The following is a 50,914-nucleotide window of genomic DNA, read 5'->3' on the forward strand; positions in this document are numbered from 1 at the left end:
TTCCTTTTCGACCTCCGCGACCCGCGCGGCGGCACGATTCTCCGGGGGGACCTCGACAGGCTCGGGCTCTCCGAAGCCACTCGTCTGCGCTTGCGTCTGCACTTGCAGCGGGATGAGCGAGCACCCCATGCCGAGCACGACGGGGAGCGCGAGGGCGAGGGTCCGGGCCTTGGGAGTACGCCACATATCGCGTCGATCGTACGCGGATCCGCGGCGACGCTCAACCACGCGTGCTGCGCCTTCGCCATCTATTTGGCCCTATCCTCGTGACGCCTGGTACCCTCGTCCCGCCGGAGGGGGAAACTCGCCCGGAAGGCCCGATGCTGGTCACCATTCGGATTCGAACCACGCGCGACGAGGGACGGACCGCGCTCTGCGAGCTCACGCTGGACCGCCGGCAGAGCTTCTCGGCGCTCGCCGAATCCCTCTTCACGCAATGGGAGATCGAGACCGCCGGGCCGCGGCTCGATCCGGAAGATCGCGCGGGCCTTTTGCGCAAGCTCGAAAGCTGGCTCGTCACGCACCGGCACGACCTGCGCTTCGGGCAGGCGCCGATCTTCGAGTACACGTGCCTGCGCCCGCCCGCGCCCCCGAAGCGGCCGCGCCCCCTGCCCCGCCCCGCCGAAGCGCCCCCTTCCCCGCCCGTCGACGACAGCGGCGAGGACGGGGCCCTGAAGCGCATCGAGGCCCAGATCGATTGGCAAGGGGGTTAGGCATGAGCGGGGTGAAATCGCTGCGCATTCGGCCGAGCAAGCGGGACGAGGAGGCCCTGCGGCGAGCTGCGGCCGAACGAGCGAAGCTGGCGCGTGAGGAGGCCTCGAAGGCGGAGGCCTCGAAGCCTTTGCCATCGGCCATAGTGCCGAGGACGGCGCCCGTGGAGGCGTGCCTCCGGCGCGTCGAGCGGATCCTCGGTCTCTTGTCGGCATGCGCGACGCTCGGCATCACGCTCGATCGCGAGGCCGAGCAGGCCCGCGCCGCGCTCGTCGAATTCACGCGCCAGCCGGACGCGGCGAGGCTCGGGGCCGTGGACGCTCTCCTTGCGCGGGTCTCGCCACGCACGCTGGAAGAGGCCATCGCGGCCAGGCAAGAGGCGCTCACGCGTGCGCTCGCCGTGCTGGAGGCGCCCGCGTGGCAGCGGCAGCTCGAAGCTTTTCGCGCGGGGCTCACGGCCGATCTCCGAGGTTTGGCCGGACGAAGGGTGCAAGACGGCCCGGCGAACGTCGGGGCCCTGCTCGGCGAGCTCGATGCGCTGCTCGCGGCGCGGGCGCGGGCGCGGGTCGTGTCGCTCTGCGAGGGTGGCGTCGCGGCGGGGCTCCGGGCCTCGGAGGTTCGATTCGAGCCGCGCGAAGGCGCGTTCGTCGCCGAGCTCTCCGACGATCACGGCGTCTTCGCGCGGATCGCGGAGCACCTCGTGTCGTGGGCCGCGCTCCCGGAGATCGACGCGATCGAAATGCGCGGGCCCGCAGAGTGGGACGGTCCAGCGTGCGTGCACGGCGGTTATGCGGACGTGCTCGGGGCGCTGCGGGCGCAAGGCGTCGAGGCGGAACTCTACGGCGAGGACGGGCGCGCGCTCTGGCCCGCGGGCGGCGATGACGCGGGCGGCGCGGAGGTTGTCCTGCAAAACGTAACGGCGACGGGGAGGCAAGGTTCGTCGTGACGGACCTCCTGCTCAACCTCGCGGATGCCGTCGCGCCGTCACGCGCGAACGGCCCCGGCGCGCGCGCGGTCCTCTGGGCGCAGGGCTGCTCGCTCCGATGCCGGGGCTGTCACAACCCGCAAACTTGGGCCACGGCGCCGCGGCGCGTTTGCACGGTGAATGCAGCCGCGTCCTGGGTGCGCTCCTTCCGAGGCTTGCGCGGGGTGACGTTGAGCGGCGGAGAACCCTTCGAGCAAGCGCTCGGCTTCGCGGCGCTCTGCCGCGCGCTTCGGGCCGAGGGCGCGGACGTCGTGGCATTTTCGGGTTTTGCCCGGGACGAGATCGAAGGAGACGTGCGACCTCATTCCCGGGCGCTGCTCGCCGAGGTCGATCTGCTGATCGACGGCCGATACGAGGCCGACCTCGCAGCGCGGCTACCCTTGCGGGGCTCGTCGAACCAGCGTCTGCATTTCCTGACGAACCGGATTCGCCCCGAGGAAATCGAAGGTTTGCCCGCGGTGGAGTGGCTCGGCAAGGGGGAGCGGGCGCGCGTGACGGGGTTCGTCCTCCGCGCCCTCGGGCCACGAACCGCCGAGGGGCGCGCATGAGCGGGAGCCCCGCGCCGGATCGGGAGCGCGAACCTGCGATCCTGCTGCTCGGCTGGCGTCGGTCCGGAAAAACCCGGACGCGGATGCGGTGGAGCCAATACGCCCGCATGGCGCCCGTGACGCCCGAGGGAATCGGTCCTCCGCGGGTGGAGACGGGGGCAAACCCGGCGCCGACGGCGGCGGTGACGGAGCATCGGATCGAAATCGGCGAGCGCGCAGTGCGGGTGATCGACGTGCCGGGGGCGATCGTGGACGCGGCGCGGGACGAGGCCGGGGCGCTGCGCGATGCGCTGGAGCCGCGGATCGGTCGAATCGGAGGCATCGTCCTTTGCGTGGCCCCGCCCGTGCCGCCGCGGCGAAAAGGGTTGGTCCCGGGACACGTGCATCCCTCGCTCGTACCTGCTTATGGCGACCTTTTCCCGGCCGGCGAAGCGACGGCCGAGCCCGCGGCCGCGCAGGTCGAGGAGGTGCGCGCGCGGATCGACGCCGTGATGGCGTTCGTGGAGCAATTCGCGGGGCGCATGGGCAAGGACGCGCGCGACGTGCCCATTGCCGTGCAGGTCAATTTCGCGGATCTCGTCGCGCTCGGGAGCACGGACGACGAGGACGCGGCGGCGCGGGATCGGCTCTTCGCGCGGTATGGTCGTATGCTGCCGGCCGATCGGGCGGCGTTCACGAACCCCGCGCAGATCGAGGCGCGGCGCGCCGAGGCGGCGGCGGTGGACGCCGACGTATCCGCCCTCGCGACGGACATCGCGGACTTCATGCGAACGCGATGGCCCGGACACGATTTCTGGTTTTCGGTGGCCGCGAACGTGGAGGATCCGCTCGGGCACCGGAGCGCGGCGGCGGGACTCGTGTATCTCGTCGACCGGACGCTCGGGGAAGAGGCACTCGCGGCGGCGCGCGCAGAGCGCGAGGAAGCGCGGCGCGTCGAAATGGCGCGGCGCGTGGAAGCGCGGCGGGCCCTCTTGCGGCGTTTCCGACCCGCGCTCGTCGGGGTGCCCGCGTTGCTTCTCCTCTTGCTGGCCGCGAGCACGGTGACCTGGGAGAGCCGCACGGAACATGCCGCACCTTTGCTGGTTCGCCGCGTGCGGTGGTACGCTCAAACCTATCTAGCCCCGGAGGGTCCTGGGCATGGCCCCGGCCCCCGCGCAGCTCGGACGCGATCGCCATGAGCCCGAAACAACGCGTCATCCAGGCGTGTTATCCCGCCAATCGTATCCCGGCGTCGATGCTGGCGCAGGCGTTTTTCCGGCCGTACGCGACGAGACCGCCGCACGCGGCCAAAACCATCCAGCGCAGCACGACCTCCCTGCCCCCGCACCCGGCCACGGTGGCGCAACGAAAAAGCGCGGCGCCGCGGCCCACCGAACGTCCGCCGCACGCCGCGATGCGCGGCGCCCCGCTGCAAAGGCGCGCCGCGGACGAACCGACTGCATTCGGCGCGGCGCAGCCCTCGGGCGTGCACGCCTTTCAGCCGCCCCAGGGTTTCCTCGAAGGCAAGCCGGCGCGCGAGGGGCAGCCGCTCCCGCCGTCGGTGCTACGCAAAATGGAGAGTTTCTTCGAGGCGGATTTCTCCGACGTGCGGGTCCACGTGGGCGGCGAGGCGGCGTCGATCGGGGCGATCGCGTTCACGCTGGGCACCGACATTCATTTCGCGCCCGGGTTTTACGAGCCACACACCTCGCGAGGGCAGGAGCTGCTCGGGCACGAGCTCACGCACGTGGTGCAGCAGCGCGAGGGGCGGGTGGCGAACCCGCTGGGCGACGGGATCGCCGTGGTGCAGGATTTCGAGCTGGAAGCGGAGGCGGATCGTATGGGGCGGGCGGTGGCCACGGGGCAACCGAAGATGGCCGCGAATACGCGCCCCTTCCCCGCCTTCGGGCCGCCGGCGCAAAACGTCGGGCCGCTGCAAATGCGGGCGGCGCAGGCGAAAGGCGCGGGATACCGGCTCATCTTCGGGACGTACATGCACGAGAACGAGAGCCTCCCGGAGCCGCTCGCCGGCCATAGCTTCGTCGCGCTCGAGGAGCCGACCGGGGAGCGGCACGCCTGGGGTTTTTCACCCCAGAATTACAGCTCTTACGATCCGCACCGGGACCTCGGCAAGCTCATGTCGGGCGTCCCCGGCATGGTGCACGACGACAAAACGGCCTTCGAGAAGCCCGGGGTGCGGCTCAAGGAATATCCCATCGACGCGGCGCAGGCGCAGGCGGCGATGGCGAAGGTGGCCGAGTATCAGTCGGGGCGACACCGGTTCAACCTGCAGTCGAAGCAATGCTCGGCGTTCGCGCTCGACGTGCTCCGCGCGGCCGACGTGAAGACGCCGGTGAGCGGATCGGTGCGCGGGCCGCGCGACGTGTACGAGAAGCTGCGGTAAGGTTTTCCCAGGGAACGACGCGGAGGAGGCGGCGATGGCGAACGGCGAGGGCGAGGGGAAAAAGCAGCGGGCGCCGCATCCGGCGACGGTGCAGCGGAAAACGACGACGGCGCAGCCCGGAAAACGGCCGAGCAGGCCGCCGCACCCGGCCACGGTGCAAAAGAAATCGGCCGCGACGACGGGCGCGCGGAAAGAACGGCCGCCGCATCCGGCCACGGTGCAACGAAAAGCCTCCGCGCCCGGCGGCGCGCGCAAGGAGCGGCCGCCGCATCCGGCCACGGTGGCCCGGACAAACGGATCCGGCGCCGCGCAACGGCTCGCGGCGCCCGGGAAAACCGGCGCCGTCACGCTGGCGTCCGGCTCGGCGCTTTATCATGCGACGAGTTATGCCGGGCTCAACGTCCTTCTGCGGTCGGGGATCGGGGCCGGCGTGAACGGGCGGACGGGCTCGGTGTTCCCCACGTCGACCGCGCTCGACGCCGGGCGTGCGGGCTCGGGCGGGCCGGCGGCGGTGCTGGAGCTGCGGACGACGCGCGCCTTGCAAGGCGATCGTGACGCGCCGGCGCAGCGAAAGACCGCGGCCCCGGTCGAGCCCGCGGAGGGAGACACGCCGCCCGATTTCGCCGTCGATCGCCGCGGCTCTCGCGGGGTGCAGTGCAAACTGCACCCTCGCGCGCTCGATGCGCTCGAACCCGTGGCCGTGCACCTGCGCGACGCGCGTGGCGCCTGGGCGCGCTTCACGGTCGCGCAGTACCGCGAGATGTCGGGCGCGGGCTGAACCGCTGCCGCGCCCTTGCCTCGGCGCTCCGGCTTCTTCACCATGCGCTCCCGCACATGGCGTCGCTCGAAGACATCACCAGGCGCTACTACGAGACGACGGCCTCGCGTGGCCACCGCCCGACTGCCGAGCACTACAAAACGAGCTCCGCGGGCCTCTTGCGCCGCCTCGGCCCTTGGCTCCCCGAAGATCGCACGACGGCGTGCCTCGACCTCGCCTGCGGCTGCGGCGAGCTCATCTACGCGCTCGAACAGCGCGGGTTCGTCCGTACACACGGCGTCGACCTCTGCGTCGAGGAGCTCGACGAGGCGCGGAAGTTCGTGCGCGGCGAGCTCGTGGTGGGCGACGTGATCGACCACCTCGCCGCGGCGCGCGAGGGCGCCTACGGCTTCGTGACGGCCTTCAACATCGTCGAGCACCTGCCCAAGGATCGGCTCATCGACTTCTTCCGCGAGGCGCATCGCGTGCTGCGTCCGGGCGGCGCGCTCGTGGGCATGGTGCCGAACGCCGTGTCGCCGTTCGGCGCGGCGGCGCGATACTGGGACATCACGCACCAGATCGCGTTCACGCCGAACAGCATCACGCAGCTCGCGGCGATGACTGGCTTTGGCGAGCGCGTGGAGTTCCGCGAGTGCGGCCCGGTGCCGTACGGCGTGAAGAGCGCGATCCGGTACGTCGCCTGGCGAGCGTTGCGCGGCGCGATCGAGGCGTGGTTTCTCGTGGAAAACGGGGCGACGCGCGGCGGGATCTATTCGTCGGACATGCTCTTCCGGCTGCGGAAGGAGGGCTAGGCGCCGCCATGCGTATCCTCGTCCTCGGCCCCCGATTCGCGGACGGCTTTGCCGACAACGTCGCCGAAACGCTCGTCGAGATGGGCCACGAGGTCCTCGGGGCGGAGGAGGTCGATCACGCCGCATACTGGTCGGTCCCTCGGCGCGCGCTGCGTTTGGTGGAGGAGCGGGTCTTCGGGGACGCGCCTTTGCCGCAGGATCGCAAGCTCCTGCGCCTCGTGAAGGATCGGCGCCCGGATGTCTTGCTCGCGCTCACGTGGGACGTGCACCCGGAGATCCTCGACGCGCTCGGCCGCTTCGTGCCGGGGCGGCGTATTCTCTGGTGGGGCGACGCGCCCGCGAACAGCCGCAGGTTCGGGCTCGTGAATCCCTTCTGGGACAAGGTGTACGTCAAGGATCCGGACGCCGTGAAAAAGCTCCGGCTCGCGGGTCAGGCGTGCGCGCTCCTGCACGAGGCGATGAATCCGCGCTGGCATCGGCCGCTCGCGAAACAAACGAGTGATGCCGTGGTCGTCGCCGGAAATTATTATGCGTTCCGACAAGCCGTCCTCCTGCGGCTGCTTCGCGACGGCGCGCGGCTCGAGCTCTACGGCACCGAGCCGCCGCCCTGGTCGGCGAAGGAGATCCGCGAGAGTTTTTCCGGGAAATACGTGGTCCGCGAGGAGAAGAGCCGCGTGTTCGGGGCGGGGATGGCTTGCCTCAACACGTTCGCGCTTGCGGAGGGCAATTCGCTGAATTGTCGCGCGTTCGAGATCGCGGGCGCGGGCGGGCTTCAGCTCGTGGAGTTTCGGCCGACGCTGCTCCAGTGCTTCGAGCCGGGCAAGGAGGTGCTCACCTTCGAGACGTACGAGGAGCTCCGCGACCACCTCGAACACGCGCGCCGCTTCCCCGCCGACATGCTCACCATTCGCGAGGCCGGCGCGCGCCGCGCCCTCGCCGAACACACGTATCGGCATCGGCTCGAAACCATCCTCGCAGATTTCGCCTGACGTTTTTCATGCCCCTCCGCGTCCTCCACGTCATTCCGAGCTTCTGGCCCGCGACGCGGTACGGCGGACCGATCGAAGGCGTACTCCGCCTTTGCCAGCGCCTCCTCGGCCTCGGCGTGAACGTCGAGGTCGTCACGACGGACGCCGACGGCGCGGGGGATCTGGCCGTGCCCCACGCGGAAAAGACGCTCGCCGAGGGCGTGCCCGTTCGTTATTTTCCGCGCAGGCCTCGCACGCGGTTCGCCGTGTCCGCGCCTCTCGCGCTTCATCTCGCCCGGGAAATCCCGCGGTGGGACCTGGTCCACGTCACGGCCTTGTTCTCGTTTTCCTCGGCCGCGGCCATGGCCCTCGCGCGACGCACGGGTGTGCCCGCCGTCCTCTCGCCCCAGGGCACGCTCATGCCGTGGGCCATCGGCTCGAAGCGCTGGAAGAAGGCGCCGTATTTCGAGCTCGTCGAGCGGAGGAACGTCCTCTCCGCCGCGGGCGTGCATGCGACGAGCGACGAGGAAGCACGCGAGATTCGCCGCCACGTCCCCGGCGCGCGCACGTTCGTCGTGCCAAACGGTGTCGATTTGCCCGACGTGCTCCCCGACGTGCCTCGCGAGAAGGCGCGGATCGTCTTTCTGGGCCGCATCCATCCGGTCAAGGGGTTCGATGTGCTCGTGCCTGCGCTCGCTCGCGTCGCGGCCGTGATGCCCGAGGTGGAGACGCTCGTCGCCGGCCCAGACGAGGATGGCGAGCAGGCGCGCGTCGAGGCGCTCCTCGCTCGCGCCACGCCCCGCCCCCGCGTGCGGTTCCTCGGGCCTGTGTACGGGAAAGACAAACTTGAGCTCCTCGCGTCGGCCACGGCCCTCGTGTTGCCCTCGCACGGCGAGAATTTCGGGATCGTGGTGGCCGAGGCCCTCGCCGTGGGCACGCCCGTCGTCGTGAGCAAGGCTTGCCCCTGGAAAGTCCTCGAAGAACGTGGTGCGGGCGCCTGGGTCGAGAATACGCCCGAGCGGGTTGCCGAGGCGCTGCTCGCGATCCTCGAAGACCCCGCCCGCGCACGGCGCATGGGGGAAGCGGGGCGCGCCGTGGCCGCTGGGTTTGGCTGGGATGCCATTGCAAAGCAGATGCTCGGGCATTACGAGGCGATCGTCGGCGGCGGGAGGCGGGCGTGAAGATCCTCGTCGTCTCCTCGGTCGGCGGTCACCTGACCGAGATCATGCAGCTCGCGCCGGTCCTCGCCGGCCACGAGGTCGTCCTCGTCCTGAACGACGATGCCGCATTGCCCGATTTTCCGTTCGCCCGGGTCTATCGCATCGCGCACGCCGAGCGAGACGTTCGTGTGCTCTTGAACCTGCTCGAAGCCGCGCGGATCCTACGCCACGAGGATCCCGACATCGTGCTCTCGGCCGGCGCGGGACCGGCGGTCCCGGTCGCGGTCGTGGCGCGGATGGGCACGCGGGCGCGGGTCGTGTTCGTCGAGACGGCCGCGGCGATCGTCCGGCCCACGCTCACGGGGCGGCTGATGGCGCCGCTCGCGCATCGTTTCTTTTATCAATGGGACACGCTCGCGCGGTTCTTCCCGCGGGCCGAGAAGGCGAGCATTCACTTCGGATGAGGATCTTCGTCACCGTCGGCAATGCGCTCGTCCCCTTCGACCGGCTCCTCCGCTGGGTCGACGAGGCCACGTCCGCGCTCCCCGTGCCCGTGGAAGGCCTCTGCCAGCACGGCCCGAGTGAGGTTCGTCCGCGCGCGCTCACGCCACGCGAGCACCTCTCCCGCGCTGAATTCGAGCGCGAAATGGATCACGCCGACGTGGTCGTCTGCCATGCGGGTGTCGGCACGCTCTCCGACGCGCTTCGCCGTGGCCATCGCCCGACCGTCGCCGCGCGGCGCGCTGGGTTCGGCGAGATCGTCAACGATCACCAGCTCGAAATCGTCGCGGCGCTCGGGGGAGAAGGGCGGATCGAGGTCGTCGAGGACGCGGAATCGCTCCGCGCAGCGCTCTTGCGGTATGCGCGAGGAGAGGCGCGGCGTGGTCCTCCGCGGGACGAGGATCCTGCGCGGCTCTTGCCCGTGGCGCGCGCGCTCGCCGAAGGCCCGGCCCGCGCGCGTGCGCCGCGGCTCGGAAAACTCGCCTTGGACGCGCTCGCCGCGCTGGGCCCGCGGCTCGATCGGCTGCGCGTCCGATGAAACCGCGCGCTTGCCCCCGCGCCGCGCTCCCGCTACGTTCGGCGGCGCGATGAGCATGACCCGCGAACACACGCGTTCCGCGTGCCGAATCTGCGGGGCGCGTGGAGCGCCGGAAGAGATATTCGAAGAGATCGCTTGTTTCCGCTGCGCCACCTGCGGCACCGTGCAATCGAACGTTCTGCCCACGGTGGAGGAGCTGGCCAAGCATTACGCAGGTTTTTCCGAGAGCTACACGGCCGGTATGGGCGCCGAGCGGTTCGCCCGCGAGATGCCGAAGCGCCACGCCGCGAAGCTCGCGCTCGTGCGTCGCCATCAGCCTGGAGGCCGCCTGCTCGACGTCGGCTGCGGGGAAGGCGGATTCCTCTCGCAGGCCCTCGAAGCCGGGTTCGACGCCGTCGGGTGTGATTATTCGGTGCGAAGGGAATATTCGCCCGGCGTCAAGGTTTTTCCGGGCAACCTCGACGCCGAGGGAGGCTTGCCGTTCGAGGACGGAAGCTTCGACGCCGTGACGTCCTGGGCCGTGATCGAGCACGTCCGCGACCCGCACGCCGCGATGCGCGAGGTGCGACGCGTCCTCAAACCGGGCGGTTTTTTCTTTTGCGATACGCCCCTCTGCGGCGACGCCTCGGAGCGCGACGTCGCGGCGCGCTCGCACTGGTTCTGCCCGCCCGAGCACATTCACGTCTTCTCGTACGGCTCGCTCTCGCGCCTCGTCTGGGCCGCGGGCCTCGACGTCGTGTATTCGACGCCCTCGTTCGAGCGCTCGGCGCCGAGGTACGTGGCGCGGCGCCTGCGAAACGTGCTCGTCGGCGTCGTCCTCGGGCGCACGCTCCGCCATTTCGACCCGGGCGCGTGGGAGCGCCGGAGGCAGAGCGTGGTCACGCAGATCGGGGACATCCAGCTCCTCGTCGCGCAGAAGCCCCGGGCCTGACCGTGCCGCCCGCTTGCCCTGCGGCCGCGAGGCCGCTAGTTTGATTGGAGGTGCCGGCATGAGCCCCGATCCTCGAGCGAAATTCCGCGCGCTGACCCGGGTCTTCGACCCAATTTACCGGCCGTACCTCGACGCCGACGACGGCCCCGGCTCGTCGTACGTCCCGGAAGCGCACGAGCACTATCGCGCCGAGCTCGAAGCCGCGCTCGACCTGAACGACAACGCCAAGCTCCTGCTCGCAGGCCAGCCCGGCTGCGGCAAGACCACGCTGCTGCTCAGCATCGCCCACCGGCTGCGGCGCGAGGGGCGGCTCGTCGCGTTCGTGGACCTCGAAGCGCAAACGGCCGTGCAGGATCTCGGCTCGCTGGAGATGTACCTCGCCGCCAAGGCCGAGCTCGTGGCCGAGGTGAAACAAGCGGGCATCAGCCTCTCCGAGAAGACGGCCGAGATGCTGCGCAGCGCCCTCGAACGCCTGCTCGGCTCGCCCGTCGCGCCCGACCTCGACGCCCTCGGCGCCGCGCTCCGCCGGCTGCTCTCCACGGTGCGCGAGAGCAAGCTCCTGCGCGACGAGCTGCGCCGGCAAATCAAGGAATCGGGCTTCGAGCCGATCGACATGCTCGCAAGCTTGCTCGACGACCTCGAAGAGCACAGGCCCGTCGTGCTGCTCGATGGCCTCGACAAACTCCCGCCCGTGCAGGCGCGTGACGCGTTCCTCGGCGACGAAAAGAAGCCGATGGTCGAGGCGCCGGGCGCGGCGATCCTGACGATCCCGATTTCGTTGATCTACGAGCCCACGTTCAACGTGCTCTCGGAGAGGTACAACAACGCGGGAAGCGCGGTCCTGCCGGCGGTTCGTCTCTGGGATCTCAACCCGCACACGAACACGCGCAGGCGCTCCGAGCAGGGCGTGAGCATCATGCGCCGCATCGTGGAGGCGCGCGTCGAGCCGATCGACGCGCGGATCGTGATGCCCGAGGCCGTCGAGCGCGCGATCGTGGGCTCGGGCGGCAACATCCGCGAGCTCGCGCGGCTCCTCCAATCGAGCGTGGTCAAGGCGCACGTCCGCCGCGGCACGTTCATCGAGGAGCAGGACGTCGCCGCCGCGATCGCCGATCAGCGAGAATCCTTCCGCCGCGCGTACGATCCTCGCTTTTTGCCGGTGCTCGAAAAGGTGCGGCGCGAGTTCCGCCTCGAAGGTCAGGGGGACGTGACGAAGCAGCTCCTCTACGGGCTCTGGGTGATCGAATATCGCAATGGCATCGCCTGGTATTCGCTCCCCGATCCCGTCGAGCAGCTCCTCCGGCAAATGGAGAACTGGGCCGGATGACGCCGGAAGCGCGCATCGAGGAGCTCTCCGCGAGGATCTCGCTGGCGCAGGGCTCGCCGTCCCTGCTCGTCGTGGTGGCCGAGTCCGACGCGACGCTCGACGAGGCGCGCAGGCTGCTCGTGGGCATTCTGCAAAGGGCGCCGATGCGCGTGGAGGACCTCGGCGCGTGTGACGTCGACATGGGCCCCGCGCGCTGGGTGGAGCTCACGCACGAGCGCGCGGCCGACGCCTACGTGCTCTCCGCGGCGCCGTGGGGCCCGTTCAGCGGCGGCGCGTTCGCGGGCCTCTTGAATGCCGAGCGCGAGTTTTTGCGCCGGCTCGCCGGGCCCGTGCTGCTCGTCGTCTCCCGGGAGACGGAGCGAATCCTTCGGCAAAAAGCGCCCGATTTCTTCACGTGGGCCGCGCGTACGTACGAGCTGCCCGCGCCCGCGGAGCTCGTCGCGATCGCGCGGAAGCTCGGCGCCTTGCCGGAGCGCGCGCCAGGCGTGCCCTCGGAGGAGCCGCCCATTCGATTCCTCCACCTCTCGGACCTCCATTTGAGGCCCCAGCGGGTGAAGCGATACGATCAGGACCGCGTGCTCCGCGGCCTCGTCGATTTCCTGGAGCAGGACCGCGACCGGTTTCCGCTCGATCTGATTTTCGTGACGGGCGACCTCGCCCACAGCGGCAAACCCGAAGAGTTCGAGCTCGTGGTCGACCTCTTCCGGCGTATCCTCGAGGTGACGGGCGTCGAGCCGACCCATTTCTTCGTCGTCCCCGGCAACCACGACGTCGACCGTGACGTGGGCCGATGGCTCCGGCGCACGCTCGACAAGGACGAAGAGGCGATCGCGTTCTTCGAGGACGAGCACGCGCGGCGATTCCATGCGCAGAAGCTCGAAGCGTATCGCGCGGTGCTCGCGCCGCTGCTCGGAGAGGACCGCGCGCTCGGCCTCGGCGTGGGCGCGAATGCGGTGGAGGTCGTGACGGTGCGCGGCGTCCGGATCGCGGTGGCGTCGTTCAATTCCGCGTTTTTCGCGCAGGGCGACGACGACCACGGAAAACTCTGGCTCGGCGAGCCGAACGTGGATCGCGCCGGCGATCGCATCTCGGACGAGGGCGCGCAGGCCGCCATTGCGCTCATGCACCACCCGTTCGAGGAGCTGCACGAGCTCGAGCGCGACATCATCGAGCAACGCTTCGAGCGCCTCTTCGACCTCGTGCTGCGCGGCCACATGCACCAGCCGAAGAGCCGCGGCATCGCCTCGCAGCGCGGCGGTTTCGTCGAGCTCGCGGCGCCGTCGGCCTACCAGGGGAGCCCGTGGCCCAATGGCTGCCTGCTCGGCGAGCTGCGTCCGCGCTCGGGCAAGGTGCGCATCACCCCGTACACGTACACCTCGGGCGCGGATCCGTGGGTGCTCGATACCAAGGTTTTTCCGGACGACGCGAGGGACGGATACACGCACACGTTCAGTGTGCCCGAGAAGAAGCGGACGCCGAGCGTATTGCGGAGGCATCTGGCCCAGGCGACGGAGGAGGCCGTGGAAGCCGCGCCGGAGGCCGTGCAAAGGCAGGTCGCGAAGGTGCTCGGCATCGAGGCGCCGAGCAGCCGGATGTCAAAAGAGGTCGCGAAAAAGGTGGCGCGCGCGGCGGCGGCGAAGGTGGACGATCCGGCATTGCTCGCGAACGTGGTGGACGAGCGGCGCATGAGCACGGCGCTGAGCAAGACGGCCGCGGACGAGCTCGAAGCGGGAGGACCGACGCGTATTCCGAGGTCGGATCCGCAATTCTTGGAGAAAGCGCTCGGGCGGGTGGCGGAGTTCATCCACCGGAAGGTCCGCGGCAAGGTGGCGAAGGACGCATTCCGCGAGGGTATGCTCTCGCCGCTCATCGCCGCGGCGCTGAGTCATGTCGTCGATGGCATCGTTTTCGTTCCATCCTTACACGACCCCGCTCTGCGGCCCTACATCCTCATCGGCAATGCTAACGAGGAACCGGCGGTCCGTTCGGTGATCGATGTGCAATTGCTGAGGCGCGCTGGAGACGTCGCGCCACGAAAACTGGATGAAGTTGAACGCCATTTGCAGACCGGCGAGGTCGCGCACGGCGCGCTCGTGGTCGTTCACACGGGCGAGGGCAACGAGGAGCCTCGCATCGAGCACGAGAAGACCCCGGCCGGGCGGGACATCCTCGTATTGCATCTGTTCTGGTAGGGGCGCCGTTCTCAGAACGAAAGGGCAAACCCGTCCGGCGTGGGCATGAACCGGACTTTGCTCTCGTCCTTCCGCGTCTCGGCCGAAAGTTTGTCCGGGTTCGACGGGCGCGTCGCCACGAAGACGATGCCGACGATCGTGAGCGGCAAACCCACGAGCATGGCCGTTCCGCCCGTCGAGATGAGCACGATGCCGAGCGGGTCGTTTCCTTTGTCCCGCACCCGATCGATGCCCCAGGCGAGGCTCGCCGTGCCCATTCCGAGCGTGACGGCGCCGCCGATCAGGAGCCCCACGCCGGACGAGCGCGTCTTCTTCTTTTTCTTGGGCCGCCGCAGCCGCTCCACGTCGACCTCCACGGGGGCCGCGGAGACCACGGGCAACTGCGGGACGTCGATCGTCACCGAAGCGCACGCGCAAAGCGAGAAGATGCCCCGCGAATCGCAGGTCTGCGTGCCCGGCCGCCCATCCTGGCAGGCGCAACGAGCCTGCGCGCCGGGCCTGCACATTCGCGGCCCCGCCGCGAGGAGCGTGGGATCGTAGGTGAACGGCGCAGCCGGCGCCGAGGGCAACGTCTCCTCCGCCCGGACGAGCGACGCCGTCGTGAGCAGCGCGGCGACCATCAAGCAAATACCAAGCAATCTCGCCATGATGCCATTCCTCGGCGTTGATGCGATATCGCAAGGTACCATGAAGCGAGCGGGCGGCGCAATCTCGCGCCGCGTCACGCGGGGAGGAGCGCAGCAAACCCCCGGGCCGGATCTTGCGGGTCGAAGACGAGCGTGATCGTCCCTTTTCCTGCAAACGCGCGCCACTGCTGCCGCAGGCGAGGGAGCACGCGCCGCACTTCGCGCACCCGATCGAGCGTGAGCGCGGCGCCGGCTTCGACACCGATGCGGGCGCAATTCGTCGCGATGACCTCCCGAATCGCGGCGTCGGAGACCTCCTCGTTCGACCAGGGAGCGCCCGCGAGCCCTTCGGCGAGCAGAAGCTCCTCGAGGTCGTCGCCAAAACCCACGTACTTGTTTCCTCCGCCCTTGCGATTGGCTTCCTCGTTGATGCGCGCCGGATCGACGCCCGCATCGACTCGCCCCCAGAATCCCTTTTTCAATCCAAACGCCGATTCGACGACGAGGTGCACGAGGTCGTGCGGCAGTTCGTCGCCGTACGTCGGAAAAACCCAGGAGACCTCGGTGCCGTCGCTCCGGTGGACGTAGATGCGATCGCGCTGGCCAGGGACGCGGACGAAGGCGGCGCGGAGGACGGAGGGCATGAGCTTCGAGTCAGGAGGCGATTTCGGGTTCTTCGAAGGCTCCCAGGTATACCTCGTCCACCGAGAGCACGCAGCCGATCGACATGAGGTCGATCGAACCGCACTCCGCCTCGTGCAGCATCCAGCCGCCGCCATCGGCTCGCCGGTAGACCTCGATACGCTTGGTCTGGTGCGAGATCAGTACGTATTCGCGGAGCGAGGGGATTCGCCGGTAATGGGCGAACTTCTTGCCACGATCGTACGCCTCGGTGCGCTGCGAAAGAACTTCCACGAGCACGATGGGGTTTACTATCGCGTCCTTGTCTTCGGCATCGAGCTGAAGCTTGCCGCAAACAACGGTTACGTCGGGATACATCGACGCGCCCGTCGCTTGGACGCGGATACGGACATCTGGGCTGAAAACGCGACAATGCCGATCGCGCAGTTGGCTGCCCAGCTCAGCCGACACATTCGCCGTTACGAGCCCATGGTCCGGCGTGTCTCCGAACCTATCCAGGATCTGCCCGTCCACGTATTCGTGCTTCGTCTCGTTCGCCAGCTCGAAGACCAAATAATCGGCGAACGTAACGCCGTGCTTCCCTGCCGGCTCCGCCATGACCGCCCCCGCACCTCAACCCATAACGTAGCACGCCCGCCGCGACGCCGTCAGCCCTCCCCGCCCGGTTTTTCCAGCCAGAACGACCCGATCCCCAGCGCATCCATCTTCGTGCGCCGATAACAATCGATCGACTCGTCGGGCGTGTGCACGATCGGCTCGTTTTCGTTGAACGACGTGTTGAGCAGCACCGGGATCCCCGTCTTCTCCTCGAAGACCCCGAGCAGGTCGTAATACAATTCATTCTCGGCCCGACGCACCGTCTGCACGCGCCCCGTGCCGTCCTCGTGCGTGATCGCCGAGAGTTTGTCCTTCCATTCCGGGCGGACCTTGTAGACGATGATCATGAACGGCACCTCGTGATCGCCGCGGAAGCAGGTGCTCAACTTTTCGAGCCGCACGACGGGCGCGAAGGGACGGAATGGTTCGCGGTTCTTGATGCGCGCATTCAGCGTCGCCTTCATCCCCGGCCAGCCGGGGTGGCAGAGGATGCTGCGGTTGCCGAGCGCCCGCGGGCCCCATTCCTCGCGGCCCTGGAACCAGCCGACGATCTTGCCCTCGGAGAGCGCCTGCGCCGCCGCCCCGAGCAATTCGTCCCGGCCGAGCTTGCGGAACGGGAGGCCCGATTGCACGAGCGCCGCCTCGATTTCGTCGTCGCGGAAGCTCGTCCCCCAGTACGCATGCCGCACCTCGGGCGTCCGCGCCTCGCCGTGCACGCCATGCTTCACCCAGAGCGCCGCGCCCACGGCCGTGCCGTCGTCCGAGGCCGCAGGCTGGAAATAAGCCCGATCGACCCAGCCCTCCGTGATCATTCGACCATTGCCGACCGAATTCAGCACCGAGCCGCCCGCCATCGCCACGCTGCGCACGCCCGTGCGCTCGACCGCGTCCGCCACCAGCGCGAGATACACCTCCTCGAACCGCGTCTGCAGCGACGCCGCGACGTCCCGCTCCCGATCCGTGATCGGATCCCCGCGCCGCCGCGCCGGGCCGAAGAGCGATGCCATCGCGTCCGACCAGAGCCGCGGGACCTGGATCTCCTCGCCCTCCACGGTCTCCATTCCCTCGCTCGTCTTGTGGTGCCGAAACCACGTCAAATCGAGCCGGATGCCCTGCTCCGGATCCCAGCGCACGACGCGGCGCATCTCCCGGGCGAATCGATTCACGCCGTACGCCGACAGACCCATCACCTTGTATTCCTCGCCGAACCTGTCGAAGCCGAGGAACTGGCAGATGGCCGTGTAAAACACGCCGAGCGAGTGCGGCCAGAGGTTCTTGCGCAGGATCTCGATACGATTGCCCTGGCAGAGGCCGACGAGGCTCGTCGCGAAATCGCCGGCGCCGTCGCACGTGATCGCCGTCGCCCGCTCGAACGGCGACCAGTAAAACGCGCTCGCCGCGTGCGCGAGGTGATGCTCGACCCGGTGGAATTTCGCCCGGATCGAGGCCTCGGAGACGCCGAGCGCCTCGGCCACGAGCCCGCCGCTCGTCGCGACCTCGCGATGCACCGCGAGCCGCTTCACCGCGCTCGGGACGCCCGTGAACGGCCTCGACGCGATGAACGCGACCTTCGCCGCGACGTTTGCCCGCGGATCACGCGCCACCGCGATGTCCGTGACGTCCCCCGGGCTCGCCCCGGCGAGGCGCAGGACCTCGGCCACGGCGAGGCGCGGAAAACCTGCGCAGTGTTTTTTCCGGTTGATCCGCTCCTCGGCGATCGCCGCGAGGATGCCCCCCTCACCGATGAGCGCCGCCGACGCATCCCCGTGGGCCGAATTGATGCCCAAGACCAGACGAGACATTCATTTCTCCGTTGCGCTCGCGTCGCGCGGAGGCGAAAGGTAGCGATCGAAAGCGGGCAGCGTCAAGCCGGCTCGGCCCGGGCCCGCGGGATCCCCTTCGCATGCGCGTCGTCGCCGTCAACCAATTTTATGCCCCCGACCACGCCGCCACCTCGCAGCTCCTCACGGAGCTCTGCGAGGACCTCGCCGCCGCGGGCGACGACGTGACGGTCATTGCGAGCCGCGGCGGATACCTCGGCGGCGACGCGCTTCCCGCCCGCGAACGGCTCGGCGGCGTCGACGTCGTCCGCCCCTTCGCCACGCGCTTCGGCAAGGCCACGATGGCCGGCCGCCTCGCCGATTATCTGTCGTTCTGGGCGACGAGCGTGCTCGCCGCCGCCCGCGAAGCAAAACCCGACGTGCTCGTCGTGCTCACGACCCCGCCGATGATCGCAGCGGGCGGCGCGCTCGTCTCCCTCGCCCGCCGCCTGCCGCTCGTGACGTGGGTGCAAGACGTCTACCCGGAGGCGGCGATCCAGCTCGGTTACCTCGCGCCGCGCGGCCCCGCGTCGCTCGCGCTGCTCGGCCTCGGCAAGGCCACGCACCACGCCGCCGCGCGCATCGTCGCGCTCTCCGAGGGCATGGCCGATCGCCTCGTCGCGCAGGGCGCGCCCCGCGAGCGCATCCGCGTCCTTCCGAACTGGTCCGACGGCCGCCTCGTGTCGCCACGCGGACGCGAGAACCATCCTTTCCGAAAAACCCACGGTTTGGACGGACGATTCGTGGCGATGTACAGCGGCAACCTCGGCATCGGGCACGATGTCGGAACGTTCGTCGAAGCCGCGCGACGCCTGAAAGACAAGCTGCCCGAGCTCGTCGTGCTGTTCATCGGCGACGGCGTGCGGCGCGCCGAGGCCGAGGGGCTCGCGAAAGGCCTCGAAAACGTGCGTTTCCTGCCGTATCAGCCGCACGACGCGATCGGCGAGAGCCTCTCGGCCGCGGACGTCCACCTCGTATCGCTGCGCGAGGATCTCGAAGGTTTGCTCGTCCCGAGCAAGCTCTACGGCGCGCTCGCCGCGGGAAGGCCGGTGATCTACCTCGGACCGCCGCGCTGCGAGGTCGCCCGCGTGGTGCGCGAGGACGATCTCGGCTGGACGGGCCGCCCCGGCGACGTCGAGGGCCTGTGCCGCGCGCTCGAAGACGCGGTCACGCGGAAAGCCGCCTGGGACGAGAAGGGCGCGCGGGCCCGCAGGATCTTCGACGAGCGGTACGATCGTCCCGTATCCTCCGCCCGCTTCCGCGCCCTCTTGGAGGAGGCGTCGAAAGAACGCGCGACGCTCGCGCATCGCGCGTGAATGTGGAAGGACCACCGAACAACCAAGATCCAGCGATGATGGGAGGCATCGGCTCATGAGGACCTACCTGGCGGCGTTCGCGCTCTCGGCGCTCGTCAGTGGGATTTTCACGCCGCTCGTGCGCCTCCTCGCCTTTCGGCTCGGCGCGGTCTCACGTCCCGGCGGCAGACACGTGCACCGTCACGAGACGCCGAGGCTCGGCGGTCTCGCGATTGTCGCGGGGTTCTTCGCGCCGCTCGTGGGCCTGTTTTTCGTGCAATCGGTGGTGGCGCAGGCCTTCACGCAGGACGTGCGCAAGGTCATCGGCCTCTTCGCGGGCGGCGCGATCCTCTGCGCCGTGGGCGCGATCGACGACACGCGTGGCCTCCGGGCGCTGCACAAGCTGTATGCGCAGGTCGCGGTCGCCGTGCTCGCGTTCGCCTGCGGATTCCGGATCGAGGCGATTTCCTTGCCCTTCGTGGGCGAGCTCTCGATGGGCATCTTCGCCCTGCCCATCACGGTGCTCTGGATCGTGGGCATCGTGAATGCGGTGAACCTCATCGACGGGCTCGACGGCCTCGCCGCGGGCGTGGTGTTTTTCGCGGCCCTGACGAATTTCGTCGTCGCCTATCTCTCGTTCGGCACGTTGCCCGCGCTCTTCATGGCGACGATGATGGGCGCGATCATCGGGTTTCTTTTTTACAATTTCAACCCGGCGCGCATCTTCATGGGCGACTCGGGGAGTTATTTCCTCGGCTACGTCATCGCCGCGACGTCGCTCATCGGCGCGACGCAGAAGGCGTCGACCACGGTGTCGCTGCTCGTGCCGGTGGTGGCGCTCGGCGTGCCGATCTTCGATACGCTGTTCGCGATGGTGCGGCGCTGGCTCGAACGCCGGCCGCTGTTCTCGCCGGATCGCGGGCACATCCATCACCGCCTGCTCGACATGGGCATCACGCATCGCCGCGCGGTGCTCATCATTTACGGCGTGAGCGTGCTTCTCACGGTGGCGGCGATCGGGATCTCGCTCGGCCGGAGCTGGCAGGTGGGGCTCGCGCTCGTGGCGAGCAGCGTGGTGTTCATCGGGCTCGTGCGCGCCGTGGGTTATTTCGAGCAGGTGCACGGTCGGCGGCGGCAAAAAGAACGGCTGCGCTCGCGCGACAGCGAGATCCTGCGCCGCCTCCTGCCACGGCTCCCCGCGCGCTTCGAGGCGGCGCGCTCCGAGGCCGACGTGCTCTCGGCGATCGGGATCTTCGCGCAGGAAGGACAACTTGCGTACGTCGAGATCCTCCCCGTGACCGAGGGCGAACCGACGGCGTTTCGCTGGACGAACCCGACGGACGAGGATCCCTACGGCCGCGACGTGGTGTCGGCGCGGTATCCGATCGGCCGGGACGACGCGGCGCGCGCGGAGCTGAAATTCGGCCTGCGCAGCGATTTCGGCGACGTCTCGCCGCAGACCGAGGTGCTGCTCCAGGTCGTGACGGACATGGTGGAGGCGAGCCTCGCGCGCGTGAAGAGCCGCCTCGCGCCACGCGTGCTCCCGGAGGCGGCGGCGGCCGAAGCGCCGGCGCTCGAGGCCGCGTCGGGGACCTGAGCGTTTCGAGGAGGCTTGACGGCCGCTTTCGGATGGCCAAGGCTCTCGCGCGGTGATTCTGCTTTATCATCACGTCCTGCCCGAGGGCGACGCCGCGGGCCTGTCCGCCGAGGATGGGCTCTTTTTCCGGCACAGCCCCGCGGCGTTCCGATTTCACCTGGAGGAACTGCAGCGGCGGGGATATCGGTTCGGCTCGGTCGAGGACCTCGTGCGAAAGATCGGCGACGGAATCGCGGAGGACGATCGCTCGGCATTCGTGACGTTCGACGACGGCTGGCGGAACCAGCACGAGCACGCCTTGCCGATCCTGCGGGCGCTCGGGATCCCGGCGACGTTTTTCGTCACGACGGACCACCTGCGCAAGGGTGTCACGTGCGCAAAACGAATGGGCCCCGCGGAGCTCCAGGCGCTCGTGGATGCGGGGATGACGATCGGCTCGCATACGCGGACGCACCCGGATCTCGTGCAGCTCGACGATACACGCCTCGAAGACGAGCTGCGCGGGAGCCGGCAGGATCTCGAGGATCTGCTCGGCAGGCCCGTGACCCTTTTCGCCTATCCGGGCGGCTCGCTCTCCGCGCGCGTGGTGCGCGCCGTTCGCCGCGCCGGGTACGAGGCCGCATGTTCGAGCTTCGGCCCGGCGCGGAACGATGCCACCTCGATCTTCTGGCTTTACCGCGACGTGCTCAGCGAGTCGATGCAGAGCCCCCGGGATCGTTATCGTCTCTCGCCCGTCGCGCGGCGGCTCCTCACGTTCCGCGTGGAGCGCCGCTTGCGCGCGAGCCTGCATCGCCGCGCCTGAGGAGGGCCATGACGGAGCTTTCGGTTCGTGCATTCGCGCGCAGCGAGGTTCAGGAGCACATCACGTCCTTCGCGCTGCTCCACGGCGTGCGGCCGGAGGAATTCGACGCCGATTTCATGGACTGGTGGTTCTTCCAGAACCCCACGCACGAGGGATTGCTCGCGGGCGTGTTCGACGGCGACAAGCTGGTCGGCTACGTGGGTTTCGCCGCGCAACACGTGCGGCTGAACGGGCGACGCGTCTCGGTCGCAATCCTGAGCAGCGCGTTCACGCATCCCGACTACCGCGGCAAGGGGCTTTTCCAGCGGCTCATCCGGTACCTCGTCGAGGTCGCGGGCGCACGCGGCTACGAGGCCGTGTTCGGCTGGCCCAATGAAACCGCGCTGCGGATCTATCTGGGCCGCCTCAATTTCTCGGCGATGTTCCACGTGGATCGATGCGCGCGTCCGGTGTCCTTTGGCCCGCTCGGTGCGCGGTTCGGCGGGCCCGGCGTCTTCGCGGCGGAATGCACAGGCGCCGTGTTCGATCGCATGCTGCCGCTACGCCTCGGGCGCCATCGGTACGAGATCGGGGCTGTGGGCGAGCACGAATGGCAAGGCTTCATGGCGAAGGTGCTCGCCGAATCCGATTGCATGCTCGAACGCCCGCATGCGTACGTCCGCTGGCGCCTGTCCCGTCCGGGGCGCGAATACATCGAGGTGTTACTCCGCGACGAGCGTGGCGTGCTCCGCGGCTGGGCCGCGGCCCGCCTCCCGATCCCTGGCGAGCCGCCGCGCCTGCACGTCGGCGATTACCTCGTCGCCCCGCGGAGCCGCGGCGCGCTCCGGGCGCTGTTTGCGGCCTGCGCCCTGGAGGCCCGTGGCCGTTCCCTCGAACAGGTCTATACGATCGCGCGTTCGCCGCGAATCGGGCGCACGCTCGCCACACTGGGTTTTCTTTCGAGGCGCTCCTCGACGCCCATCGTGGCGATCGCGACGTCGAACGCGGACCTCGCGCCTTACCAGGCGTGGGAGTACCGCGACGCCGACATGGACATGTTCTGAGCCGCGCCCGGGCGTTTCAGGAGGGTGGCGCGCTCGCGGCGCCGTCCCCATCGGAAGCGCCCGCCCGCGATCGACGAGGCGCCGGGTCGGCCTCGTACCCTTCGCGGCGATAGTAATAATATCGATACTTGTATTCGTGGCGGCTGAAGTTCACGGCGTTGAGCACCGCGCCCGCCTTCGTCGCGCCGATGTCCTGCAATGCGCGCACCGCGTGCCGCGCGAGGTCCTTCGTCGTCTTGAATGCGCGCACGACGAGGACCGTGCCGTCGACCAGCGTGGAGAGCACGGCCGCGTCCGTGACCGGCACGATCGGCGGGCTGTCGATGATCACCCGGTCGAAGCGCTTCTTCACGTCGTCGAGGAACTTCTTGAATTTTTCGCTATGGAGCAGCTCCGCCGGATTCGGCGGAATCGGGCCGGCGGGAATCACCCACAGGTTCGGCACGTCGGTTTCGAGCACGGCCTCGTCGAGCGAATCGTCGAGCATCGCCGTCGTCACGCCGACGTCGGAGCTCTTGCGGAAGACGCGGTGCACGCGCGGCCGGCGCAGATCACAATCGATGAGCGCGACCTTCTGCCCCGCCTGGGCCATGACGATCGCGATGCACGTGGCCACCGTGGTCTTGCCCTCCGAAGGCCCCGCGCTCGTGACGAGCAGGGTGCGGTAGGGTTTGTCCGGGGCCATGAAGAGCAGGTTCGTCCGGATGGTGCGCGCCGCCTCGGCGATGCCGCTCGTCGGCTGCTCGTGCACGATGAGCTCGGAGTTCGTCAGGCGCACCGGCTTGCCCCGCTGCCGCCTGGGCGCATACGAGCCGGGCTTCCCCCCGTCGTCGATCTCGGGCAAAAGGCCGAGGAACGGGAGGCCGAGGTCCTTTTCGACCTCGTCGGGCGTCTTCAAGCTGCGATCGAGCAAGCCGCGGGCGAGCGCCGTCGCAATGCCGAGGAGGACCCCCAGAAACACCCCGATCGCAATGCTGCGCGTGACCTGCGGCCGCACGGGCGCGCGCGGGACGAGCGGCCGATCGAGGACGCGGATGTTGTTCACGCGGAGGACGCGCGCGAGATCACTCTCCTTCGTGCGTTCGAGGACGAGCGAATAAAGCTTTTCGTTGTTCTCCTTCGAGCGGCGGAGGCGGTTGTACTCGATTTCGAGCAGGTTCAAATCGAGCGCCTGCTTCTTCGCGCGCTCGAAGAGCCCCGAGAGTCCCGCCTCCTGGCGCTTCAGGACGGCCAGATCCTTGTCGAGGGCGCGCTGGATGTTCTTCACCTCGGCGAGCAACGCCTTCTTCGCCGCCTCGGCCCGCGCGTCGGCCTCCTTCACGTCGGGGTAATTGCGCCCCTTGCCCTCGCCGAGCAGGCCGTCGCGCATGCGGATCGCCTCCTCGTACGAGGTCCGGAGGCCCATCAAGACGTGGCTCTCCAGAAGCTCGCTCGCCGGCAAATCCGTGGGGTTTTCCCCCTTCACCTTCGCCAGCTCGTCCCGCCGCGCCTGGACCTCTTCTTTTCGCGTCCGGACCGTCGTCAGCGTGTCGTTGAGCTGCTTCATCTCCTCGCGCAGCATGTTCGACTGATCGTCGATCGCGACGGAGAGGATGTTCTTCGTCTCCTTGTATTCGTGCAGCGCCATTTCGCTCGACTCGAGGTCGACCTTGAGCTTGTCGAGCTGGCTGCGCAGCCAATCCGCCGCCGTCGCGGTCGAGGTGACCGCGTCGTCGAGGTTTTGCTGGACGTACGTATCGACGAGGACGCTCAAAATGCGCTGGGCGCGCTGTGGATCGGCGTCTTCGAGCTTGACCACCGCGAGCCGGCTCTCCTTGACCGGCTCGACCTTGATGCGGCCCCGCAGCACCTCCGCCGCGATTTCCTCGGACACATTCGCGTCCGGCGCGGGCGTGCCCGGCGGGAGATTGCCGAGAAAGCCGCCGTCGTGCTGGAGCCCGAGCTCGCTCACCACGGCCGTCGCGACCTTCATCGATTGGATGATCTTGTATTGCGTCTCGTAATACTCGCGGTTGTCCCAGAAGCTGCCCGCGCCGAGGTCCACGATGTTCTCGACCTTCTGGCCGAGGGGACGCGGCGGGTTCGGGTCGAAGAGGATCGTCGACTGCGCCTGGTAGATTTTGACCTGGCCGAGCGTGTTGAACGTCGCCGCGAGCGAGACCACGAGCGCCGCCCCGAGCGCCGTGGACCAGTACTTGCGGACCATCTGCCAGACGATGGCAGGGCTCAGGGCCCCCTCGGGCGCGCGCTCCACGGCCGCGGCGGGCTTGGGCGTCAGGGTCGAGGTCTGAGGTGCGTCCGTCACGGTGGCAAGTCGAGGGGCGGCCGAGCTGGCCGGCCCTGCCTAAGGTGCGCCCACGCCCCCCGATGTTCAAGCGGGCCGCGATCGCAGGAAGAGCTTACTCCCTGGCGAGGATCGCGGCCGAAAATTGGGGGGATCGGGGCTCGGCGGGCTACGGTCGGCCCCACGTGCTCGGAGATCTCGTCAAGCGCCTGGTGAACGGCGTGGTGCTCCTGCTCGGGAGCCTCGCGTTTTTCCTCGTCCCCGTCGGGGGCAAGACGTCGGCGCAACACGTCGTGGCGATCTTCTCCACGAAGCCGGCGCGCGAGGCGGCGCAAGCCTTCGCGCACGCAGCGCGCGACCTCGCCCACGAGGTGGCCGCGAACGTCGAACGAGCCAAGCGCGCCCCGGCCCTGCCCGACGCGAAGCCGAAGCCCGCGGACAAGAACGAGCGCTAAGCCTTCTTCTTGCGCGGGTCCGTGTACTGCGGGTGCTCGTTGTAGAAGGCGTCGAGGCTCTCGCGCGTGATCTCGGCCTCGATGTCGCCCTCGCGCACGATCTTCGCCTGGCAGCCGAGCCGCGAGTTCAGCCGCACGTCGAAGGCCTTGTCGAGGATGTCCTCCTCTTCCTCCTCCGCCTCGGTGAGCAGCTCCTTGCCGCGCAAAACGTAGACGTGACACGTCGAGCACGCGCACACGCCGCCACACGCCGAGCCCTCGGGCGCCTCGACCTTGCGCGCCGCTTCGAGGAGCGAACTCCCGATCGGTACCTCGACGTCGTACGTCGACCCGTGCGCCAAAAACCGTACCTTTGCCATCAGCTCCCCGTCCCGGAGGCGTCGCCTTCCGGTGCGCTCTGCCCCGCGTGCTCGGCGAGGTGGGCCTCGACGCCCCTCGCCTGCGCCACGGTGCTCTCGATCGCCGCCACGTCCTTGCCCGCGATCGCCTTGGCGATCGCGCGATCCATGCGCCTGCCGGCCCAGCCGTGCGTGACGTCGTCGAGGACCTCGGTGCGGCCGCGGATGATCGCCGCACGGCTGCCCCGGATCGCCTCTTCGAGCCCGGCGAGGGCTTCGTCGATGCGCGTGCGCTCCTCGTCGCCTTCGAGCAGATCGGCGTCGGCGACGAGGGCCTTTTTCGTGGCGAGCACGACCCGCTCGGCCTCGACACGCGCCTCGATGAGCTGACGTTTTTCGAGGTCCTCTTCGCCGTGATCGAGCGCGGCCATGAGCATCGCCTCGACCTCTTCGTCCGTGAGGCCGTAACTCGGTTTGACCTCCACCTTTTGCTCGACGCCCGTCGTGAGCTCCTTCGCGGTCACGTTGAGCAGGCCGTCCGCGTCCACACGGAACGTGACTTCGAGCCGCGCGAGGCCCGCGGGCATGGGCGGGATTCCTTTGAGGACAAAGCGAGCGAGGGAGCGGCAGTCGACCGCGAGCTCGCGCTCACCCTGGACGATGTGCAGGTCGAAGCCGGTCTGGTTGTCCGCGTACGTGGTGAAGGTTTGTCGCGCGCCGGCCGGGATCGTGGTGTTGCGCGGGAGGATCTTCTCGACGACGCCGCCCATGGTCTCGAGGCCGAGCGAGAGCGGCAGGACGTCGAGCAGGAGGACCTCGTCGGCGCGTTCTTTGGAGCCGGCGAGGATGTCGGCCTGGATCGCAGCGCCGAGCGCGACGACCTCTTCGGGATCGAGGTCGCAGAGCGGCGGCTTGCCGAAGAGTTTTTCCACGTACTGCCGCACGTACGGCACGCGGGTCGAACCGCCGACGAGGATGACGCCGTCGAGCTCGTCGGCAGCGATGCCCGCGTCGCGGAGCGCGCGCCGGCAAGCGACGCCCGTGCGCTCGACGATCGGCTTGATCAGGGCCTCGAACTCGTCACGCGTGACGGCGAGCTTTCGCGTGCCGCCCGGGACCTCGATCTCGGCCTCGACACGATCGTTCTCGGTGAGCCCATGCTTGATCTTGCGAGCCGTATCGAGCGCGAGCCGCACGAGCTCACGCGGGCGGTTTTCCGCAGGGACGCCGAGCTCCTGGAGCAGACGCTCGGCGAGCGCGCGATCCATGTCGTCGCCGCCGAGCGCGCTGTCGCCGCCGGTCGAGCGCACCTGGAAGACGCCGTCGTCGAGCAGGAGGATCGTCACGTCGAACGTGCCGCCGCCAAGGTCGTACACCGCGAAGAGGCCGTTCTTCTGCTTTTCGAGCCCGTACGCGAGCGCCGCAGCCGTCGGCTCGTTGAGGAGCCGGAGCACGTCGAGGCCCGCGAGCTTGCCCGCGTCCTTCGTCGCCTGCCGTTGCGCGTCGTCGAAGTACGCAGGCACGGTGATCACGGCGCCGCCGACGGAGCGCAGCTCGTCCTCGGCGAGCGAACGCAGCACCCGGAGGATCTCGGCCGAGACCTCGACGGGCGTGACCGCGCGATCGCGGACCTTGAAGCGCACGCTCTTCGCTTCCTCGGGCGTCTTCGGCTCGACGAACTCGTACGGGCCGAGCCTGCGCGTCTCCGGATCGTCCGCCCCGCGCCCCATGAAGCGCTTCACGCTGACGATGGTCTCGCGCGGAAAGTCGACCGCGAGGCGCTGCGCGTCGACCCCGACGATCACGCGGCCGCGCGGATCGTAGTGCACGACCGAAGGGACGAGCGCCACCGCGTTGCAGTCGTTGATGACGACGGGCTTGCCGTCACGGACACGCGCGACGAGCGAGTTCGTGGTGCCGAGGTCGATGCCGATCGGCCTCGGAGCCGCCTTGGGGTCGAAGATTTCGAGCAGAGCCATGAGGATCTTTCAGGATCAGGAAGAGAGCTCTTCCTCGATCGCGCTCGCCTCGTCGAGGAAGCGCCGAAGATAACGGAGCTCGCCGAGCTCGGGCAGGACGGCCGCGAGCTTCGTCGTGTCCGGATCGGAAGCTGCAAACTGGCGGCCCATCGATGCGAGCACCTCGCGCTCACGCAGGCGGATCGCATCCGCGAGCGCATGGACGGCCGCGAGGTCCTTGCGCCGCCGCGCATCGCCGAGCTCCTCGCGCCGCTCCATCATCTCCATCAGGAGATCGGGCGACGGCTTGGGCTCGGCGGTTTCTCCAACGGGCACGCCGGCACGTCGAAGGAGCGCCTCGGCGCGGCGGATCGGATCCTTCAGCACGCGGAAGGCGTCGTTCACCTCGATCGCGCGCGACAGGGACAAACGCCGCTCCGCCGCGGGCGCGCCCGCGTAACGATCGGGGTGGAGCGCGCGCGAGAGGTCACGATGCCGGCGCGCGAGGTCGTCCGGATCGAGGTCGAAGCGGGCCTCGACGCCCAGCGTCTGGAAGGGATCGATCATCGTGAGAGGAGCGGTTGGAAGCAGCGTCCGCGCCGCGACACGCGGAGCTTGCTCAGCCGACGGTGAAGGAGTGTCCGCAGCCGCAGCGGCTCGCTTCCTTGGGGTTCTTGAACTTGAAGCCCTGGAACATCAGGGTCTTCTCCCAGTCGAGCACCGAGCCGCCGAGGTAAAGAATGCTCTTCTTGTCGCAGTAGACGCGGACCGTGCTCTTGCCGTCCTCGGGGAACTCGAGGACGAGGTCGCCCTTGCGCGGAGCGTCGTCGTCGAACTCGATGACGTACGAAAAACCCGAGCAGCCGCCGCCCCGGATCCCGACGCGGATCGCGGCGTCGGGCGTGCCCCGCTTGGCGAGGTTCGTCCGCATCGCCTCGACCGCCGCCGTGGTCACGCCGATCGTCTTCTTCGCGTCGGTCGGCGCAGGCGCCCGCTGCTCCGTCTGGTTGCCCTGCGAAACTTCCTGGCTCGCGTTCATCGTACGTTCTCCGTCCGCCGCCCCGAATGCGCCGTCACTGCCCCGAGAGGGCCTTCTTCGCCGCCTGCTTCGACCGGAAGTCGGCGATCGCGCTCTTGATCGCGTCCTCGGCGAGCACCGAGCAGTGGATCTTCACCGGCGGCAGGTGGAGCTCCTCCGCGATCATGCTGTTCTTGATCTGCTCGGCCTCGTCGATCGTCTTGCCCTTGAGCCACTCGGTCGCGAGCGACGAGGAGGCGATCGCCGAGCCGCAGCCGAACGTCTTGAACTTCGCGTCCTCGATGACGCCGGAGTCGCTCACCTTGATCTGCAGGCGCATCACGTCGCCGCAAGCAGGCGCGCCGACGAGCCCCGTGCCGACGTGTTCGTCATTCTTGTCGAGCGTGCCCACGTTGCGCGGGTTCTCGTAGTGCTCGATCACTTTCTCGCTGTATGCCATGGCTCGAACCTCTCCTACCTCAAATCAATGCGCGGCCCACTGCACGGAAGCGAGATCGATGCCTTCCTTGTGCATCTCGTAGAGCGGGGACATCTCGCGGAGCTTGTTTACCTTGCGGATCACGAGGTCGGCCACGTAGTCGACCTCCTCCTCGGTGGTGAACCGACCGAGGCCAAAACGAATCGACGAGTGGGCGAGGTCGTCGCCGATGCCCATCGCGTGCAGCACGTACGAGGGCTCGAGGCTCGCGCTCGTGCAAGCCGAGCCGCTCGAGACCGCCACGTCCTTGATCGCCATGATGAGGGCCTCGCCCTCGACGAACGCGAACGAGACGTTGAGGTTGCCCGGGAGCCTGTGCTCGAGCGAGCCGTTCACGATGACCTCGTCGAGCTCGGTCGTGATGCGCCGGCGGAGCTTTTCCCGAAGCGCGAGGATGCGCTCGTTCTCCGCGCGCCCCTCCTCCATGAGGATCTCCGCAGCTCTGGCGAAGCCCACGATGCCCGGCACGTTGAGCGTGCCCGAGCGGAGGCCGAACTCGTGCCCGCCGCCGTCCACCTGCGCGACGAGGCGCACGCGCGGCTTCGACCGGCGCACGTAGAGCGCGCCGACTCCTTTGGGCCCGTACATCTTGTGCGCGGTGATCGAGGCGAGATCGACATTCATCGCCTCGACGTCGAACGGCACCTTGCCCACGCCCTGCACCGCGTCCGAGTGCAGAAGGACACCACGTGACCGCGTGATCTTGCCGATCTCCGCGATCGGCTGCACCGTGCCGACCTCGTTGTTCGCGAGCATCACGGAGACGAGGATCGTCTTGTCCGTGATCGCCTTGGCGACGTCGTCCGGGCTCACGAGCCCGTCCTTGCCGACGGGCAGGTACGTCACCTCGTAGCCCTGCTTCTCCAGGCGCTTGCACGTGTCGAGCACGGCCTTGTGCTCGATCACCGTGGTGATGATGTGGTTGCCCTTCTCCTTGTAGAGCTCGGCGACGCCCTTGATCGCGAGGTTGTCGCTCTCGGTCGCGCCCGACGTGAAGACGATCTCCTTCGGGTTCGACGCGCCAATGAGCTTCGCCAGGATCTCCCGCGAGCGCGAAACCGCTTCCTCCGCCGTCCACCCGAAGACGTGGCTCCGGCTGGCCGCGTTGCCGAACCGGGCGTTGAAATACGGGAGCATCGCCTCCACGACGCGCGGATCGACCGGCGTCGTGGCGTGGTAGTCCATGTAAATCGGGATCTGGATCGACATCGGTTTCGTCTCTCTTCGAAGCACCCTCTAGCGGTCCGCGCCACCTCGGGAGTGCCCGTTTCCACCGTGAATTCCGGCCACCAGCTCGGGCTCGGCTTGCGTCCGATCGTGCACGTTGCAGTCCGTGCAAGCCGCCACGATCTCGTCGGGCGCACACGTGTCGCACGTGTCGAGGTAATCGATGCTCGCCACGAGCTCACGCTCGAGCGAGGAGAGCCGCGTGATCTGCGCGCGCGTCTCTTCCAGCTTCTGCAGGTAGATCGCTCGCACCCGCGCCATCGCCTCGGGCGCCGAGGGCGCGTTCTCCCAGAACGCGACGATCTCCTGGATCTGCGAGAGGCTGAGCCCGAGATCGTGCAACTTGCCGATCCAGCGGACCCGCGTGACCGCCGCCCGATCGTAGAGCCGATACCGGCCCTTCGAACGCGCGTGCGGCCGGAGCAAACCGACTTCCTCGTAATGGTGAATCGCCCGGACCGTCTTGCCGACGGCACGCGCGATGTCCCCGACCTGAAGGAGACGTTCGCCCCCGTGCCCGTCCCGATCGTCGTCGAGATCCGGCGGCACGAGCCCCGCCTCGGCCCGCTGCACACCATGCGCACGAACGCCATTCGGGAGAGGAAGGACACCTCTCTCGAAGCCCTGCGCTAAAGGTAGATGGCGGACCGGTCGCATTGGAAACTCCAACCCTCACGCACGCGTTAGGGTTACCTAACGGAAGGTTTAGGCGGGCCTCGGGAGGCTGTCAACCGGAGCAGGACGAAAATGCACGCGATCGAGCTGAAGAAGCGCGCGATCCCCGAAGCGCTCGCGCTCGGCCCCGCGCTTCTCGAGCGGGCCGCAGAGGCGCAGGCGGCGCACGTGGCGCTGAGCCTGGTCGATGGATCGGCCGTGGTGCTCGGCGCGGCGCAGCGCGCAGGCCGCGTCGTGGACCTCGCGGCGTGCGCGCAGAGAGGCATCCCGATCTTGCGACGCGCGACGACGGGGACGGCTGCCTGGCTCGGCGGACGGGGCCTCGTAGTGACGCTCGTGCTGCCACACGTCGCGGCGCTCGTGGCGGACGCGACGCCGCGGACGCTGCTGAACCGGAACGTGCGACCGCTGCTCGGAGGTTTTACCCGGGCAGGGATGCTCGCGCATTACTTCGGGCGCGAATGGATCACGCTGCGTCGTCGACCGGCGGTGCTGCTCGGGTTCGACGTCGCGGAATCGGGCGCGGTGCTCGTGGAAGCGTTCGTCGGGTACGACGCGGCGATCGCTCTGCCGGAGGAGATCACGACCGAGAGCGAACGCGCGATCGATCGGTTCCTCGGCAAGAAGCCCGCCTCGCTCGCCGAGCTCTCGACGGATGCGCCGATCGACCTCGACCGTTTTGCGCACGCGCTCCTCGAAGGCTTGCGTGCGCGCATCGAGATGACGCGCACGGCGATGATCGTGCCTTCGAACGAACTCGACACACGCCCCTTCGCTCCGATCGATCACGCGCTCGATCCTGTCCCCGACGGCCTGATCCTTCGCCCGGCCGTGCGTGTGCCGATCGGCTGGATCGAGGCCGCGTTCGACGGGGCGCAGCGCGCCTGGCTCGGTGGAGACGTGCTCGCGCCGCGCTGGGCGCTCGCTCGCATCGCTACGCAAGGAGACGCGGGCTTGCCGGAGATCCCGCTCGAAGGCGCGACGATCGCCGATCTGCTCGCCTGCGGAGATCGATCGTAGGACCTCAAAAGAAAAACGCCCCGCGTGGGCAGGGCGTTTCTCCGCGCGGCGAGCCGCTCAGCTCACTTCGGGTCTTCGATCGGATCCGTCCCGACGACGACCGTGCCGCCGTTGGCGACCCACTCGAACCCGTCGACGAGCACCGTCGAGTCCCACGCGGTGTCGCCCGTGTCCCAGATGGCCCAGCGGATCGTCACCTCGTCGCCGCCCTTGATCGGGGCCTGCGTCTGCAGCCACGACGTGCCGCCCGCCTCGTCCCACGTGCCGAAGCCCGTGCCCTCCATCTCGCTGGGCCCCGACGGGCAGGTGAACTGCGGATAGAGCGAGTCGTACGCGCAGACGTCGAAGTACGCGATGTTGACGCTGACGGGGTTCGTGTTCTTGTCGAAGGAGATGTTGCCGTTGATCGAGCCCATCGGCGCCGGCGATACGAGCGCGATGAACTGATCGTTGAACGCCGTGCAGACGTACTCGGGGAACTCCATCGAGTAGAACTTGAACTTGAACTTGTAGCCCGTCGCGTTCTTCGGCGACCGGATCTTCAGCTCGAGACCGACGTCGTCGTTGATCTCCGTGTCGCCCTCGCAGCCGGGCACGTCCTGCGGGAAGCCCGTGGGCGCGGTGCCTATCCCGATCTGGCTGCAGCTCAGGCCGCCGCAAGCGCCGGTCTGGCTCGGCAGGCGCGCGTAGCCCGAGGAGAGCGTGAGCATGCGCGTGCCCTTTTGCACGTTCACGTTCGGACCGAAGTTGCTCTGGATGCCGATGTGCCGCGTGTACGTCGCGGGGCTGCCGTTCGCGCGCACGTACTGGGCGCTGAGCACGCCCCACTTCTTCTCGTCCGGCGTGATGAACTGGCAGAGGTCGAGCGCGCGCGCGCCGTTCTGCGCATTCGAATCGTCGAGCGCGATGTTGTCGTCGCACGACGCAGCCGCGACGTTGTCGACGACCATGTCGCAGTCCTCGTCCGCGGCCTTCGCCATCGGATCGTTCGGATCCGTGGCGACCTCGATCGAGCCCGGCGAGACGTTGGCGTCGCAGTCGTTGCAGTCGCCCTGCGCCTCCGAGAACCCGTCGCCGTCGTTGTCGACGTTCGTATCGTTGCTGCATTGCGCCCCGCCGCCGCCGGAGCCCCCGGAGCCGACGAACGTGCCGCCCACGCCGTCCGCCGACGTGCCGCCGTTGCCACCTTGCCCGGGGCCCGAGGGGCCGTCGCCGCCGCTCGAGTCCTCGCCTCCGGACCCGCCGTCGTTGAACACGTTGCGACCGCCGGTCGCCTGGCAACCGGCGGAGCCTGCCGCGGCGACGCCCAGAACCGCGGCGAGACCGAACAGAACCAGATGGCTACGCTTCATGATCTTCTCCATCCCCGCTCGTACGGAGGACAAGCCAAGCCGGACACGAACGCAGAGCCGCACACCCTGCACGCGCGAGCCCGCATTCGAAAGTGTACCCAATGCACTCTCGGGCTTGAACAGAGAACGCGTCCGGAGCGACACAGGCGAAGGCCGCTCCGGACATGCCGAGGCGCGTCACTTCGGGATGATGACCTCGGTCACGGTCGTGCCGGGCTTTCCCGACCAGCGCCAGTTGTCGATCAACGTCGACGAGTCGACCTTCCCGTCCGTCGAGTCGTAGGTGACGAGGCGCAGGCGGATCGGGCTGCCGGGCGCCACGGCCGTCGTCGTCCGCAGCCACCCCGTCGATCCATGCGTCCAGCCCGCGTTCGCTTCGTCCTTCTCGAACGTGGTGCCGAGAAGCTGCTTCGTCTCGAGGGAGCACTTGAACGAGAACCCGCTCGCCGTGCACTCACCCGTGGGCCCCACGGGGTTACCCGGACAACCGCACGCCTCGAAGAACTTGTTGTTCACGCTGATCGGCGCGCCGAACATGTCGAACGCGATGTTCCCGTCGCTCTGCCCCATCGGGAACGGGATCATGTAGGCGATGAAGAAGTCGTTGTACTCGCGGCACAAGAAGTCCGGCCACTCGTAGCTGAAGAACTGGAAGTCGAACGAGACGCTGAGCGCGTTCGTGGGGACCTCGACCTCGATCTCGAGGCCCGTCGCGTCGTGCGGGAGGCCCGTGATCACGTTGGGGCACGAAGGGCTCGGCTTCGGGAAGCCGAAGGGCGCGTTGCTCGTGTAGCCCTTGTCGAACGTGCGGTACGTGGCTTCCGCGTTGCCCTTGTCCCGAGCCTTGCCCGACGACAGGAAGAGCATCGAGCTGCCCTCCTGCGGGTTGTTGTTCGTCCCGAGCTTCGAGACGATGCCGTGCCCGAGGTGGAAGTTCGCCTTCTGCGTCTCGTCCACCGGCGGCGGGCTGCCGTCCGAGAGCACCCACTTCGCGCTCTTCAAGAACTTGCAGACGCCCATCGCCTTGGCCGCGTCGACCGGATCGAGGCTCGCGAGCGCGAGGCCGCTGTCGCAGGCCGGCGGCAGGACGTCGATCGTGCCGTCGCAGTCCTCGTCCGCAGGCTCGGGGAGGTTGCCGTTCTCGTCCTCCTCGGCGATGACCTCGACCGCGCTCGGATTGACGAACTTGTCGCAGTCGTTGCAGTCGCCTTCGAGCTCGGTGTAGCCGTCGCCGTCGTTGTCCGCGTCGGGCAGGCCCTCATCGCAGACGCCGCCGCCCGCGCCGCCGCTGCCGCTCGACGAGTTGCTCGTCGTGATGAGGATGTTGCCGTCGCCGCCCTGGCCGTTGTTGCCAACGCCGCCCGTGCCGCCGGCGCCGCCAGAGCCCGCTTCCCCCCCATTGCCCCCCGAGTTGCCGCTGCCGCCGCCCGCGGCGCATGCGCCCGCCGTCGCTGCGACGACGACGCACAACCCGACGAGCCCAAACCATGTGGAGTTTCTCGACCGCTTCATGACGACGCCCTCGTGATGAAAAAGGATTCCTTGCGGACTCACGGTCGCCGTCGTCGACCCATGGCCCGCCGGATCGGCCACGTCGAGCGAGCGGTACCTCGGGGAAAGGAAGACGCGCGTATCGATGGACACGGCGAGCGCAAGCATGCCTAGCGTAGCCGAACGGCCGGCAGGCTGTCACGCGCTCGGGGCGCTACCGTGGTGCTGGAGAGAAGAGCGCAGGCTGGACGAGCCGCGCTTCAAAGAGGCGGGATGGGACGCGGTTCGCGCGTGAGCTCAGGCTTCGGGCGAGGCCGCAGAAGCCTTCTTGCGCTTCTTCTGGTCCTTCTTGCCGCCGCCGTTCGTGTGCGTGGAGCCATTCGTGGCCGACACGGTCGGGCGGAGCAGGTCGTCGGCCATCTTCGCGGCGCGATCCGTCTTCTCCCAGCTGAACTCGTCCCGGCCGAAATGGCCGTACGCCGCGGTCTTGCGGTAGATCGGCTTGAGCAGGTCGAGCTGCTCGATGATCGCCTTCGGCCGCATGTCGAAGTTCTCGAGGATGTACTTCTCGAGCACCTCGTCGGCGACGCGGCCCGTGCCGAAGGTGTTCACGTGCACGCCGACCGGCTGCGCGACGCCGATCGCGTAGGCGATCTGCACCTCGCAACGCGCCGCGAGCTTCGCCGCGACGACGTTCTTCGCGACGAACCGAGCGTAGTAGCAAGCCGAGCGATCGACCTTCGTGGGATCCTTGCCGCTGAAGGCGCCGCCGCCGTGCCGGCCCATGCCGCCGTACGTGTCGACGATGATCTTGCGGCCCGTGAGGCCCGCGTCGCCGTAGGGGCCGCCGATGACGAACCGGCCCGTCGGGTTGATGAAGAACTTCGTGTTCTTGTCGATGAGCTTCTGCGGCAGGACCTTGTCGATGACGAGCGTGCGCATCGCCTCGACGATCTCCTTGTGCTTGACGTCCGGCCCGTGCTGCGTCGAGAGCACGACCGCGGCGATGCGCGCGGGGACGTCGTTCTCGTACTCGACCGTCACCTGCGTCTTGCCGTCCGGCCGGAGCCAGTTGACCTTCTTCGACTTGCGGACCTCGGCGAGCTTGCGCGCCATGCGGTGCGAGAACGAGATCGGCGCGGGCATGAGCTCGGGCGTCTCGTCCGTCGCGTACCCGAACATCAGGCCTTGGTCCCCGGCCCCCTGCTCCTTGAACAGGCCCTCGCCCTCCGTCACGCCGCGCGAGATGTCCGGGCTCTGCTTCTCGATCGCCGTGAGCACGGCGCACGTCTCGTAGTCGAAGCCCATCGACGAGTCCGTGTACCCGATGTCCTTGATCGTGCTGCGAACGACCACGGGCATGTCGACCCACGCAGAGGTCGTGATCTCGCCGGCCACGATCGCCATGCCGGTCTTGACCATCGTCTCGCAGGCGACACGCGCCGTCGGATCCTGCGCGAGGATGCCGTCGAGGATGGCGTCGGAGATCTGATCGCAAATCTTGTCGGGATGGCCTTCCGTGACGGACTCGGACGTGAACTGGTAGCGGCGCATGGATGCTCCTTGGGACGGACGGGGCGTACGCATACGCCGTGGACGATGCACCGTCAACGCGCGGAACACGACAAAAGCGAAGCGCCGGGCCACTGCGAGGCGACCCGGCGCACGCGACGATGTCTCTGGAAATCCGTCAGCCGCCGAGGCCTTCGAGCTTCGTGACGACCTCGGCCGGGAAGGTGCCTTGCGCAAGGCGCCCGCGCACCTGCTTGAAGAGGCCTTGCCACTTGGCCTTCTGATCGGCCGTCAGCTCGATGACCGTCATCTTGCCCTTCAGGCGACCGAACGCGGCGTCGTCCTCGCTGCGGATGCGCTTCGTGAGCGCCGCGGAGGCGACCTTGCCCGTGTCCTGGAGGATGGCCTTGAGGTCGGCCGGCAGCGAGTCGATCTTCTTGCTCGTCAGGACGAGCGCGCCGACCGCGAAGCCGGACGCGTCCGCGACGATGTGATCGAGCTTCGACGCCCACTGGAGCTGCTCGGCCACGACCGCGGGCGCGACGATCGCGTTGATCGCGCCCGTGTTGAGGTTCGGCAGGACCTCCGGGATGTTGGCCTGGAACGGCGTGGTGCCGCCGACGACCTGGAAGAACACCGGCATCATCGCGTCGTCGCGCCACACGTAGGGCTTCGTGCCCTTGAAGTCTTCGGGCGCTCGGATCGCGACGCCCTTCGTCATGAGATGCGCCTGTCCGACGTCGCCCCAGCCGACGATGCTGAAGCCGGCGTCCGCCGCGCCCTTCTCGAACTCGGGTCGCATGGCCTCGCGCGCGGCGTCGAGCTTCGCCCACGAGGAGAAGAGGCCCGGCATCTGGAGCGCAAGGATCGGTTTGTGAATCTTGCCGAGACCAACCGCCGTGACTGCGGCGCCGTCGAGCTGGCCGGCCTTCATCTTGCCGACCATCGCGCCTTCGTCGCCCTGCTGGCCGTTGTAGAAGAACTGCAGCTCCAGCCGGCCGCCGCTCTTCTCCTTGACGGCCTTCTCCCAAACACTGAACACCTGCCCCCAGGGGCTCGCCTTCGGCGCAAGCGTGCCGATCCTGATCACTTCAGCGGCACTTGCATCCTGCGACGCGCCGATCCCCGCGAGGACCGTCAGGGCGCCGAGAAGTTTCACCATCGCTCTTCGCAGCATCATCAGAAGCCTCCGTCTCGGTTCTTCCGACCCTCGCACGCGACGTGTCTCGAGGGTTGCTCCTGGCCTTCGCGTGTTCGTATACCGGAGCTCGTCGTTCTCGAACAGTCAGGCTTGCCCCGCACGCACGCACGATGCACCGCAGCATCGAGCATCGCGTTCCTGGACGAGGGCAGCACGGGACAGTGGACGACGAGGTGACGACGTTATTCACGTTGCCGCATCGCGAAAAACCCTGATGATAGCGACCCGATGACCCTGGATGAGATCCGCGCCGTCCTCGAGGCGCAAGGATGGCCGGTCGAGCGGCTCTCCGAGGCCACGCTGCGCAGCCGCTTCCGCAGCAAGGACCGGATTTTTCCGCTGTTCGTACATCTCGAACCACTCTTCGTGACGTTCGCGGTGATCCCCTACGCGCGTTTGCCCGAGGACCCGGACACGGCCGAGGCGCTCATGACGCGCCTGCTCAAGCTCAACCGGGAGATCAACCTCGCCAAGTACTCCGTCGACGACGACGGCGACATCATCCTGAGCGTCGAGTACCGGATCGAGCACCTCGACCCGAGCGAGATCCGCGACGCCGTGGACGTGCTCTCGTTCTACGCCGACAAACATCACGAGGACGTGAACAAACTCGCAGGCTCGTGACGCGAAATCTGCGGAGCGCTCGGGGCAAACCCCTCACTCGGTGATCGTCTCGGTGCGCGGGCGCTCTTCCTTCTTCGCGTCGAGCAAGGCGCGGCGCTCGACGCGCACGCGACGCACTTCTTCACCGCGCACGATGGTGAGGCGCACGGACGTGCCGACGTCGCCGCGCAGGAGCGCGCGAATCTCCCTGGCGTCGAGGTCGCGCACGTAGCGGCCCTCGATCATGACGAGCTCGTCGCCCGGCAAGAGGCCCGCGCGCTCGGCGGCGAGGCCCGACGACAAGTCGCGCACATAGAGCGCGCCCGTGTCGTTGTCCCGCGAGAGCACCGCGCCGATGGAGCCCTTTTGCTCGGCCGCGCAAGCGAGCCCCACGAAGAAGAACGACGCGAGGAGCGACGCTCGGGCGACGCGCATGCCCCGCATCCTAGCGGACGTCATGACGAACGAGCCGGCGTGCAGCGCGGCGAGCGCTCGGGAGTACGACGATGGGCTCGTTTGCCAGGCCGGCGCGTGTTTCCGCTTCATCGGGGAAGGCGCGTCGGTGAGCGACGCGGGCGTGGATGCGAAGGACGGTGCGTAGAAGATTTCCGAGAGCGAGGCGACAGCGCATCCGGCTACGCGCCGAGGCCCTTCCCGCCCTACGTCGTTCCCGTGAATTCGACAAAACCTCGACGTTTCGCGCACCTTCGATGGGCGCCGATCTTGCTTGAGGCCGCCACACGTCCCATGGCGATGAAGCCTCGACCTGGTGAACCTTCCCCCCTAGACTCCGCCGCGTCATCTCCCGCGGCGTCGAGGTTCGTCGCTGGATCCCGGCAATGTGGAGAGGACAAGTGAGCACTTCCACGCACCACAACGGACTCTGGAGCCCGTCGGACATGCGTGCCTCCGAAGAGCACGTCGAGGGAGCCCCCGCACAGATCACCGCCATGCAAGGCGGGTGGCTCAAGTTCTTGCTCGGTAGCTTCACCGTGCAGGACGTCATCCTGCTCGTCTACCTCACGGTCGTACGGCTGCTGCTCGCGCAGCGGCATGCCACGGCCGATCAGGTGTCGTGCGCGCGGACGACGGAGCTCTGCATCGGCGTCATCTTCGGCGCCGTGCTGATCGGACGCGTGATCCCCGGCATCCCGCCGCTCGTCCGGAAGATCGTCTACCGCGTGAGCATCGTCGGCGTGCTGCTGCAGAACTACCTCGTCCTGCGCTGGCTCTTGCCCGTGGTGCGACCGGACTCGGTGGACGGGACGCTGCTCCGGATCGACGAGGCGATCTTCGGACGCGAGCCGGCGCTCGTGCTCGAGGCGTTCAACGTGCGGCCCGTCGTCGAGTGGTTCTCGTTCTTCTACTTCAGCTACTTCCTCATCGGCGCGACCTACATGATCGTGGGCGTGTGGCTGACGAAGCCGAGCCGCCGGACGACGGCGTTCGCGATCGGGACGCTGCTCGTCTTCGGCATCGGGCAACTCGGCTACATGGCGGTGCCCGGCTACGGCCCGCATCAGTACCTGGCCCAGCAGTTCAAGGGTCCGATCAACGGCGGGTTTTTCTGGGGATGCGTCTGGGACACGGTGCAGGCCGGCAGCGCGATGAAGGACATCTTCCCCTCGCTGCACACGGCCGTGCCGACGTGGTTCACGCTGCACGCGCTGCACAACGCGAAGACGGATCGACGCTGGCGCTGGCCCGCGCTCGTGACGGGCTTCTTCGCGGCGAACATCATCTTCTCGACGGTGTTCTTGCGCTGGCACTACGCCATCGACGTGCTCGTGGGTCTGACGCTCGCGTTCACGGCCGGGACGCTCGCGCCCATCATCGCGCGGCGCGAAGAAGAGTGGCGCCTCGCGCGAGGCCTGCGCGGCGCGTGGGTCTTCGACTGACGGAGACGCGAACGGCGCGCCGCACCGTCGATCATTCGTCACCACCCGCCCAGCGAAGCCGCACGAGCCCTTCCCCCCGAGCCACGAGCCGCGCCGAGCAAGCGAGCCGCTGCGAAGGCGGCGCGTCGAAGACGTCGAGCACGTCGGACTCGTCGCTCGACGGAGGTTCGAGGAGCGCGGCGCCTTCGAGGACCTCGACGAGGCACGTGCCGCAGCTTGCGGAGCGACACGAGAACGAGACGGGCGCGCGGCATGCGTCGCTCACGTCGACGAGCGCGTCGCCGGGCTCGGCGTCCGCGGCCGTGGCGGGGCCGAGCTCGTTCGCCAGGAACTCCACCCGGATCACGAGGCAGCTCTAACGGAAGGCGCGCGCGCCGTCGACCCGCTGCCTCGGCATTGGCGAGGCCGAGCGACCGCGATATCCAGGGGCGATGGCGAATCATGGGTGGGATGCGTTGATCCTCGGGGGCGGACCCGGTGGTTCCACGCTCGCTGCGAGCCTCGCGCGGCGCGGCCGACGGGCGCTCGTGCTCGAGCGCGAAAAGTTCCCGCGGTTTCACATCGGCGAGTCGCTCTTGCCTCGATCGCGCGAGGTCTTCGCCGCGCTCGGCGTGGACGAGGAGCTCGATCGCAGGTTCTTGCGCAAGTACGGCGCGCGGTTTCTCTGCTGCACGACGGGGCGTGAGAGCACGTATCGCTTCGAGGAGAGCTTCGATCCGAAGTTCACGTACGCCTATCAGGTGCCGCGCGCCGAGTTCGATCACGTGCTGCTCGAACACGCGCAGAAGCTCGGCGCCGAAGTGCGCGAGCAGTGGGAGGCGACGGACGTTCTCTTCGAGGGCAGCCGCGCCGTCGGGGTGCGCGCGAAAAACCTCCTGAACCCGTCCGAGGTGGTGGAGCTGTTCGCGCCGGTCGTCGTCGACGCGACGGGGCGCGACACGCTCCTCGCTTCACGCACGCGGCGGAAGGCGAACATCGCGCGGCTCGACAAAACCGCGCTGTTCTCGCACTACCGCGGCACGTTCCGGCCGAGCGGACAGGATGAAGGAAATATCCAGATCGTGATCTTCGAGCACGGCTGGTTCTGGTTCATCCCGTTCCGCGGCGATGTGACGAGCGTGGGCGTGGTCGTGTCGTCCGAGTGGATCCGGCAGAAGCAAAAAGGCGAGACGCTCGAATCGTTTTACGATCGTACATTCGCGCGATCGCCGATGGCGCGTGAGATCCTCGGAGGCGGGACGCGGCTCAGGCCCGTCGGCGCGCTGGCGGACTTTTCGTATCGGATCGATCAGCTCGCGGGGGACGGGTGGCTCTTCGTCGGCGACGCGGGTGGCTTCCTCGATCCGCTGTTCTCGACCGGCGCACACCTCGCCATCAAGGGCGCTTCGCTCGCGGCCGAGGCGATCGATCACGCGCTCGAGGCGGGCGACGTGTCGCGCGCGGCGTTCGCCTCGTACGAAGCGAACGTGCGGTACGCGGTCGATCTGTTCCTGGGGGTCGTGCAGAGCTTCTACGCGGGGCAGTTCCGCGAGACGTTGTTCGAGCCGAACCAGCGGACGACGATCCGCAGGCTCATCACGTCGATCCTCTCGGGCGACGTGTTCCACGTGGAGCGCCGTCCGCCGTGGGCCTCGTTCCTCCGCGAGCACTACCCCGCCGAGGTGCCCACGTTCGCCTGAACGCGCGCTACTTCGAGGGCACGCTCGCGAGGTTCTCCTTGCACGTCGCGGCGAGCCCTTCCTTGCCGCCGGGCGCCTGCGCGGCTTCACGCCACGCCTTCTGCATCGCCTTGAAGCCGGGTTCACGCGCCGCGCGCGCCTCCTCGGGCAAACCGTCGAGGAAGGCCTCCATCTTCTTCACGTACGCGTCGCACTCCGCGACGCCGATCGCGCCCTCGGATTCGGCAGCGGTCCCCTCGCCGTCGCTGCCCTTGCTGCAGCCGAACATCGAAAGAGAAACAAAAGCGACCACCGCGACCGTCAAACTCCGCATCTCGAACGTCTCCATGGGAAGCCCGCGGGCATCCTGCCACACGAAGGCGCAAAGAGGACAGTTCGTGGCGACGCGGCGCGGGCGCTACGAGCGGACGAGCAGGATCGCGTGCTCCTTGCGCGGACGCGAAGCGAACGCGCGGCGCGTGGGCGCGTGGAAGTGTGGGCGCGGCTGCGAGGCGACGGTGTCCACGCGGAGGCGCGCGCGCGGCGCGACGCGGCGGATCACATCGACGGAGTAGACGGGGCGGCCCGCGACGACGCTGTCGGCGAGGAGGAGGATCGCGGAGGCGTCGGGGCGCATGACGCGGCCGAGCGCGGCGAGGGTGTCGCCGATCTCGCGCTCCCAGCGGGTGATGCCCTCTTCGGGGCCCATGGGATCGAGGCGGCGACGCGCGCCGATCTCGGCACGCTCGAAGCGCTCGGGGCGAAGGCGCAGCCAGCGAAGGCGCGCCTCGTGGTGCGCGAGGTAGTCGTAGACGCCCGGGTACGGCGGCGAGGTGACGACGAGATCCACGGAGCGATCGTCGATGCCATCGAGACGGCGCGCGTCGCCTTCGAGGACACGCGCGGGCGGCGCGGCGGCGAGGCGCGCTTGCACCTCGGCGCGACGCAAAGCGAGCTCCTCGGCCTTGCGCACGAAGAGGCGCGCGGCGAAGCCGGAGGCGATACGTCGTTCGAACTCGCGCTCGGACGTGTCGGAGGTGCGGCGGCTCAGCTTCGTGAGGATCGACGAGAGCACGAGCTCGAGCTCGCCGCGCAGAGCGGGCTCTTCGATGCGATCGATCCCGGCGCGCACGCTGTCGAGCTCGAGGAGCACGTGACGATCGAAGAGGTCGAGATCCTCGGGGCCGTACCGCCGCGTGGGTCCGCTCTTCGCCTTGCGGCGTTCGTCCGCGAAGAGCGCGACCGCGCGCGCGGCCTCGACGAACGCCGTGCGATCGGCCTCCGTGGTGTCGCGCAGCTTGAGCGCGGCGAGGCGCACGGCGAGCGGGTTCGCGTCGACGCCGATCGCCTTGCGACCTGCGAGACGCGCCTCGACGAGCACCGTGCCGCTGCCGCAGAACGGATCGAGGACGGCGGCCCCGGGGCGCGAAAAGGACTCGACGAGCCGCTGCGCCGTCACCGGGTGCATGCGCGCCGGGTAGCTGTGGAAGCCGTGCACGTGCGCGCGCGCGGCCTCCTCGGCGACCTCGGACGGGGGCACGTCGAGCGCGCGGACGAGCGCCGTGCCTCGCGTGGAATCGCCCTCGACGGTGGTCTCTCCGCCGACGTGGGAGAGAGCGCGCCGCACGTTGGGCTTCGTGGGCTCGCTCGGTTTCGGCTTTGCTGCCTCGTCGGGCCTTCTTCGCTCGTCGGGCTTTCTTCGCACGAAGGGCCTCGTCGACTCGTCGGGCTTTCTTCGCACGAAGGGCTTCGTCGACTCGTCGGGCTTCGACCGTTCGCTTCGCTTCGTTCGCTCGCGCATCACACCTTCTCGCGCCTGACGCCGGGCGCGCGCGCCTCGGCCTCCGCCTCGGCTTCGGCCTCGGCTTCTTCGACCGCGGCGAGGTCGGGTTTGTCCGGGGAGGCGCCGATCCTCATCCGCGTGAGGCTCCCGTCGTTGCGGATGATCTCGTGCGCTTCGAGAAGCGCGAGCATCTCCTCGGCCTGCGGCTCCTCGATCGGGAGCGCCTCCACGAGCGCGCGCGCCGTGACGGGTCCCTTGATCTGCGCGGCCACGTCCGCCGCCACCGAGAGCCACGCCTCGTCGAGCGCAGGCTCGATCTCCTTGGCCTGCGCCCGCGAGCGCGCGAGGAACCACGCGATCAGCGCGGCGAGCGGGCCGGCGGTGAAGAGGCTCGCGAGGAGAAACCCGAGGCCCGGGTTCACCACGCCGATGACGCCGAGCAGCCCGTAGATCGCGAGGATGCCGATCGTGCCCGCGAGCGCGACGCCCGTGAACGCCGCGGCCGCGCGGTTCTTCGCGCGCCCCTTTCGCGCGAGCTCGGCGCGCTTCAGCGCCGTGACCTCCTTGCCGCTGCGCCGCATCTTCTTCGTGTCGAGCGGCACGCGCGGGCCGCCGCAGACGTCGCAGCGGAACCGGAGCTCCGCGTCGCGGCTCGCCCCCGCCGTGGCCCCGCAGTGCGGACACGCCTCCATGCGTTGCGAGGTCCCGCAGCGCGGACAAACCGCGGCGCCCGCGGGAACGCCCGCGCCGCAAGCGACGCACCGACCTTCGGTCGATCCGGCGGTCATGGCGAGACGCGAGCGATCCGTCCGCGCGTCGCTCTCGCGCCCTTCAGAGCCGGCATGATGAACACGGTCGCGTGCATCAGGGGCGCATCTAATCCGGGGCCGGTCCCACGGCCAGAGGAGAGCGCACCGATCGGCGCTGCGGGCGAGGCGGATGCGGACGGGCGCCCGACCGGGACGGCTCGGCTCGCTTCACGGCGAGGCGCGGACGTGCCAACATGGCCGCATGCGGGGACGGTGGACCCGGACGGGCCGGAACGCTGCAGCGTGGAGCGTGGCCGCCGGTTATGCGCTCCTCGCGTGCCTGGCGACCGCCCTCGCGCTCGCGCTCCGGGACGGCGCGCCCTGGATGTACCCGAACCCGTGGCTCGGCCTGACGTCGACCGTCGGGACGCTCGCGAGCGCTCTCTCCGGCATCATCCTCGCCACGATCCTCGTGGTCACGACGCGCCTCGCCGTCGGACGGTTCGGCTGGGCGCGCAGGCTGCACGGCGAACTTCGTCCGGTCGCGAAAGATCTGTCCGTCGGGCAGATCTTCATCCTCGCGGGCCTGTCGAGCCTCGGCGAGGAGGTGCTCTTCCGCGGGCTGCTCACGCCGGTGATCGGCGTCATCGGATCGGGCGTGCTCTTCGGGCTCTTGCATCAGATGCGCGGGCCGAGCCGCTGGGTCTGGACGGGGTGGGCGACGGCCGTGGGCCTGATCCTCGGGGCGATCTTCGCGGCCACGGGCTCGCTCGTCGGGCCGCTGCTCGCGCACGCGATCGTGAACGCGGTGAACCTCGGGTACCTGCGTGATCACGATCCGGGAAACGATCCCGAGCAGAACCTCGCCTGAAAAAACCCGCGGCGAGCGCGCTCAGCGCTTCTTGTCGTTGACCGGGCCCGTCTGCGGATGACGCGGCGGCAGCGGCGGCGGGGCCGGACGAACGCCGCTCTCGGTGAGATCCGGCCGCGTCTGCACCGCTTGTCGCGGCGGCGGCGTGGGCGAACGCGGCACCGGGCCCGTGCCCGGGTTCGGCAGCGGCGGCGGCGTGCTCTTCGAATGCGTGCCCGGCACCGGCGGACGCGCCGCGGGCGCGGGGCCGGGGAACGACGGACGCGTGTACTCGCCGCTCGCACGTGCAGGCGCGAGCGGTTGTTGTTGTTGTCGCGGCGGAGGCCCCGGCAGCCGGGTCGCCCCGCCGGGCGCGCGAGGCGGTGGTCCGGGCAAACCTCCCGCGGTCCGCGTGGGCACGGGCTGGCGCGGCGGCGGACCGGGCAAACCCGGGGAGACCGCAGGTCGCGCGGCGGGCGTGAGGCGCGGCGGAGGCTGGTTGGGCGAACGCGGCGCCATGACGCCCGGACGAACCGGCCCCGCTGCGTACGTCCCGGCCGGCCGCTGCGGACCCGCTGCGGGCGCAGGCCTTGCGCCGGGCTGCCTCTGCGCGGTGCCCCAGTTCGGGCGATAGGCCGGCGCGCCGTCGAGATCTTCCTCTTCGAGCTGGTACTCGGACGCGGGCGACACCTCGACCTCGTCGAGCGCTTCCGCGGAGAGCTCGGTGAGCTGCTCGGATTCCTCGACGAGCTGCGCTTCATCGCCGTAGGCCGACTCCGGCACGAGCTCCTGCGAGCCCGGCGCGGCTTCCGCGCGGCCTCCGCTCTGCGGCGGTGCCACGGGCTCGTCCATGCCGAAGTCGGCCCAGTCATAGTAGGCCTTCCGATCGGTCTCGTCGTCGTGGTGCGCGTGCGCGGCCGGCGCGGCTGCAGCGGGCGCGCGTTGCGGCGGCTTCGCGGGCTCGGCGAGCGCCTTCGATGATGGAGGACCGAGATCGGTGCGACGCGACGGAGGCCCGCCCATCGCGGGCGCGGAGAGGCGCGTGGAGGGCGCGGCCTTGCTCGAACGAGGTTGCTCTCCGTTGTGGATGCTCTCGTCTTCGAGGCGCACGGCTTCGAGGAGCAGATGTCCGATCGGTTGCGCGTTGCCCGTCGGCGGACGATCGGGCTGCGGGACGAACGAGAACCGACCGACCTTCCAGCCGAGGATGCTCCGCAGGATCGTAATCGCGTCGGTCGTCGTGCCGCCGATGGTGCCGGTCACGATGAAGCCGGAGGCGACCGCGAGCTGCGCCTTGCGCTTCTTGCTGATCACCTCGACGACGCCCGTGCGCCGCTCGAGCTCGAGCACCGTGAGCACGGTGGCGATCGACATCTGACTGAGATCGCCCTGGATCGCCGTCGTTTCGGTGCTGGACGAGGGCGGCACGGAGACGAGCGAGTTGCGACGCTGCCGGAGACGCCACGCCATCTGCACGAGCGCGCCGACCTGCGCGACGACCTCGTCGACGCGGAACGGCTTCGTCATGTACGCATCGGCGCCGACGTGAAACCCTTCGAGCCGCGCCTCTTGATCGTCGAGGGCGGAGAGGAAGAGGAACGGCGTCACGGACACGCGCGACGGCTGCGTGCGGACGTTCCGCGCGACCCAGTAGCCGTCGTTGTCCGGCAGATCGATGTCGCAGATGATGCAGTCCGGCTCGCGATCGCAGGCCGTATCGAGGCCTGCTTGCGCGGTGTTGCAGACGATGACGTCGTAGCCTGCGTCACGGATCGCGCCCGAGAGCAGGCTGCTGACCCACTCGTCGTCTTCGATCACGAGCACGAGCCCTCGGGGCATTGGCGAAACCGTATCACGTGCGCTCGCCGGGGGGCCAAGTGGCAAGGGGTCCGCCCGGTCGGTTTCGTTCCGGGGCGCCGGGGGGGCACCCCGCGTCTCGGCCCGGCCGCCCGGAGGGATTCGGCCGCGCACGCCGGGCTTTTCGGCGCTAAGCTGGCCCTCGTGACGAAGGGAACGCGGATCGTGGTCGCCATGAGCGGCGGGGTCGACTCCTCCGTGGCGGCCGCGCGCCTCTGCGACGCCGGCTATGACGTCATCGGGGTGACACTCCACCTCTGGGACTACCCCGACGACCGGAGCGAGCGGGGTCGTTGCTGCGCGCCCGAGGATCAACACGACGCCCGGCGCGCGGCGGATCACCTGGGCATCCCGCACTACACGTTCGATCGGCGAGAGCTTTTTCGCGCGCACGTGGTCGACCCGTTCGTCGACGCGTACCTCGAAGGCGAGACGCCGAGCCCCTGCGTCTCCTGCAACCGCTCGGTGAAGATGCGCGAGCTCTTCCCGCTGGCCGAGCGGCTCGGCGCGTCGTTCGTCGCGACGGGCCACTACGCGCGGACGGTGGTCGGCGCGGATGGACGCGCGCGGCTCTACCGAGGCAAGGATCGCGTCAAGGATCAGAGCTACTTCCTGCACATGCTGCGCGAGGACGAGCTCGCGAAGCTCGTCCTGCCGCTCGGGGACGCGACGAAGGAAGAGGTGCGCGCCGAGGCGCACGCGCGGCGGATCCCTCGCGCGGACAAGGGCGAGAGCCAGGAGCTTTGTTTCGTCCCGGCCGGCGGGTACGGCGCGTTCGTCGAGAACCGCGCGGGGCGCGAGCGAGTTCGTCCGGGCCCGATCGTCGACGAGCGTGGGCGCACGGTGGGGCAACACGAGGGCGTGCATCGGTTCACGATCGGCCAGCGCAAGGGCATCGGCGTGGCGCTCGGTCGGCCTGCGTTCGTCGTGGGGATCGACGCGGAGTCGGGCGCAGTGCGTCTCGGCGGCGAGGACGCGCTACTCGCGACGGGCGCGCTGCTCGAAGCGGGCGCGTGGAACGACGACGTGACGTTCCCGCTCGAAGCCGACCTGCGGGTGCGCGCGCGTCACGAGGGCGAACGCGCGACGATCGAGCGCGTGCAGGATCCGGAGCGAGGCGAGGTGCTCGTCGCGCGGTTCCACACGCCGGTGAAGGCCGTTTCTCCGGGCCAGGTGGCGGTCGCGTACGACGGTGATCGTGTCTGCGGCGGCGCCACGATCAAAGCCGCGCTCCATGCAAGTGCGGGAGGCGCGGCGTGAGCGCGCGTCTCTGCCTCGGGGTCGCGTCGCTCCTGGCGCTCGGCGCGATGGGCTGCTCGCTCGGGCAGGGCGAAGGCGAGGTCAAGAGCGACGCGCTCGTCGCGAAGGACTGCTGGTTCGACGCCTACGATCTGCGCCCGGACTTCTTCGCGGCGGTGCCGTACCGCTCGACGCTCCAGATGCGCGTGCAGCGCGGGACCGATCTGCAAGAGGTGTCGGACGGGCTCGCGGTGCTCGTCGAGGACGTAGGCAAGGTGCGGGAGGAGCTTCTCGGCAAGCCCCTCGACGTCACGCTCTCGCCGGGCGTCTTGCCGCCCGGCTCGGATTTCCCGGCGCCGCCGCCCGAGGATCAGCCGGCGATCCACGTCGCGCTCTACCTCCAGCGCTCTTGCCACAACCAGAACGTCATCCTTTATGCCGTGGATGGCTCGGTCACGTTTCATTCGCTGTTCAGCGGTGATCCGAACGAGGCCGAGGCCGCGGAGAAGTACACGGACGCCGAGTTCGACGTGTGGATGGGTGATCCACGCGACGCTCCCGTGGACGCGCCCGCGAACGAGATCCCGAAGGAACTGCAATCGCGTGTGACGGGTTTCTTCCGCTTCTACTTCGAGCGCGGCCAGCCCGGGCAGCCCTTTCCCTGAAGTTCGAGGCGCTTCGGTAGGGTCCTTACCCCCGCCGCAGAACGGCGTGGTCGCCCGCTGAACATCCGGAAGCGTTCATGCGCTCTCTCCGGCGCATGGAAAGTGGACTCGTTTTCGCGGTAGGATTCCATCAACGCGTCATGGCTCAACCTCCGCCTCGACCCGCTGCTTCGCGACCGGGCGGTCCGGCACCGGCGAACAACAGGAGCGCGCCCGCCTCCTCGTCCGGTCCCCGCCCGAAGGAACCGGAAAAGCAGCAAGCGCCTGGGACCTTCTTCCTCGGACGATACCGCGTCGTCGACGAGATCGGCGTCGGAGGCATGGCGAGCGTGCATCTGGCGCGCATGGACGGCCCCGGCGGCTTCCAGAAGTGGGTCGCGATCAAGCGCATCCACCCGCACCTCGTCGAGGACGATCAGTTCGTCGACATGTTCCTCGACGAAGCCCGCATCGCGGCCGGGATCAACCACGCGAACGTCGCGCAGGTCTTCGATCTCGGCAAAGACGACAACACGTACTGGATCGCGATGGAGTACCTCCACGGCGAACCGCTGCGCGAGGTCATGCGGCGGGCCGAGGAGAAGCGGATGAACATCAGCCCCGAGCTCGCGGCGCGCATCTGCGCCGACGCGGCCGAGGGCCTCCACGCGGCGCACGAGCTGCGCGGCAAGAACGGCCAGCTCCTCGGCCTCGTTCACCGCGACGTGACGCCGCACAACCTGTTCGTCACGTACGACGGCTACACGAAGGTCGTCGATTTCGGCATCGCGAAGGTCGCCGATCGACTCGCGTCGACGCGCGCGGGCACGCTCAAGGGCAAACTCGCGTACATGTCGCCCGAGCAGGTGCGCGGCGCGGACGTCGATCGCACGACGGACATCTTCGCGCTCGGCGTCGTGCTCTGGGAGCTGACCACGAACCAGCGCCTCTTCCGCATGGACACCGATCTCGACACGCTCGAGAAGGTGCAGGCCTGCGTGGTGCCGCTGCCCTCGACGATCGTGCGCGGCTATCCGCAAGGGCTCGAAGCGGTCGTCATGAAGGCGCTCGCGAAGAACAAGAAGGACCGCTACCAGACGGCCCGCGAGTTCTCCCGCGCCCTGCAGGTCTACCTGAACCAGAGCGGAGCGTTCGTCGGTCCCGAAGAGGTCGCGCAGTTCGTCCGACACGTGTTCACCGATCGCATCGCCAAGCGCGAGGCGCACCTCGCGTGGGCCGCGGAGGTGACGTCGACGGTCAACGTCGATCAACTCCGCGCGCAAGGCGGACTGAACGATGATTCGCTGCTCGACGACGACGACGACGATCGCCGCGGCCGCGCGAGCGGGACGGCGCCGTCGAAGTCGGCGGCGCAGCCGATCGCGAACCGCGCGCCCGCGGCGATGCCGCCGCCCGAGGATCGATCCGCGTCGCAGCAGATGGCCGCCACGTCGCTCATGGACGACGACGAGGACGTGCCGACCACGGTGGCGACGCGTGATCACCTGGAGAAGGCCGCAGGCGGGCCGCTGCCGAGCGCAGGTCGTCCGGCGATGCCGCAAGCTGGGCAGAGGCCGCAGCTCACGACGCCGCTCCCCGCCGCGGGCATGCCCGGGCCGGGGCAAAACGAGCGCACCGCGGCGCTGCCGAACGGCGGGTATCCGGGTGACGCGGACGATCTGAACGCGACGATCGCGCTCCCGATGAACGCGAAGATCCCGGATCCCGGGCCGCCCCGGCCGGGGTTTGGCGCGCCGCAACAGCCTGGATTCGGCGGGTATCCCCCGCCGCAGCAGCCGGGCTTCAACGGCGCGATGGCGCCGCAGCAGCCGGGCTTCGGCTTCGGGCAGGCGCCGCAACCGCAGTACGGGCAGCCGCAGCCGGGATACCAGCCCCCGATCAGCAACCCGAACGTGCAGGTGCCGCAGCAATACGGCCAGCGCGTGGCGCAGTCGCAGATCGAGACCGCGATGTCGCTGCCGCGCCCCGATCCCGCCGCGCTCTGGATGGCGCAACAAGAAGCGGCTCGTCAGCAAGGCGGGCCGAAGCGCAACACGGGCGTGTTCGTCCTCGTCGTCGCGCTCGTCGCGCTCAGCGTGATCGGCATCGGCGTGCTCGTGTATTTCAAGCTGAAGCAGCCGCAAGAAGCGGCGACGCAGCCGTCGGTCACGGCCGTGCCCGAAGCGCCGCCGATCCCGAGCACGGTCGCCGTGCCCGCGCCTGCACCTGCGCCGGCGCCTGCACCCGCGCCGACCGAAACGGCCGCGGCCGCGCCGACGGAAACGGCCGCGCCCGCGCCCGCACCGGGCCCCGGGGGCGGCAACGCGCCGGCCACCGCGAAGACGGCCGCGACCGCGCCCACGGCCGC

51 protein-coding genes (1 of these 51 running past the window's edge) are annotated in these 50,914 nt (G+C 68.9%); 28 read left to right on the forward strand and 23 right to left on the reverse strand.

Going from position 1 to position 50,914, the window contains the following annotated elements; all coding sequences use genetic code 11:
* A protein-coding gene (locus QHF84_RS40920) for a hypothetical protein (protein WP_281319014.1) crosses the window boundary here: on the reverse strand, window positions 1-186 show its 5' end (the start). Its footprint begins 939 nt before the window's first position; 186 of the gene's 1,125 nt are visible here — the first part of the coding sequence; the start codon lies at window positions 184-186; its stop codon lies off the left edge, out of view.
* 134 nt (window positions 187-320) lie between these two features.
* On the opposite strand from QHF84_RS40920, the gene QHF84_RS40925 reads away from it, so the two are divergent.
* The 14 genes from QHF84_RS40925 (at window position 321) to QHF84_RS40990 (ending at window position 13,813) form a co-directional block, all read left to right on the forward strand.
* Window positions 321-713 (forward strand): hypothetical protein, encoded by a 393-nt coding sequence (locus QHF84_RS40925; protein ID WP_272418577.1) that lies wholly within the window; start codon window positions 321-323, stop codon window positions 711-713.
* 2 nt (window positions 714-715) lie between these two features.
* The gene (locus QHF84_RS40930; RefSeq protein WP_281319015.1) at window positions 716-1,657 is read left to right on the forward strand and encodes a hypothetical protein; all 942 of its coding nucleotides are present in this window, start codon (window positions 716-718) and stop codon (window positions 1,655-1,657) included.
* Window positions 1,654-2,244: a 4Fe-4S single cluster domain-containing protein gene (locus QHF84_RS40935; RefSeq protein ID WP_281319016.1), complete on the forward strand. Its 591-nt coding sequence runs from the start codon at window positions 1,654-1,656 to the stop codon at window positions 2,242-2,244. Before QHF84_RS40930 ends, QHF84_RS40935 begins: the two co-directional genes overlap by 4 nt.
* Window positions 2,241-3,422 carry a hypothetical protein gene (locus tag QHF84_RS40940; protein WP_281319017.1) on the forward strand — a complete coding sequence of 394 codons (1,182 nt, stop codon included), beginning with the start codon at window positions 2,241-2,243 and terminating at the stop codon, window positions 3,420-3,422. The genes QHF84_RS40935 and QHF84_RS40940 overlap by 4 nt, the downstream gene beginning before the upstream one ends.
* Window positions 3,419-4,627, forward strand: a complete 1,209-nt coding sequence (locus QHF84_RS40945) for a DUF4157 domain-containing protein (protein ID WP_281319018.1) — start codon at window positions 3,419-3,421, stop codon at window positions 4,625-4,627. The genes QHF84_RS40940 and QHF84_RS40945 overlap by 4 nt, the downstream gene beginning before the upstream one ends.
* Window positions 4,628-4,661: 34 nt before the next feature.
* A complete protein-coding gene (locus QHF84_RS40950) occupies window positions 4,662-5,405 on the forward strand; it encodes a hypothetical protein (RefSeq protein ID WP_281319019.1) in 744 nt (247 codons plus the stop codon).
* Between the two features lie 56 nt (window positions 5,406-5,461).
* Complete coding sequence (locus tag QHF84_RS40955; protein ID WP_281319020.1) at window positions 5,462-6,196, forward strand: class I SAM-dependent methyltransferase; 735 nt, start codon at window positions 5,462-5,464, stop codon at window positions 6,194-6,196.
* 8 nt (window positions 6,197-6,204) lie between these two features.
* The gene (locus tag QHF84_RS40960) at window positions 6,205-7,185 is read left to right on the forward strand and encodes a glycosyltransferase (RefSeq protein ID WP_281319021.1); all 981 of its coding nucleotides are present in this window, start codon (window positions 6,205-6,207) and stop codon (window positions 7,183-7,185) included.
* Between the two features lie 8 nt (window positions 7,186-7,193).
* Window positions 7,194-8,345, forward strand: coding sequence for a glycosyltransferase (locus tag QHF84_RS40965; RefSeq protein ID WP_281319022.1), 1,152 nt, complete (start codon window positions 7,194-7,196; stop codon window positions 8,343-8,345).
* Window positions 8,342-8,788: a hypothetical protein gene (locus QHF84_RS40970; protein ID WP_281319023.1), complete on the forward strand. Its 447-nt coding sequence runs from the start codon at window positions 8,342-8,344 to the stop codon at window positions 8,786-8,788. The genes QHF84_RS40965 and QHF84_RS40970 overlap by 4 nt, the downstream gene beginning before the upstream one ends.
* Window positions 8,785-9,363 carry a glycosyltransferase gene (locus tag QHF84_RS40975; protein ID WP_281319024.1) on the forward strand — a complete coding sequence of 193 codons (579 nt, stop codon included), beginning with the start codon at window positions 8,785-8,787 and terminating at the stop codon, window positions 9,361-9,363. Before QHF84_RS40970 ends, QHF84_RS40975 begins: the two co-directional genes overlap by 4 nt.
* Window positions 9,364-9,526: 163 nt before the next feature.
* Window positions 9,527-10,294, forward strand: coding sequence for a class I SAM-dependent methyltransferase (locus QHF84_RS40980; protein ID WP_281319025.1), 768 nt, complete (start codon window positions 9,527-9,529; stop codon window positions 10,292-10,294).
* A gap of 58 nt (window positions 10,295-10,352) precedes the next feature.
* Window positions 10,353-11,621, forward strand: coding sequence for an ATP-binding protein (locus QHF84_RS40985; protein ID WP_281319026.1), 1,269 nt, complete (start codon window positions 10,353-10,355; stop codon window positions 11,619-11,621).
* Entirely contained in the window at window positions 11,618-13,813 is a 2,196-nt protein-coding gene (locus QHF84_RS40990; protein ID WP_281319027.1) for a metallophosphoesterase, read from the forward strand. Before QHF84_RS40985 ends, QHF84_RS40990 begins: the two co-directional genes overlap by 4 nt.
* An 11-nt stretch (window positions 13,814-13,824) precedes the next feature.
* On the opposite strand, the gene QHF84_RS40995 is transcribed toward QHF84_RS40990, so the two are convergent.
* The 4 genes from QHF84_RS40995 to QHF84_RS41010 form a co-directional block, all read right to left on the reverse strand.
* Window positions 13,825-14,460, reverse strand: coding sequence for a hypothetical protein (locus tag QHF84_RS40995; RefSeq protein ID WP_281319028.1), 636 nt, complete (start codon window positions 14,458-14,460; stop codon window positions 13,825-13,827).
* Window positions 14,461-14,534: 74 nt separating this feature from the next.
* Complete coding sequence (locus QHF84_RS41000) at window positions 14,535-15,083, reverse strand: hypothetical protein (protein WP_281319029.1); 549 nt, start codon at window positions 15,081-15,083, stop codon at window positions 14,535-14,537.
* A 10-nt stretch (window positions 15,084-15,093) separates the two neighbouring features.
* Window positions 15,094-15,678 (reverse strand): Uma2 family endonuclease, encoded by a 585-nt coding sequence (locus QHF84_RS41005; RefSeq protein ID WP_281319030.1) that lies wholly within the window; start codon window positions 15,676-15,678, stop codon window positions 15,094-15,096.
* A 50-nt stretch (window positions 15,679-15,728) separates the two neighbouring features.
* A complete protein-coding gene (locus tag QHF84_RS41010) occupies window positions 15,729-17,480 on the reverse strand; it encodes a carbamoyltransferase C-terminal domain-containing protein (RefSeq protein WP_281319031.1) in 1,752 nt (583 codons plus the stop codon).
* A 101-nt stretch (window positions 17,481-17,581) separates the two neighbouring features.
* Between QHF84_RS41010 and QHF84_RS41015 the strand changes: the two genes are divergently transcribed.
* The 4 genes from QHF84_RS41015 to QHF84_RS41030 are packed head-to-tail and all read left to right on the forward strand — an operon-like array spanning window position 17,582 to window position 22,235.
* The gene (locus QHF84_RS41015) at window positions 17,582-18,814 is read left to right on the forward strand and encodes a glycosyltransferase family 4 protein (RefSeq protein ID WP_281319032.1); all 1,233 of its coding nucleotides are present in this window, start codon (window positions 17,582-17,584) and stop codon (window positions 18,812-18,814) included.
* Between the two features lie 55 nt (window positions 18,815-18,869).
* Window positions 18,870-20,390, forward strand: coding sequence for an MraY family glycosyltransferase (locus QHF84_RS41020; protein WP_281319033.1), 1,521 nt, complete (start codon window positions 18,870-18,872; stop codon window positions 20,388-20,390).
* Between the two features lie 52 nt (window positions 20,391-20,442).
* On the forward strand, window positions 20,443-21,192 hold the full coding sequence (locus QHF84_RS41025; RefSeq protein ID WP_281319034.1) for a polysaccharide deacetylase family protein: 750 nt from the start codon (window positions 20,443-20,445) through the stop codon (window positions 21,190-21,192).
* Window positions 21,193-21,200: 8 nt separating this feature from the next.
* Window positions 21,201-22,235, forward strand: coding sequence for a GNAT family N-acetyltransferase (locus QHF84_RS41030; RefSeq protein ID WP_281319035.1), 1,035 nt, complete (start codon window positions 21,201-21,203; stop codon window positions 22,233-22,235).
* Between the two features lie 16 nt (window positions 22,236-22,251).
* Here the strand turns inward: QHF84_RS41030 and QHF84_RS41035 are convergent, their stop codons facing one another.
* Window positions 22,252-24,540, reverse strand: coding sequence for a polysaccharide biosynthesis tyrosine autokinase (locus tag QHF84_RS41035; RefSeq protein ID WP_281319036.1), 2,289 nt, complete (start codon window positions 24,538-24,540; stop codon window positions 22,252-22,254).
* Window positions 24,541-24,704: 164 nt separating this feature from the next.
* Between QHF84_RS41035 and QHF84_RS41040 the strand changes: the two genes are divergently transcribed.
* A complete protein-coding gene (locus tag QHF84_RS41040) occupies window positions 24,705-24,974 on the forward strand; it encodes a hypothetical protein (protein WP_281319037.1) in 270 nt (89 codons plus the stop codon).
* Here the strand turns inward: QHF84_RS41040 and QHF84_RS41045 are convergent.
* From QHF84_RS41045 to QHF84_RS41075, 7 genes are read right to left on the reverse strand one after another with little or no spacing between them, the layout of a single operon-like run.
* On the reverse strand, window positions 24,971-25,333 hold the full coding sequence (locus QHF84_RS41045) for a 2Fe-2S iron-sulfur cluster-binding protein (RefSeq protein WP_281319038.1): 363 nt from the start codon (window positions 25,331-25,333) through the stop codon (window positions 24,971-24,973). The two genes, QHF84_RS41040 and QHF84_RS41045, sit on opposite strands and share 4 nt — an antisense overlap.
* The gene (gene hscA / locus QHF84_RS41050) at window positions 25,333-27,291 is read right to left on the reverse strand and encodes a Fe-S protein assembly chaperone HscA (RefSeq protein ID WP_281319039.1); all 1,959 of its coding nucleotides are present in this window, start codon (window positions 27,289-27,291) and stop codon (window positions 25,333-25,335) included. The genes QHF84_RS41045 and hscA overlap by 1 nt, the downstream gene beginning before the upstream one ends.
* 15 nt (window positions 27,292-27,306) lie before the next feature.
* Entirely contained in the window at window positions 27,307-27,837 is a 531-nt protein-coding gene (gene hscB, locus QHF84_RS41055) for a Fe-S protein assembly co-chaperone HscB (protein WP_281319040.1), read from the reverse strand.
* A 52-nt stretch (window positions 27,838-27,889) separates the two neighbouring features.
* Window positions 27,890-28,309, reverse strand: coding sequence for an iron-sulfur cluster assembly accessory protein (locus QHF84_RS41060; protein ID WP_281319041.1), 420 nt, complete (start codon window positions 28,307-28,309; stop codon window positions 27,890-27,892).
* 34 nt (window positions 28,310-28,343) lie between these two features.
* On the reverse strand, window positions 28,344-28,748 hold the full coding sequence (gene iscU / locus QHF84_RS41065) for a Fe-S cluster assembly scaffold IscU (RefSeq protein WP_281319042.1): 405 nt from the start codon (window positions 28,746-28,748) through the stop codon (window positions 28,344-28,346).
* A gap of 24 nt (window positions 28,749-28,772) precedes the next feature.
* A complete protein-coding gene (locus tag QHF84_RS41070) occupies window positions 28,773-29,990 on the reverse strand; it encodes an IscS subfamily cysteine desulfurase (RefSeq protein WP_348652921.1) in 1,218 nt (405 codons plus the stop codon).
* 33 nt (window positions 29,991-30,023) lie between these two features.
* The gene (locus tag QHF84_RS41075; protein WP_281319044.1) at window positions 30,024-30,587 is read right to left on the reverse strand and encodes a MerR family transcriptional regulator; all 564 of its coding nucleotides are present in this window, start codon (window positions 30,585-30,587) and stop codon (window positions 30,024-30,026) included.
* A gap of 174 nt (window positions 30,588-30,761) precedes the next feature.
* On the opposite strand from QHF84_RS41075, the gene QHF84_RS41080 reads away from it, so the two are divergent.
* The gene (locus QHF84_RS41080) at window positions 30,762-31,709 is read left to right on the forward strand and encodes a hypothetical protein (protein ID WP_281319045.1); all 948 of its coding nucleotides are present in this window, start codon (window positions 30,762-30,764) and stop codon (window positions 31,707-31,709) included.
* 62 nt (window positions 31,710-31,771) lie between these two features.
* Here QHF84_RS41080 and QHF84_RS41085 read toward each other — a convergent pair whose 3' ends face one another.
* The 4 genes from QHF84_RS41085 to dctP all read right to left on the reverse strand — a co-directional run bounded on the left by QHF84_RS41085 (window position 31,772) and on the right by dctP (window position 37,244).
* On the reverse strand, window positions 31,772-33,061 hold the full coding sequence (locus QHF84_RS41085) for a choice-of-anchor L domain-containing protein (RefSeq protein WP_281319046.1): 1,290 nt from the start codon (window positions 33,059-33,061) through the stop codon (window positions 31,772-31,774).
* Window positions 33,062-33,238: 177 nt separating this feature from the next.
* Complete coding sequence (locus QHF84_RS41090; protein WP_281319047.1) at window positions 33,239-34,720, reverse strand: choice-of-anchor L domain-containing protein; 1,482 nt, start codon at window positions 34,718-34,720, stop codon at window positions 33,239-33,241.
* A 129-nt stretch (window positions 34,721-34,849) separates the two neighbouring features.
* Window positions 34,850-36,106 carry a methionine adenosyltransferase gene (gene metK, locus QHF84_RS41095; RefSeq protein ID WP_281319048.1) on the reverse strand — a complete coding sequence of 419 codons (1,257 nt, stop codon included), beginning with the start codon at window positions 36,104-36,106 and terminating at the stop codon, window positions 34,850-34,852.
* Between the two features lie 136 nt (window positions 36,107-36,242).
* Entirely contained in the window at window positions 36,243-37,244 is a 1,002-nt protein-coding gene (dctP, locus tag QHF84_RS41100; protein ID WP_281319049.1) for a TRAP transporter substrate-binding protein DctP, read from the reverse strand.
* Between the two features lie 249 nt (window positions 37,245-37,493).
* Between dctP and QHF84_RS41105 the strand changes: the two genes are divergently transcribed.
* Window positions 37,494-37,889: a YbjN domain-containing protein gene (locus tag QHF84_RS41105; protein WP_281319050.1), complete on the forward strand. Its 396-nt coding sequence runs from the start codon at window positions 37,494-37,496 to the stop codon at window positions 37,887-37,889.
* Window positions 37,890-37,922: 33 nt separating this feature from the next.
* On the opposite strand, the gene QHF84_RS41110 is transcribed toward QHF84_RS41105, so the two are convergent.
* Entirely contained in the window at window positions 37,923-38,303 is a 381-nt protein-coding gene (locus QHF84_RS41110; RefSeq protein WP_281319051.1) for a PDZ domain-containing protein, read from the reverse strand.
* Between QHF84_RS41110 and QHF84_RS41115 the strand changes: the two genes are divergently transcribed.
* Window positions 38,302-38,469, forward strand: coding sequence for a hypothetical protein (locus tag QHF84_RS41115; RefSeq protein ID WP_281319052.1), 168 nt, complete (start codon window positions 38,302-38,304; stop codon window positions 38,467-38,469). The two genes, QHF84_RS41110 and QHF84_RS41115, sit on opposite strands and share 2 nt — an antisense overlap.
* Before the next feature lie 298 nt (window positions 38,470-38,767).
* On the forward strand, window positions 38,768-39,766 hold the full coding sequence (locus tag QHF84_RS41120; RefSeq protein WP_281319053.1) for a phosphatase PAP2 family protein: 999 nt from the start codon (window positions 38,768-38,770) through the stop codon (window positions 39,764-39,766).
* Between the two features lie 31 nt (window positions 39,767-39,797).
* Here QHF84_RS41120 and QHF84_RS41125 read toward each other — a convergent pair whose 3' ends face one another.
* A complete protein-coding gene (locus QHF84_RS41125; protein WP_281319054.1) occupies window positions 39,798-40,112 on the reverse strand; it encodes a 2Fe-2S iron-sulfur cluster-binding protein in 315 nt (104 codons plus the stop codon).
* Between the two features lie 85 nt (window positions 40,113-40,197).
* Here QHF84_RS41125 and QHF84_RS41130 point away from each other — a divergent pair, with 85 nt between their 5' ends.
* Window positions 40,198-41,445 carry an NAD(P)/FAD-dependent oxidoreductase gene (locus QHF84_RS41130; protein ID WP_281319055.1) on the forward strand — a complete coding sequence of 416 codons (1,248 nt, stop codon included), beginning with the start codon at window positions 40,198-40,200 and terminating at the stop codon, window positions 41,443-41,445.
* A 7-nt stretch (window positions 41,446-41,452) separates the two neighbouring features.
* On the opposite strand, the gene QHF84_RS41135 is transcribed toward QHF84_RS41130, so the two are convergent.
* The 3 genes from QHF84_RS41135 to QHF84_RS41145 form a co-directional block, all read right to left on the reverse strand.
* Window positions 41,453-41,773 carry a hypothetical protein gene (locus tag QHF84_RS41135; RefSeq protein WP_281319056.1) on the reverse strand — a complete coding sequence of 107 codons (321 nt, stop codon included), beginning with the start codon at window positions 41,771-41,773 and terminating at the stop codon, window positions 41,453-41,455.
* Window positions 41,774-41,842: 69 nt separating this feature from the next.
* Complete coding sequence (locus QHF84_RS41140; protein ID WP_281319057.1) at window positions 41,843-43,225, reverse strand: DNA methyltransferase; 1,383 nt, start codon at window positions 43,223-43,225, stop codon at window positions 41,843-41,845.
* Window positions 43,225-43,995, reverse strand: coding sequence for a zinc ribbon domain-containing protein (locus tag QHF84_RS41145; RefSeq protein ID WP_281319058.1), 771 nt, complete (start codon window positions 43,993-43,995; stop codon window positions 43,225-43,227). The genes QHF84_RS41140 and QHF84_RS41145 overlap by 1 nt, the downstream gene beginning before the upstream one ends.
* A gap of 271 nt (window positions 43,996-44,266) precedes the next feature.
* On the opposite strand from QHF84_RS41145, the gene QHF84_RS41150 reads away from it, so the two are divergent.
* On the forward strand, window positions 44,267-44,827 hold the full coding sequence (locus QHF84_RS41150; protein WP_281319059.1) for a CPBP family intramembrane glutamic endopeptidase: 561 nt from the start codon (window positions 44,267-44,269) through the stop codon (window positions 44,825-44,827).
* Window positions 44,828-44,848: 21 nt separating this feature from the next.
* On the opposite strand, the gene QHF84_RS41155 is transcribed toward QHF84_RS41150, so the two are convergent.
* Complete coding sequence (locus QHF84_RS41155) at window positions 44,849-46,645, reverse strand: response regulator (RefSeq protein WP_281319060.1); 1,797 nt, start codon at window positions 46,643-46,645, stop codon at window positions 44,849-44,851.
* Between the two features lie 162 nt (window positions 46,646-46,807).
* Between QHF84_RS41155 and mnmA the strand changes: the two genes are divergently transcribed.
* From mnmA to QHF84_RS41170, 3 genes are all read left to right on the forward strand, one after another.
* Window positions 46,808-47,923, forward strand: a complete 1,116-nt coding sequence (mnmA, locus tag QHF84_RS41160) for a tRNA 2-thiouridine(34) synthase MnmA (RefSeq protein WP_281319061.1) — start codon at window positions 46,808-46,810, stop codon at window positions 47,921-47,923.
* Window positions 47,920-48,567 (forward strand): hypothetical protein, encoded by a 648-nt coding sequence (locus QHF84_RS41165; RefSeq protein WP_281319062.1) that lies wholly within the window; start codon window positions 47,920-47,922, stop codon window positions 48,565-48,567. The genes mnmA and QHF84_RS41165 overlap by 4 nt, the downstream gene beginning before the upstream one ends.
* Window positions 48,568-48,887: 320 nt before the next feature.
* A partial coding sequence (locus QHF84_RS41170) for a protein kinase (protein ID WP_281319063.1) occupies window positions 48,888-50,914 on the forward strand: 2,027 nt, incomplete at its 3' end.

Source organism: Polyangium sp. y55x31, assembly GCF_029946505.1.
In the GTDB taxonomy this organism is placed as follows: domain Bacteria; phylum Myxococcota_A; class Polyangia; order Polyangiales; family Polyangiaceae; genus Polyangium.

What these genes read in the sequence shown, in the direction of transcription:
- QHF84_RS40925 (WP_272418577.1), top strand. Translation starts at nt 321, where the DNA reads ATGCTGGTCACCATTCGGATTCGAACCACGCGCGACGAGGGACGGACC.
- QHF84_RS40930 (WP_281319015.1), top strand. Translation starts at nt 716, where the DNA reads ATGAGCGGGGTGAAATCGCTGCGCATTCGGCCGAGCAAGCGGGACGAG.
- QHF84_RS40940 (WP_281319017.1), top strand. Translation starts at nt 2,241, where the DNA reads ATGAGCGGGAGCCCCGCGCCGGATCGGGAGCGCGAACCTGCGATCCTG.
- QHF84_RS40945 (WP_281319018.1), top strand. Translation starts at nt 3,419, where the DNA reads ATGAGCCCGAAACAACGCGTCATCCAGGCGTGTTATCCCGCCAATCGT.
- QHF84_RS40950 (WP_281319019.1), top strand. Translation starts at nt 4,662, where the DNA reads ATGGCGAACGGCGAGGGCGAGGGGAAAAAGCAGCGGGCGCCGCATCCG.
- QHF84_RS40955 (WP_281319020.1), top strand. Translation starts at nt 5,462, where the DNA reads ATGGCGTCGCTCGAAGACATCACCAGGCGCTACTACGAGACGACGGCC.
- QHF84_RS40960 (WP_281319021.1), top strand. Translation starts at nt 6,205, where the DNA reads ATGCGTATCCTCGTCCTCGGCCCCCGATTCGCGGACGGCTTTGCCGAC.
- QHF84_RS40965 (WP_281319022.1), top strand. Translation starts at nt 7,194, where the DNA reads ATGCCCCTCCGCGTCCTCCACGTCATTCCGAGCTTCTGGCCCGCGACG.
- QHF84_RS40975 (WP_281319024.1), top strand. Translation starts at nt 8,785, where the DNA reads ATGAGGATCTTCGTCACCGTCGGCAATGCGCTCGTCCCCTTCGACCGG.
- QHF84_RS40985 (WP_281319026.1), top strand. Translation starts at nt 10,353, where the DNA reads ATGAGCCCCGATCCTCGAGCGAAATTCCGCGCGCTGACCCGGGTCTTC.
- QHF84_RS40990 (WP_281319027.1), top strand. Translation starts at nt 11,618, where the DNA reads ATGACGCCGGAAGCGCGCATCGAGGAGCTCTCCGCGAGGATCTCGCTG.
- QHF84_RS40995 (WP_281319028.1), bottom strand. Translation starts at nt 14,460, where the DNA reads ATGGCGAGATTGCTTGGTATTTGCTTGATGGTCGCCGCGCTGCTCACG.
- QHF84_RS41000 (WP_281319029.1), bottom strand. Translation starts at nt 15,083, where the DNA reads ATGCCCTCCGTCCTCCGCGCCGCCTTCGTCCGCGTCCCTGGCCAGCGC.
- QHF84_RS41005 (WP_281319030.1), bottom strand. Translation starts at nt 15,678, where the DNA reads ATGGCGGAGCCGGCAGGGAAGCACGGCGTTACGTTCGCCGATTATTTG.
- QHF84_RS41010 (WP_281319031.1), bottom strand. Translation starts at nt 17,480, where the DNA reads ATGTCTCGTCTGGTCTTGGGCATCAATTCGGCCCACGGGGATGCGTCG.
- QHF84_RS41015 (WP_281319032.1), top strand. Translation starts at nt 17,582, where the DNA reads ATGCGCGTCGTCGCCGTCAACCAATTTTATGCCCCCGACCACGCCGCC.
- QHF84_RS41020 (WP_281319033.1), top strand. Translation starts at nt 18,870, where the DNA reads ATGAGGACCTACCTGGCGGCGTTCGCGCTCTCGGCGCTCGTCAGTGGG.
- QHF84_RS41030 (WP_281319035.1), top strand. Translation starts at nt 21,201, where the DNA reads ATGACGGAGCTTTCGGTTCGTGCATTCGCGCGCAGCGAGGTTCAGGAG.
- QHF84_RS41045 (WP_281319038.1), bottom strand. Translation starts at nt 25,333, where the DNA reads ATGGCAAAGGTACGGTTTTTGGCGCACGGGTCGACGTACGACGTCGAG.
- hscA (WP_281319039.1), bottom strand. Translation starts at nt 27,291, where the DNA reads ATGGCTCTGCTCGAAATCTTCGACCCCAAGGCGGCTCCGAGGCCGATC.
- hscB (WP_281319040.1), bottom strand. Translation starts at nt 27,837, where the DNA reads ATGATCGATCCCTTCCAGACGCTGGGCGTCGAGGCCCGCTTCGACCTC.
- QHF84_RS41060 (WP_281319041.1), bottom strand. Translation starts at nt 28,309, where the DNA reads ATGAACGCGAGCCAGGAAGTTTCGCAGGGCAACCAGACGGAGCAGCGG.
- iscU (WP_281319042.1), bottom strand. Translation starts at nt 28,748, where the DNA reads ATGGCATACAGCGAGAAAGTGATCGAGCACTACGAGAACCCGCGCAAC.
- QHF84_RS41080 (WP_281319045.1), top strand. Translation starts at nt 30,762, where the DNA reads ATGCACGCGATCGAGCTGAAGAAGCGCGCGATCCCCGAAGCGCTCGCG.
- QHF84_RS41085 (WP_281319046.1), bottom strand. Translation starts at nt 33,061, where the DNA reads ATGAAGCGTAGCCATCTGGTTCTGTTCGGTCTCGCCGCGGTTCTGGGC.
- QHF84_RS41090 (WP_281319047.1), bottom strand. Translation starts at nt 34,720, where the DNA reads ATGCTTGCGCTCGCCGTGTCCATCGATACGCGCGTCTTCCTTTCCCCG.
- metK (WP_281319048.1), bottom strand. Translation starts at nt 36,106, where the DNA reads ATGCGCCGCTACCAGTTCACGTCCGAGTCCGTCACGGAAGGCCATCCC.
- dctP (WP_281319049.1), bottom strand. Translation starts at nt 37,244, where the DNA reads ATGATGCTGCGAAGAGCGATGGTGAAACTTCTCGGCGCCCTGACGGTC.
- QHF84_RS41105 (WP_281319050.1), top strand. Translation starts at nt 37,494, where the DNA reads ATGACCCTGGATGAGATCCGCGCCGTCCTCGAGGCGCAAGGATGGCCG.
- QHF84_RS41115 (WP_281319052.1), top strand. Translation starts at nt 38,302, where the DNA reads ATGCCCCGCATCCTAGCGGACGTCATGACGAACGAGCCGGCGTGCAGC.
- QHF84_RS41110 (WP_281319051.1), bottom strand. Translation starts at nt 38,303, where the DNA reads ATGCGCGTCGCCCGAGCGTCGCTCCTCGCGTCGTTCTTCTTCGTGGGG.
- QHF84_RS41120 (WP_281319053.1), top strand. Translation starts at nt 38,768, where the DNA reads ATGCGTGCCTCCGAAGAGCACGTCGAGGGAGCCCCCGCACAGATCACC.
- QHF84_RS41130 (WP_281319055.1), top strand. Translation starts at nt 40,198, where the DNA reads ATGGCGAATCATGGGTGGGATGCGTTGATCCTCGGGGGCGGACCCGGT.
- QHF84_RS41135 (WP_281319056.1), bottom strand. Translation starts at nt 41,773, where the DNA reads ATGGAGACGTTCGAGATGCGGAGTTTGACGGTCGCGGTGGTCGCTTTT.
- QHF84_RS41140 (WP_281319057.1), bottom strand. Translation starts at nt 43,225, where the DNA reads ATGCGCGAGCGAACGAAGCGAAGCGAACGGTCGAAGCCCGACGAGTCG.
- QHF84_RS41145 (WP_281319058.1), bottom strand. Translation starts at nt 43,995, where the DNA reads ATGACCGCCGGATCGACCGAAGGTCGGTGCGTCGCTTGCGGCGCGGGC.
- QHF84_RS41155 (WP_281319060.1), bottom strand. Translation starts at nt 46,645, where the DNA reads ATGCCCCGAGGGCTCGTGCTCGTGATCGAAGACGACGAGTGGGTCAGC.